The sequence below is a fragment of the Kitasatospora sp. NPDC057692 genome (genome assembly GCF_042799475.1).
In the GTDB taxonomy this organism is placed as follows: domain Bacteria; phylum Actinomycetota; class Actinomycetes; order Streptomycetales; family Streptomycetaceae; genus Kitasatospora.
Genome location: NZ_JBHVIV010000058.1, coordinates 1 through 51,699 on the forward strand (window position 1 = coordinate 1; position 51,699 = coordinate 51,699).

41 protein-coding genes and 3 tRNA genes are annotated in these 51,699 nt (G+C 74.5%); 22 read left to right on the plus strand and 22 right to left on the minus strand.

What is annotated here, in order from left to right; translation table 11 throughout:
* Window positions 1-131 precede the first annotated feature (131 nt).
* Window positions 132-1,616: an MFS transporter gene (locus ACFVFS_RS27760; RefSeq protein WP_380627435.1), complete on the minus strand. Its 1,485-nt coding sequence runs from the start codon at window positions 1,614-1,616 to the stop codon at window positions 132-134.
* A gap of 100 nt (window positions 1,617-1,716) precedes the next feature.
* Here ACFVFS_RS27760 and ACFVFS_RS27765 point away from each other — a divergent pair, with 100 nt between their 5' ends.
* Window positions 1,717-2,655 (plus strand): helix-turn-helix transcriptional regulator, encoded by a 939-nt coding sequence (locus ACFVFS_RS27765; protein ID WP_380627436.1) that lies wholly within the window; start codon window positions 1,717-1,719, stop codon window positions 2,653-2,655.
* A 377-nt stretch (window positions 2,656-3,032) separates the two neighbouring features.
* On the opposite strand, the gene ACFVFS_RS27770 is transcribed toward ACFVFS_RS27765, so the two are convergent.
* A complete protein-coding gene (locus ACFVFS_RS27770) occupies window positions 3,033-3,740 on the minus strand; it encodes a hypothetical protein (RefSeq protein WP_380627437.1) in 708 nt (235 codons plus the stop codon).
* Window positions 3,741-3,874: 134 nt separating this feature from the next.
* On the opposite strand from ACFVFS_RS27770, the gene ACFVFS_RS27775 reads away from it, so the two are divergent.
* From ACFVFS_RS27775 to ACFVFS_RS27800, 6 genes are all read left to right on the plus strand, one after another.
* Window positions 3,875-5,104, plus strand: a complete 1,230-nt coding sequence (locus tag ACFVFS_RS27775; RefSeq protein ID WP_380627438.1) for a histidine kinase — start codon at window positions 3,875-3,877, stop codon at window positions 5,102-5,104.
* Window positions 5,092-5,736, plus strand: coding sequence for a response regulator (locus ACFVFS_RS27780; RefSeq protein WP_380627439.1), 645 nt, complete (start codon window positions 5,092-5,094; stop codon window positions 5,734-5,736). The genes ACFVFS_RS27775 and ACFVFS_RS27780 overlap by 13 nt, the downstream gene beginning before the upstream one ends.
* A gap of 2 nt (window positions 5,737-5,738) precedes the next feature.
* Window positions 5,739-6,641, plus strand: coding sequence for a DUF4097 family beta strand repeat-containing protein (locus tag ACFVFS_RS27785; RefSeq protein WP_380627479.1), 903 nt, complete (start codon window positions 5,739-5,741; stop codon window positions 6,639-6,641).
* Window positions 6,642-6,771: 130 nt separating this feature from the next.
* Entirely contained in the window at window positions 6,772-8,016 is a 1,245-nt protein-coding gene (dusB, locus tag ACFVFS_RS27790; protein WP_380627440.1) for a tRNA dihydrouridine synthase DusB, read from the plus strand.
* A gap of 564 nt (window positions 8,017-8,580) precedes the next feature.
* Complete coding sequence (gene ppdK / locus ACFVFS_RS27795) at window positions 8,581-11,289, plus strand: pyruvate, phosphate dikinase (protein ID WP_380627441.1); 2,709 nt, start codon at window positions 8,581-8,583, stop codon at window positions 11,287-11,289.
* Window positions 11,290-11,570: 281 nt separating this feature from the next.
* A complete protein-coding gene (locus ACFVFS_RS27800) occupies window positions 11,571-12,113 on the plus strand; it encodes a ribonuclease domain-containing protein (RefSeq protein ID WP_380627442.1) in 543 nt (180 codons plus the stop codon).
* Between the two features lie 51 nt (window positions 12,114-12,164).
* Here ACFVFS_RS27800 and ACFVFS_RS27805 read toward each other — a convergent pair whose 3' ends face one another.
* Entirely contained in the window at window positions 12,165-13,166 is a 1,002-nt protein-coding gene (locus ACFVFS_RS27805; RefSeq protein ID WP_380627443.1) for a hypothetical protein, read from the minus strand.
* Between the two features lie 111 nt (window positions 13,167-13,277).
* Here ACFVFS_RS27805 and ACFVFS_RS27810 point away from each other — a divergent pair, with 111 nt between their 5' ends.
* Window positions 13,278-13,793 (plus strand): hypothetical protein, encoded by a 516-nt coding sequence (locus ACFVFS_RS27810; protein WP_380627444.1) that lies wholly within the window; start codon window positions 13,278-13,280, stop codon window positions 13,791-13,793.
* Window positions 13,794-13,848: 55 nt separating this feature from the next.
* On the opposite strand, the gene ACFVFS_RS27815 is transcribed toward ACFVFS_RS27810, so the two are convergent.
* A complete protein-coding gene (locus ACFVFS_RS27815; protein WP_380627445.1) occupies window positions 13,849-14,577 on the minus strand; it encodes a GNAT family N-acetyltransferase in 729 nt (242 codons plus the stop codon).
* Window positions 14,578-15,281: 704 nt separating this feature from the next.
* Here ACFVFS_RS27815 and ACFVFS_RS27820 point away from each other — a divergent pair.
* The 5 genes from ACFVFS_RS27820 to ACFVFS_RS27840 all read left to right on the plus strand — a co-directional run bounded on the left by ACFVFS_RS27820 (window position 15,282) and on the right by ACFVFS_RS27840 (window position 22,111).
* Window positions 15,282-16,226 carry a PAC2 family protein gene (locus ACFVFS_RS27820; protein ID WP_380627446.1) on the plus strand — a complete coding sequence of 315 codons (945 nt, stop codon included), beginning with the start codon at window positions 15,282-15,284 and terminating at the stop codon, window positions 16,224-16,226.
* 156 nt (window positions 16,227-16,382) lie between these two features.
* Complete coding sequence (locus tag ACFVFS_RS27825) at window positions 16,383-17,387, plus strand: SGNH/GDSL hydrolase family protein (protein ID WP_380627447.1); 1,005 nt, start codon at window positions 16,383-16,385, stop codon at window positions 17,385-17,387.
* A 108-nt stretch (window positions 17,388-17,495) separates the two neighbouring features.
* Window positions 17,496-18,812, plus strand: coding sequence for a deoxyguanosinetriphosphate triphosphohydrolase (locus tag ACFVFS_RS27830; protein WP_380627448.1), 1,317 nt, complete (start codon window positions 17,496-17,498; stop codon window positions 18,810-18,812).
* A gap of 77 nt (window positions 18,813-18,889) precedes the next feature.
* Complete coding sequence (gene dnaG, locus ACFVFS_RS27835; RefSeq protein ID WP_380627449.1) at window positions 18,890-20,797, plus strand: DNA primase; 1,908 nt, start codon at window positions 18,890-18,892, stop codon at window positions 20,795-20,797.
* 141 nt (window positions 20,798-20,938) lie between these two features.
* Window positions 20,939-22,111 (plus strand): sigma-70 family RNA polymerase sigma factor, encoded by a 1,173-nt coding sequence (locus ACFVFS_RS27840; RefSeq protein ID WP_380627450.1) that lies wholly within the window; start codon window positions 20,939-20,941, stop codon window positions 22,109-22,111.
* Here the strand turns inward: ACFVFS_RS27840 and ACFVFS_RS27845 are convergent.
* The 4 genes from ACFVFS_RS27845 to ACFVFS_RS27860 form a co-directional block, all read right to left on the minus strand.
* On the minus strand, window positions 22,108-23,196 hold the full coding sequence (locus ACFVFS_RS27845; protein WP_380627451.1) for a DUF2690 domain-containing protein: 1,089 nt from the start codon (window positions 23,194-23,196) through the stop codon (window positions 22,108-22,110). The genes ACFVFS_RS27840 and ACFVFS_RS27845 overlap by 4 nt on opposite strands.
* A 469-nt stretch (window positions 23,197-23,665) precedes the next feature.
* Window positions 23,666-25,072, minus strand: coding sequence for a glutamate decarboxylase (locus ACFVFS_RS27850; protein ID WP_380627452.1), 1,407 nt, complete (start codon window positions 25,070-25,072; stop codon window positions 23,666-23,668).
* Window positions 25,073-25,214: 142 nt separating this feature from the next.
* Complete coding sequence (locus tag ACFVFS_RS27855) at window positions 25,215-26,648, minus strand: FGGY family carbohydrate kinase (protein ID WP_380627453.1); 1,434 nt, start codon at window positions 26,646-26,648, stop codon at window positions 25,215-25,217.
* 169 nt (window positions 26,649-26,817) lie between these two features.
* Window positions 26,818-27,111, minus strand: coding sequence for a hypothetical protein (locus ACFVFS_RS27860; RefSeq protein WP_380627454.1), 294 nt, complete (start codon window positions 27,109-27,111; stop codon window positions 26,818-26,820).
* A gap of 248 nt (window positions 27,112-27,359) precedes the next feature.
* Between ACFVFS_RS27860 and ACFVFS_RS27865 the strand changes: the two genes are divergently transcribed.
* Both ACFVFS_RS27865 and ACFVFS_RS27870 read left to right on the plus strand, forming a co-directional pair.
* Window positions 27,360-27,432, plus strand: a tRNA-Asn gene (locus ACFVFS_RS27865).
* A gap of 59 nt (window positions 27,433-27,491) precedes the next feature.
* Window positions 27,492-27,564 (plus strand) — tRNA-Asn (locus tag ACFVFS_RS27870).
* Window positions 27,565-27,663: 99 nt separating this feature from the next.
* Here ACFVFS_RS27870 and ACFVFS_RS27875 read toward each other — a convergent pair.
* Entirely contained in the window at window positions 27,664-28,455 is a 792-nt protein-coding gene (locus tag ACFVFS_RS27875) for a trypsin-like serine peptidase (RefSeq protein WP_380627455.1), read from the minus strand.
* 190 nt (window positions 28,456-28,645) lie between these two features.
* On the opposite strand from ACFVFS_RS27875, the gene ACFVFS_RS27880 reads away from it, so the two are divergent.
* A tRNA-Ile gene (locus ACFVFS_RS27880) sits at window positions 28,646-28,719 on the plus strand.
* 294 nt (window positions 28,720-29,013) lie between these two features.
* On the opposite strand, the gene ACFVFS_RS27885 is transcribed toward ACFVFS_RS27880, so the two are convergent.
* On the minus strand, window positions 29,014-30,969 hold the full coding sequence (locus ACFVFS_RS27885) for a hypothetical protein (RefSeq protein ID WP_380627456.1): 1,956 nt from the start codon (window positions 30,967-30,969) through the stop codon (window positions 29,014-29,016).
* Between the two features lie 375 nt (window positions 30,970-31,344).
* On the opposite strand from ACFVFS_RS27885, the gene ACFVFS_RS27890 reads away from it, so the two are divergent.
* Entirely contained in the window at window positions 31,345-32,268 is a 924-nt protein-coding gene (locus ACFVFS_RS27890) for a 1-aminocyclopropane-1-carboxylate deaminase/D-cysteine desulfhydrase (protein ID WP_380627457.1), read from the plus strand.
* A 27-nt stretch (window positions 32,269-32,295) separates the two neighbouring features.
* On the opposite strand, the gene ACFVFS_RS27895 is transcribed toward ACFVFS_RS27890, so the two are convergent.
* Together ACFVFS_RS27895 and ACFVFS_RS27900 are read right to left on the minus strand one after the other, a co-directional pair.
* Window positions 32,296-33,864, minus strand: a complete 1,569-nt coding sequence (locus ACFVFS_RS27895; protein ID WP_380627458.1) for an LCP family protein — start codon at window positions 33,862-33,864, stop codon at window positions 32,296-32,298.
* A gap of 149 nt (window positions 33,865-34,013) precedes the next feature.
* Window positions 34,014-34,478 (minus strand): MarR family winged helix-turn-helix transcriptional regulator, encoded by a 465-nt coding sequence (locus ACFVFS_RS27900; RefSeq protein WP_380627459.1) that lies wholly within the window; start codon window positions 34,476-34,478, stop codon window positions 34,014-34,016.
* Window positions 34,479-34,566: 88 nt separating this feature from the next.
* Between ACFVFS_RS27900 and ACFVFS_RS27905 the strand changes: the two genes are divergently transcribed.
* Together ACFVFS_RS27905 and ACFVFS_RS27910 are read left to right on the plus strand one after the other, a co-directional pair.
* On the plus strand, window positions 34,567-35,604 hold the full coding sequence (locus tag ACFVFS_RS27905) for an NADP-dependent oxidoreductase (RefSeq protein ID WP_380627480.1): 1,038 nt from the start codon (window positions 34,567-34,569) through the stop codon (window positions 35,602-35,604).
* A 355-nt stretch (window positions 35,605-35,959) separates the two neighbouring features.
* Window positions 35,960-36,454, plus strand: a complete 495-nt coding sequence (locus ACFVFS_RS27910; RefSeq protein WP_380627460.1) for a DUF3145 domain-containing protein — start codon at window positions 35,960-35,962, stop codon at window positions 36,452-36,454.
* A gap of 76 nt (window positions 36,455-36,530) precedes the next feature.
* Here the strand turns inward: ACFVFS_RS27910 and fabF are convergent, their stop codons facing one another.
* From fabF to ACFVFS_RS27935, 5 genes are all read right to left on the minus strand, one after another.
* Window positions 36,531-37,796: a beta-ketoacyl-ACP synthase II gene (gene fabF, locus ACFVFS_RS27915; protein WP_380627461.1), complete on the minus strand. Its 1,266-nt coding sequence runs from the start codon at window positions 37,794-37,796 to the stop codon at window positions 36,531-36,533.
* Between the two features lie 152 nt (window positions 37,797-37,948).
* Complete coding sequence (locus ACFVFS_RS27920; protein ID WP_344325330.1) at window positions 37,949-38,191, minus strand: acyl carrier protein; 243 nt, start codon at window positions 38,189-38,191, stop codon at window positions 37,949-37,951.
* A 79-nt stretch (window positions 38,192-38,270) separates the two neighbouring features.
* Entirely contained in the window at window positions 38,271-39,305 is a 1,035-nt protein-coding gene (locus ACFVFS_RS27925) for a beta-ketoacyl-ACP synthase III (protein ID WP_380627462.1), read from the minus strand.
* Window positions 39,302-40,252 carry an ACP S-malonyltransferase gene (locus tag ACFVFS_RS27930; RefSeq protein ID WP_380627463.1) on the minus strand — a complete coding sequence of 317 codons (951 nt, stop codon included), beginning with the start codon at window positions 40,250-40,252 and terminating at the stop codon, window positions 39,302-39,304. The genes ACFVFS_RS27925 and ACFVFS_RS27930 overlap by 4 nt, the downstream gene beginning before the upstream one ends.
* A 90-nt stretch (window positions 40,253-40,342) precedes the next feature.
* Window positions 40,343-41,539, minus strand: a complete 1,197-nt coding sequence (locus ACFVFS_RS27935) for a PucR family transcriptional regulator (RefSeq protein ID WP_380627481.1) — start codon at window positions 41,537-41,539, stop codon at window positions 40,343-40,345.
* 218 nt (window positions 41,540-41,757) lie between these two features.
* On the opposite strand from ACFVFS_RS27935, the gene ACFVFS_RS27940 reads away from it, so the two are divergent.
* Window positions 41,758-42,534, plus strand: a complete 777-nt coding sequence (locus ACFVFS_RS27940) for a pirin family protein (RefSeq protein WP_380627464.1) — start codon at window positions 41,758-41,760, stop codon at window positions 42,532-42,534.
* Between the two features lie 6 nt (window positions 42,535-42,540).
* On the opposite strand, the gene ACFVFS_RS27945 is transcribed toward ACFVFS_RS27940, so the two are convergent.
* Entirely contained in the window at window positions 42,541-43,368 is an 828-nt protein-coding gene (locus ACFVFS_RS27945; RefSeq protein WP_380627466.1) for a serine hydrolase domain-containing protein, read from the minus strand.
* A 122-nt stretch (window positions 43,369-43,490) separates the two neighbouring features.
* Between ACFVFS_RS27945 and ACFVFS_RS27950 the strand changes: the two genes are divergently transcribed.
* A complete protein-coding gene (locus ACFVFS_RS27950) occupies window positions 43,491-43,952 on the plus strand; it encodes a MerR family transcriptional regulator (protein ID WP_380627467.1) in 462 nt (153 codons plus the stop codon).
* 25 nt (window positions 43,953-43,977) lie between these two features.
* Here the strand turns inward: ACFVFS_RS27950 and ACFVFS_RS27955 are convergent, their stop codons facing one another.
* Window positions 43,978-44,556 carry a TIGR03086 family metal-binding protein gene (locus ACFVFS_RS27955; protein WP_380627468.1) on the minus strand — a complete coding sequence of 193 codons (579 nt, stop codon included), beginning with the start codon at window positions 44,554-44,556 and terminating at the stop codon, window positions 43,978-43,980.
* 100 nt (window positions 44,557-44,656) lie between these two features.
* Between ACFVFS_RS27955 and ACFVFS_RS27960 the strand changes: the two genes are divergently transcribed.
* Complete coding sequence (locus tag ACFVFS_RS27960) at window positions 44,657-45,640, plus strand: helix-turn-helix transcriptional regulator (protein WP_380627469.1); 984 nt, start codon at window positions 44,657-44,659, stop codon at window positions 45,638-45,640.
* Window positions 45,641-45,660: 20 nt separating this feature from the next.
* Here ACFVFS_RS27960 and ACFVFS_RS27965 read toward each other — a convergent pair whose 3' ends face one another.
* The 3 genes from ACFVFS_RS27965 to ACFVFS_RS27975 all read right to left on the minus strand — a co-directional run bounded on the left by ACFVFS_RS27965 (window position 45,661) and on the right by ACFVFS_RS27975 (window position 51,458).
* Window positions 45,661-46,872, minus strand: coding sequence for an alpha/beta hydrolase (locus ACFVFS_RS27965; RefSeq protein WP_380627470.1), 1,212 nt, complete (start codon window positions 46,870-46,872; stop codon window positions 45,661-45,663).
* Window positions 46,873-47,112: 240 nt separating this feature from the next.
* Window positions 47,113-49,497 (minus strand): Dyp-type peroxidase, encoded by a 2,385-nt coding sequence (locus tag ACFVFS_RS27970; protein ID WP_380627471.1) that lies wholly within the window; start codon window positions 49,495-49,497, stop codon window positions 47,113-47,115.
* Between the two features lie 29 nt (window positions 49,498-49,526).
* Window positions 49,527-51,458, minus strand: a complete 1,932-nt coding sequence (locus ACFVFS_RS27975) for a galactose oxidase-like domain-containing protein (RefSeq protein WP_380627472.1) — start codon at window positions 51,456-51,458, stop codon at window positions 49,527-49,529.
* Between the last annotated feature and the right edge of the window lie 241 nt (window positions 51,459-51,699).

A 51,699-nucleotide genomic window follows, 5' to 3' on the forward strand; every position in this document is an offset into this window, starting at 1 on the left:
CCGGCGCGGCGGGGGCGGCGGCTCCGGCCGCCGGTGGCGGGGGGGGGCGCGTGGGGTATGGGTGGTGGGGGGGGGGGGGGCCCGCGGGGGGGGGGGGGGGCCGCGCCGGGACCGGGACCCAGGTCCGGCCGTCAGCCGATGGAGCGGGGCAGGCGGGTCGTCAGGTAGAAGACCGTGAACGAGCCCAGGAGTTGGATGCCCAGGCAGAGGGCGAGCGCGCGGTCCATGCCGAGGCCGGGCGAGAGGGCCAGGTAGAGCGAGCCCAGGGTGGCGACGCCCAGGGCGAGGCTGGACTGCTGGCCGGTGGCGAGCACCCCGCTGCCCACGCCCGCCCGGGCGGCGGGGACCTTGGAGAGGACGACGCGGAACAGCGGGGTGCCGATCAGCCCCTGCCCGATGCCGGCGAGGGCGACGCCCGGGGCCATCCGCAGCGGGGAGAAGCCCTCCGGGTCGGCGAGCACGGTGACGGCCAGGGTGGAGAGGCCGACGGCCTGGACGGCGGCGCCGGCGGTGAGGACACGGCTGCCGAACCGGCCGATGAGGCGCGGGCCGGAGAGCGAGGCGGTGAAGTAGCCGACGGCCATCGGGACCAGCGCCCAGCCGGCCGCGACCGGGCCGAGGTGCAGGCCCTGCTGGAGGGCGACCGCGATGACGAACATGAAGCCGCCGAAGCCGCCGAAGTAGGGGACGGCGATGCCGAGGCCGCGCCGCATCTCGGGGATGCGCAGCAGGGTGGGCGGCACCAGCGGGGTGTCACCGCGGCGCTCGGCCCGGCGTTCGACCAGGGCGAAGGCGGTGGCGAGCACGGGGAACAGCGCCAGCAGCGCCCAGGACCAGAGCGGCCAGCCGGCTGCGCGGCCCTCCATCAGCGGGACCAGGAGGGACAGCAGGGCCCCGGTGAGCAGGACGGTTCCGGCGATGTCGACCTTGGCGGCCTGCTCGGCGCGGCTCTCCGGGACGAAGCGCAGCGCGAGGACGAGGGCCAGCAGGGCGAAGGGGACGTTCAGCAGGAAGACCGAGCGCCAGCCGCTGCCGAAGAGGTCGGCGGCGACCAGCATGCCGCCGAGCACCTGGCCGATGACCACCGAGATGCCGCCGACGGCGCCGTAGACCGAGAGCGCGCGACCGCGCCGGGCGCCGTGGGTGGCGGCGGTGATGGTGCCGAGGACCTGCGGGATCAGCAGCGCGGCGGACGCGCCCTGGGCGGCCCGGGCGGCGACCAGCGACCAGGCGCCGGGGGCGAGGCCGCAGGCGAGCGAGGTCACGGCGAAGGCGGCGGCCCCGGCGACGAAGACGCGGCGGCGGCCGAAGATGTCACCCAGCCGGCCGCCGAGGACCAGCAGGACGGCGAAGGCGATGCCGTACCCGGCGGCGACCAGTTCGAGCACGGCGGGGCCGGCGGCGAGGTCGTGGTCGATGGTCGGCAGGGCGACGTTGACGATGAAGAAGTCGAGCATCGGGAGGAACGCCCCGAGCAGGACGGTGACCAGCCCGGCGGTGCCGAGGGAGGGGCCGGGGGACGGGGAGGAGGAAGGGGCGGAGGGGGCGGAAGGGGCGGAGGGGAGGGCGGAGGAGGTGGAGGCGAGGGGCCTGGCGGTGGTCAGTTGCTGGGTCACGGTCCTACGATCGGCCGCGCCGCACCCTGGTACCAGAGTGTGCTTATCCGGGTATAAGAAGTACCTGGAAACAGGATGGTGAGTGGCGCATCCTGGTGGAATGAGTCTGACCACCGCCACGGCCGGCGCCGCCACGGCGACCACTGCCACGGCGACCACCGGGAGAGCGTCCGCCGATCCGCGGCGGCAGCAGCTGGCGGCGTTCCTCCGCAGCCGCCGGGAGCGGATCACCCCCGAGCAGGTGGGGCTGCCGATGACCGGCCGGCGGCGCACGCCGGGGCTGCGCCGCGAGGAGGTGGCGCAGCTCGCCGCCGTCGGGGTCACCTGGTACACGTGGCTGGAGCAGGGCCGTGAGATCCAGGTGTCCGTCCAGGTGCTGGACGCGGTGGCGCGGGCCCTGCTGTTCGATCCGAGCGAGCGGGCCCACCTGTTCACGCTGGCCGGGGCGGAGGACCCGGCGCCGGTGCGGGAGTGCCTGACCGTCACTCCGGGCATCCGGCTGACGCTGGACCGGATGGCGCCCTACCCGGCCGCGCTGATCAACTCCCGCTACGACGTGCTGGCCTGCAACGCCCAGTACACCGGGATCGTCGGCGACCTGGAGGCGATGCCCCCGGAGGACCGCAATCTGATGTGGCTGGCGTTCACCCCCTCGCGCTTCCGCGACGTGCTGGTGGACCACGAGGACGAGCGCGAGGTCATGGTGGCCCGGTTCCGCTCCGGGATGGGCGACCACGGCGGCGAGCCCGCCTGGCGGACGCTGCTCTGCCGGCTGCGCCAGGTCTCCCCGGCCTTCGACGAGGCCTGGCAGCGGCACGACGTGCTGCGGCCGGGGAACGGGCTGAAGCGCTTCCTCCTGCCGGAGGTGGGGCTGCTGCGCTTCGACTACACGAGTTTCTGGCTGGGCCCCTCCCAGGGCTCGCGGATGGTGGTCTACACCCCGAAGGACGAGGAGACCGCCGCGCTGGTGGACCGGCTGCCCACCGGGCTGCCGTCGGCCGGGCCCGCGACCCGGGCCCCGGCGCTGCCGACCCGCTGACGGCCGCCCGGCCCGGGCCAGCCCGAGGGCCAGGCAGAGCGCGGCGAGCGGGAGTTCGACGCAGCCCGCCATCACCAGCGCGGCGAGCGCCTCGGCGCCCGGGGCCGCGGTGGCGACGTCGAGCAGGGCGTCGCCCGCGAGCAGCAGGGCGACCACGGTGGCGGGCACGACGGCGTCGGTCCGGCGGTGGCGCAGCACGGCGTCCAGCCGGAGCAGGGCGGCGAACTGGCACAGGTCGAGGACGACCCACGCCGTCTCGCCGGCCGCCGCGAGCAGCGCCACCCAGGGCAGCAGCGCGAAGGCGGCGAAGACCGGCACCCGCGCGGCGAGCGGGGCGAGCGGGGCGAGCATGGGGCGGCCGGGCAGGACGGCGGCGCTCATCGGGCGCCCTCCGACTCCGCGGGGACGGTCCGGGCGTCGCGGGCGGTCCGGACCCGGACCAGCGGGGATCGCTCGGGCCCGGCCCCGCCGGGCGCCTCGACGAGCACGCCGTCGAGGACGCCCTCGGCCCAGGCGAGCCAGAACTCCCCGGCGACGGTGACCACCTCGCCCGCCGTGACCACCGGCGAGTGCCGCCCCGGCAGCCGGAGCAGCCCGCCGCGGGTGAAGCCGACGGCCGGGGCGGCGCCGCCGTCCGGCAGCCGGCCCCAGGCGAGCCCGTGCCGGACGCTTCGCCGCCCGCCCGGACCGGAACGGGACCCGGAAGCGGCACCGGCCCAGGCGCGGGCACCGCGCAGCAGCCCGCGGCCGAGCCGGGAGGCGACGACGACGTCCACCAGCTCGCCGTGCTCGTACACCTCCAGCGCCGCCCGCCGCCCGCGACCGGCCGGAACGCTGCGCACCGACCACGGCCCGACCGGGCCGCAGGGCCCGCCGGGTGCGCCGAACCCGTCGAACCCGTCGAACCCGTGGATCCGGCCCGGGCCGCCGAGGCCGTCGGACGCACCGGCCGGCCCGACCGGCAGCCGGCCCTCGTCCGCGGCGGCCGGGTCCGGGGCGGCGGACGCGCTGCGGCCCGCACGGGCGGTGCCGTGGGCCGGACGCCCGTGCGGCGGAGTGGCGGAGTGCGATGCGGTGCTCGTCATGACGTCAAGACTCGTCGCCGCGCGCCGTGTTGTCGGTAGTGCGTCGATCCGAATCGGGGGTGTAGCTAGCTTCACCATTTCTCGGCAGCGCCCTTCATGGTGACGCTTGATCACCGGGCTCTAGGCTGTCCGCCATGTCCTCCACGACGCCGCCCAGCGCGCCCGCCAGGAGCGTCGCCCGGCCCCCGTGGTCGACGGCGGCCTGGCGGGACACCCGGTTCCTGGCCGCCGGGATCCCGCTCTCCCTGCCCGCCTGGCTGATCGTCCTCGCCCCGAAGGTGACGCTGGTCCTGCTGGGCGCGATCCTGCTCGCCGTCCGCCCGCTCACCACCGCCCAGCGCGGCCGGCTGCGCGCGCTGCGCGGCGTGGAGATCCCGCCGCTGCTGCGGTCCACCGGTACGCCCGCCGGCCTGTTCACCGCGCTGCGCACCGGCGTCAGCTGGCGGCAGGTCGGCTACCACCTGGTGGTCGGCCCGCTGGTCGCGGGCGGCGCGGTGGTCGTCGTGTACGGGTGGGGCGCCGCCCTGGCGGCCTCGACGGTCTTCGGCTGGTGCTGGATGCTGCCGGCCTCCTCGCCCGTCCAGTACCAGTGGGCCAAGCTGGACGTCCCGCTCACCGTCGGCGGCCTGCTGCTGCTCGTGGTGCTGCCCGCGGCGGCCGGCCTGCTGGCCCGGCTGGACGAGGCGCTCGCGGTGCGGATGCTCGGTCCGGGCCGCACCGCCGAGCTGGAGCACCGGATCGAGGAGGTGGTCGAGAGCCGGGCCGGGCTGGTCGACGCGGTCGACGCCGAGCGCCGCCGGATCGAGCGCGACCTGCACGACGGCACCCAGCAGCGGCTCACCTCGCTCGCCATGAACCTCGGCCTGGCCCGCCGCACCCTCAAGAACGTCCCGCCCGAGGCGATGCAGGTGATCGTCGAGGCGCACGAGGAGGCCCAGGCGGCCATCGACGAACTGCGCGACCTGGTCCGCGGCCTGCACCCGGCCGTCCTGGAGGACCGCGGCCTGGACGCGGCGCTCTCCGGCATCGCGGCCCGCGCCCCGCTGCCGGTCCGGCTGGACGTCGACGTGGCCGAGCGGATAGCGCCGACCGTCGAGGCGGTCGCCTACTTCACCGTCTCCGAGGCGCTGACCAACGTCGCCAAGCACGCCCGGGCCTCCCGGGCGGACGTCTCGGTGCGCACGGCCGGCGGCCGGCTGCGCCTGGTCGTCAGCGACGACGGCGTGGGCGGGGCGGACGCCGCGCGCGGCACCGGCCTGACCGGCCTGCGCCAGCGCACCGCCTCGGTCGACGGAACCCTGTCCGTCATCAGCCCGGTCGGGGGCCCGACCACCATCACCGTGGAGTTGCCGTGCGTGCTGTGATCGCCGAGGACTCGGTCCTGCTCAGGGTCGGTCTGGTCAAGGTCCTGGAGGCGGTGGGCTACGAGGTGGCCGCCGCCGTCGGGGACGCCGAGGAACTGCTCGCCGCGGTGCAGGAGCACCGCCCGCGGGTGGTGGTCGCGGACGTGCGGATGCCGCCGGGCTTCACGGACGAGGGGGTGCGGGCCGCGCTGGTGATCCGCCGGCAGTGGCCGGAGGTGGCGGTGCTGCTGCTCTCGCAGTTCGTGGAGGAGCGGTACGCCGCGGATCTGCTGACCACCAACACCAGCGGCGTCGGCTACCTGCTCAAGCAGCGGGTGGCCAATGTCGACGATTTCGTGGACGCGCTGCAGCGGGTCGCCGAGGGCGGCACCGCGCTGGACCCGGAGGTGGTCGCCCAGCTGCTGGTGCGCCGCCACCGCGATCCGCTGGAGCGGCTGACCCCGCGCGAGCGGGACGTGCTCGCCCTGATGGCGGAGGGCCGGTCCAACGCCGCGATCGCCGCCGCCCTGGTGGTCAGCGACAGCGCGGTCGCCAAGCACATCAACTCGATCTTCGCCAAGCTCGACCTGCCGCCCGCCGACGAGAGCCACCGGCGGGTGCTCGCGGTGCTGCGCTTCCTGGAAGTGGGGTGACGATGACGACGGGGCGGGGGCCGGCGGACGGCGCGGGGGCGGGGGCGGCGGGGCCCGCCCGCCGCGGCCGCCGGGGCTGGCGGGTGCTCGGAACGCTGGCGGTGGTCGTGGGGCTGCTCGTCGGCGCCGTGCAGACCTGGGCGATGGCGGTGCAGCAGCGCACCCGCTCGGAGATGACCTATCCGGTCGCGGTGACCAAGGTGCGGCTGGACACCGGCACCGCCGCGGTCCGGATCCGGCCCGGCCGGGAGGGCCAGGTGGTGGTGCGCCAGTACCTGAACTGGATGGTCCGGATGCCGGTGGTCTCGGCGCTCTTCGACCAGGACCAGCTGGACGTCCGGATGCGCTGCAACCAGGTGCTGCCGGTCAGCGACTTCGGTTGCGGCGCGGTGATCGAGCTGGACGTGCCGCCGGGGATCGCGGTGACCGGCAACATGTCCACCGGGAGCATCGACGTCGCCGGGGTGGCGGGGGAGGTCAATCTGCTCTCCACCTCGGGGGAGGTGCTGCTGGCCGACGTGTCCGGCCCGGTGACGGTGCGCACCACCTCCGGCTCCGTCCGGGGCAGCCGCCTCACCTCCCCGAGCGTCAACGCCGCCGCGACCTCGGGCTCGATGGAGCTGGGCTTCGCCGCGGCCCCGCGGAGCGTGGACATCGGGGTGACCTCCGGGTCGGTGGTGCTGGGCCTGCCCCAGGGATCCCGCTACGACTTCGACGGCGGGGCGTCCCCGCTGGCGCGCGGCAACATCGACCCGGCGCTGGCGGACCGCTCCAGCCCGAACAAGATCAGGATCTCGGTCAGCTCCGGCTCGGTGTCGGTCTTCGCGAAGAACGCCTCGCCCGAGGACCAGATCCGGCGGCTGATCCCGACGGGCGCGGGCCCGCCCTCGCAGGCGCGCGAGTGACGCTCCCGGCAGCGGCGGTCCCGGGGGCGGCGGCCACGGGAACGGGCTCCGGGGCAGCGGCCCCGGGCGGCTCGGCCGGGTGGGGGACAATGAAGAGTCCCCCACCCGCCGTCCCCGAGGTCAGCCGCGCATGACAGTCCCGCCCGCACCCATCGAGCCGAGCACCGCGACCGCCACCGCGACCGGCCCCGCCGACGGCGACACCCCGGCGACCGCCACCGCCGCTCCCGCCCTCGCCGCCGAGTTCGCGCCGCTGTCCATCGGCCCGCTGGAGGTCTGGCCGCCCGTCGTGCTGGCGCCGATGGCCGGCATCACCAACGCGCCGTTCCGCACCCTGTGCCGCGAGCAGAGCGGCGGCAAGGGCCTCTACGTGTCCGAGATGATCACCACCCGGGCCCTGGTCGAGCGCAACGCCAAGACCATGCAGCTGATCACCTTCGACCCGAGCGAGAAGCCGCGCTCGATCCAGCTGTACGGGGTGGACCCGGTGACGGTTGGCAAGGCGGCCCGGATGATCGCCGACGAGGGCCTCGCCGACCACATCGACCTCAACTTCGGCTGCCCCGTCCCCAAGGTGACCCGCAAGGGCGGCGGCTCGGCGCTGCCCTACAAGCGCAACCTGCTGCGCGAGATCCTGCGCGAGGCGGTCGCCAACGCCGGCGACCTGCCGGTCACCATGAAGATGCGCAAGGGCATCAACGACGACCACCTCACCTACCTGGACGCCGGCCGGATCGGCGCCGAGGAGGGCGTCTCCGCGATCGCCCTGCACGGCCGCACCGCCGCCCAGCACTACGGCGGCACCGCCGACTGGTCGGCGATCGCCCGGCTTCGCGAGTCCGTCCCGGCGGAGATCCCGGTGCTCGGCAACGGGGACATCTGGTCGGCGGACGACGCGGTGCGGATGATGCGCGAGACCGGCTGCGACGGCGTGGTGGTCGGCCGCGGCTGCCTGGGCCGGCCGTGGCTGTTCAAGGACCTGGTGGCGATCTTCGAGGGCGAGGTCGACCACGCCCGCCCGACCTTCGCCGACGTGGCACGGGCGATGGTCCGGCACGCGCAGCTGCTCGGGGAGTGGCTGGGCGACGAGGCCCGCGGCGTGATCGACTTCCGCAAGCACGTCGCCTGGTACACCAAGGGCTTCTCGGTGGGCTCGGAGCTGCGGGTGAAGCTGGCCAACTCCTCCTCGCTCGCCGAACTGGCCGAAACCCTCGCCCTGGTGGAGCAGTCCCAGGCCTGGCCGGCCGGTGCGGACGGCCCGCGCGGGCGGACCAGCGGCAACAACCGGGTCGTCCTGCCGGACGGCTGGTTGGACGATCCGTATGACTGCGCCCGACCGGGCCAGGACGCCGAATCGGACACCTCTGGCGGGTGACCTGGCCGAAGTGGCGAAAATGGCCCTCCGGGGTCGATGGCCACCGCGGCCCAGCCCTCTTTGCCGATCTGGCCAAGAGGGCTCCTTTTTGTCAGTCGGACATCACGGAGCGGACACGTTTCTGGACGCAGTGCGACGACGAGCGGAGCCGGCCTACGCCCGAACGCTGAGATGCGCTCGTGACGCTGGCCACATACCCTGGCGGTCGGAGGTGGCCGACAGGACGAAATGAACAAGTCGGGGGTGGATCGCTTCCCGAAGGGGGGCGGCGGCGGATCAGGCACTGAGGGTGCAGGAAATCAAGCCGGTCCGTCAGGCCGGGGCGTCCGCGGCTACGGTGCGTTCCGGGGATGTGATCTTCCGGTTTCGATGACTTCAAGACTTGAACGCTCGCTAGCGTCAGCCGGACGATTTCACCACCAGAGGTGAACGCCATTCAGCGCATTCGATCTAGCGGGTTACCTGCCGATCCTGACGACGTACGCCCCATTGGCGGCGCGGAAGAGCCTTCGAAATGGGTATGTTCTCCGGCGTCAGGGCAACCGTGTGCGAGGAGACCGACCCGTGGCGTCCCAGCAGAAGTTTGTTTACTCCTTCACTGAAGGAAACAAGGACCTCAAGGATCTTCTTGGCGGTAAGGGCGCGAACCTGGCCGAGATGACCAACCTGGGCCTCCCGGTCCCTCCGGGGTTCACCATCACCACCGAGGCCTGCAAGGTCTTCCTGGAGACCGGCAGCGAGCCCACCTCGCTGCACGAGGAGATCAGCGCCCACCTGGACGCCCTTGAGCGGGAGATGGGCAAGAAGCTCGGCCAGGCCGACAACCCGCTGCTCGTCTCGGTGCGTTCGGGCGCCAAGTTCTCCATGCCCGGCATGATGGACACCGTCCTGAACATCGGCCTCTCGGACGCCTCGGTGGCCGGTCTGGTCGCGCAGTCCGGCAACGAGCGCTTCGCCTGGGACTCCTACCGCCGCCTGGTCCAGATGTTCGGCAAGACCGTGCTGGGCGTCGACGGCGAGCTGTTCGAGGAGGCCCTGGACGAGGCCAAGCACGCCAAGGGCACCGCCAACGACCTCGACCTGGACGCCGCCGACCTGAAGCAGCTGGTCGAGGTCTTCAAGGGCATCGTCGAGCGCGAGACCGGCCGGGCCTTCCCGCAGGAGCCGCGCGAGCAGATGGACCTCGCCATCCACGCGGTCTTCCACTCCTGGAACGGCGACCGGGCCCGGCTCTACCGCCGCCAGGAGCGCATCCCGAACGACCTGGGCACCGCGGTCAACGTCTGCACCATGGTCTTCGGCAACCTCGGCGAGGACTCCGGCACCGGTGTCGCCTTCACCCGCGACCCCTCCACCGGCACCCAGGGCGTCTACGGCGACTACCTGTCCAACGCCCAGGGCGAGGACGTCGTCGCCGGCATCCGCAACACGCTGCCGCTGGCCGAGCTGGAGAAGCTCGACAAGAAGTCGTACGACGAGCTGATGACGATCATGCAGACGCTCGAGAACCACTACCGCGACCTCTGCGACATCGAGTTCACCATCGAGCGCGGCAAGCTCTGGATGCTCCAGACCCGGGTCGGCAAGCGCACCGCCGCGGCCGCCTTCCGGATCGCCGTCCAGCTGGTCGACCAGGGCCTGATCGACCTGGACGAGGCCCTCATGCGGGTCACCGGCGGCCAGCTCTCCCAGCTGATGTTCCCGCGCTTCGCCCCGAACGCCGAGTCCAAGCAGATCGCCTGGGGCCTCGCCGCCTCGCCCGGCGCCGCGATCGGCAAGATCGTCTTCGACTCCTACACCGCCGTGAAGTGGTCGCGCTCCGGTGAGAAGGTCATCCTGGTCCGCCGCGAGACCAACCCGGACGACCTGGACGGCATGATCGCCGCCGAGGGCATCCTCACCTCGCGCGGCGGCAAGACCTCGCACGCCGCCGTCGTCGCCCGCGGCATGGGCAAGACCTGTGTCTGCGGCGCCGAGGAGCTGGAGGTCGACACCAAGCGCCGCCGGATGACCACCGCCGACGGCCTGGTGCTGGAGGAGGGCGACGTCGTCTCCATCGACGGTGCGACCGGCAAGGTCTACCTCGGTGAGGTCCCCGTGCTGCCCTCCCCGGTGGTCGAGTACTTCGAGGGCACCCTGCACGCCGGCGCCGACGTCCAGGGCGGCCTGGTCCAGGCCGTGCACCGGCTGATGTCGCACGCCGACGGCCGCCGCCGGCTCGCCGTGCGCGCCAACGCCGACAACGCCGAGGACGGCTCGCGCGCCCGCCGCTACGGCGCCCAGGGCATCGGCCTGTGCCGCACCGAGCACATGTTCCTCGGCGAGGAGCGCCGCAAGGAGGTCGAGCACCTGATCCTCGCGGACAACGACAAGGACCGCGAGCAGGCGCTCTCCACCCTGCTGCCGATGCAGAAGGGCGACTTCGTCGAGCTCTTCCAGGCGCTGGACGGCCTGCCCGTCACCGTCCGCCTGCTCGACCCGCCGCTGCACGAGTTCCTGCCGGACATCACCGAGCTGTCGGTACGCGTCGCCCTCGCCGAGGCCCGCAAGGACCCGAACGAGAACGACCTGCGTCTGCTCCAGGCGGTGCACAAGCTGCACGAGCAGAACCCGATGCTCGGCCTGCGCGGCGTCCGCCTCGGCCTGGTCATCCCCGGCCTGTTCGGCATGCAGGTCCGCGCCATCGCGGAGGCCGCCGCCGAGCGCAGGCTGGCCGGCGGGGACCCGCGCCCCGAGGTCATGATCCCGCTGGTCGGCACCGTCCAGGAGCTGGAGCTGGTCCGCGACGAGTGCGAGCGCGTGCTCGCCGAGGTCGCCCAGTCCACCGGCGTCCAGCTGGAGATCAAGCTGGGCACCATGATCGAGCTGCCGCGCGCCGCCGTGACGGCCGGCCAGATCGCCGAGGCCGCCGAGTTCTTCTCCTTCGGCACCAACGACCTCACCCAGACGGTCTGGGGCTTCTCCCGCGACGACGTCGAGGCCTCCTTCTTCACCGCCTACCTGGAGAAGGGCATCTTCGGGGTCTCGCCGTTCGAGACCATCGACCGCGACGGCGTCGGCTCGCTCGTCCGGCACGCCGTCGAGGCCGGCCGGGCCACCCGACCCGACCTCAAGCTCGGCGTCTGCGGCGAGCACGGCGGCGACCCGGACTCGGTCCACTTCTTCCACGAGGTGGGGCTGGACTACGTCTCCTGCTCCCCCTTCCGGATCCCGGTGGCGCGCCTGGAGGCCGGCCGCGCCGCCATCGAGTCTGCGGGCAGCGACTCGCGCTGAACCGCCGGGGGCTCTGAGCCCCCCGGCGCGGCGCGACCGCTGACCGCGTCCCCTCCCTCGGGGAGGGGCGTACACCGGAGCTCGGCGCAGGAGAACCGGCGTACGTGAAACGGCCGGGGCGGGAACGGACAACGGCGTCCGTACCCGCCCCGGCCGTGCGCGTTCCCGCGGCCGGGCGCGGCCGGTGCCCGGGCACCGCCCCCGGCCGGGCGCCCGGATGTGGCCGCGGCCACGTGTGTGGCTGGCCGCGCGCGGGCCCGCCGACTGCCAAGCTGGAGCCCATGACCAGCAAGAACCGCCTCTGGACCGTCCTCGCCGTGCTGCTCTGCGCGATCGCCGCCGCAGTCGGCTACGTCGCGTCCGACGGCACCGGCGACGGCACGCCGAAGGCCGCCGCGAGCTCCACCGGCCCGGCCGCCGTGTCGAGCACCCCCTCGGCCCCGAAGCCGAGCGCGCCCAGGCCCAGCGCGCCCAAGCCCTCGGCCCCGGCCGCCACGCCCCCGGCGGGCGCCGCCGCCGGCTGGGTGCCGACCGACCCGGCGATGGCCGACGTCTGCCGCACCGCGCTGCCGGGCCAGGCCCTCGACACCCTGGGCCTGATCGCCAAGGGCGGCCCCTACCCCTACCGCTCGGACGGCATCGTCTTCGAGAACCGCGAGAGCCGCCTCCCGCGCAAGGCCTCCGGCTACTACCACGAGTTCACCGTCGTGACCCCCGGCTCCGGCGACCGCGGCGCCCGCCGCGTGGTCACCGGCGACTCCGGCGAGCAGTACTGGACCGCCGACCACTACGGCACCTTCGAGGAGATCGACGCCCGCTGCTGAGCGCCCCCCGCCGGCCGCCCCGCCGCCCGCGGGGCCGGTCGGCAGGTCCGGTCAGCGGGCCCGGCGCCAGCTGATCCGGGCGTGCGGACCGTGCGGTCCGCCCGCGAGCAGCACGGCCAGCTCCTGCAGCAACGGCCCCGGGTCGCGGCGCAGCTGGACGGGCGTGGTGCGGACGACCGGCAGCCCGGCGGCGGTCAGCCGGTTGGCCCGGGTCAGGCTCCGCTCGTGGTCGGCCGGGCGCAGGTGCCAGGCCCGGGAGTCGATCTCCAGCGCGACGCAGGCCTGCGGCCAGTAGGCGTCCGGCACGGCCAGGAACCGCCCGTCCAGGAAGAGCACCGGGTTCCAGAGCGGTTCGGGCAGCCCGGCCCCGCGCACCGCGTCCCGTGCCTCGCCCTCGACCACCGAGCGCACCCCGGCCGTCAGCTCCTCCACCACCCCGGCCAGCCGGGGCAGCTCGCGGGCGTCCGGTCGGGCCAGCAACTGGTCCAGCAGCTCGCCGAGTTCGCAGTGCCGGCGCTGGACGGCCTCGGCGCACAGCGCGCGGAACCGCTGTCGTCCGCTCTCCCGGGGCGCGAGGTCGGCCAGGGCCCGGGCGACCGAGGTGCTCCAGAGCCCGTCGTCGCGCTCGAAGCCGCCAGGCATCGGCCCGCTCGCCCGGTGGATCCGGACGAACCCCCGGTCGCCGACCTTGCGCCGGGCGGGGATCAGCACGTCCACCTCGGCGAGGTCCGCCGGGTGCCCGGCGGAGGGGAGTCCGGCGTCGGCGAGCACCGCCACCCCGGTGAGCAGCACCTCTCCGACGGGCGGCGCGGTGAGCCCCTTGGGCCCCGCGTAGGCGACGGCGGCCCGCAGCCGCTGGTGCGCCGTCAGCCGCCCGGTCTGCAGGCAGATCACCCGGGGCAGCACCCGCTGCCACGGCCCGCCGGGCCGCAGCCGGTGCGCGATGGTGCCGGACGGCACGCCGAGCCCGCGCAGCTGGGCGCGGGTGGCGATGTGCTGCTGGTCGGCGCCGAGCAGCAGCAGCGGATCGAGGAGGGAGCCGGCGCTGGTCATGCCCGGGTGGTTCCCGCACGGATCGGCGGTATGCGGAACATCGCCCGCCGGGGGACTGCCCGGTCAAACGAGGTTGACGCGAGGGCGGCGGGGAGGGTGGGGTCGCCCCCGATGACGCTGGCCGCCGGACTGTTCGACGGCGGGGGTTCGTACGGCAACGGCGCCGCGATCACCGGCGGCGTGGTCGCCGCGCACACCGGGACGGCCGACATCCCGGACGCCTGGGCGGCCGCCCGCGAGCCGCTGCCCGGCTGGGCGTTCCCCGAGCCGGACGGTGTCGCGAGGGCGTCGGACCGCGGCTTCCTGAAGCCGCTCCGGTTGCCGCGTCCCTGCCCCGTCCCGGACGTGGTCTGGAGCGAGGAGCAGTGGCAGCGGATCCGGTACGGCCTGCGGTCGAAGGAGACGGAGCAGAAGTGGGAGTCCTGCACCGCCGACGGTGTGCTCCACCTGCACCGCAGCCGGACCGGCCACGCGCAGTGGGCGGTCCGGGTGGCAGCCGTGCCGGGAGGCGGCCGGCGCCCGGTGTCGGCCGTGGCGCAGACGCACCCCGGGTACGCCGAGGCTCCGCTCGGAGCGGACCGCCTCCGTGACGTCCTCGGCCTGGCCGCCACGGGCTACGCCTGCTGACCGCCGCACCGGCCGCCGCCCTCCGCCGCCCGCGGTGGGCGGCGGCCGGCGGGGCTCAGGCCGTGATCAGGTGCCCGGCGCCGCCGCCGTGTCTAAGGCACTCCTGGTTGATCGCCGGATCCGGGGCGCTCGGCGAGGTGGCGGCGGCGATCCGCAGCTCGATGATGTCCCGGACGGCCGGCCACTCGCTGTCCAGGATCGAGTAGAACGCGGTCGACCGGACCACCCCGTCCAGCCCGCGCGAGTGCGCCCGGCGGACGCCCTCCGAGGTCGCGCCGAGCCGCTCGATGGCGGTGCGCGAGCGCAGGTTGCGGGCGTCGGCGCGCAGCGAGATCCGCTGCACGCCCCACGCCTCGAAGGCGTGCCGGAGCATCAGCAGTTTGGCCTCGGTGTTGATGCCGGTGCCCTGGGCGCGCGGCGACAGCCAGGTGTTGCCGATCTCGGCGGCGTCCGGGACGGCGGTGGCCGGGTCGCCGAACGGCACGCCCGGCACCGGCGGCCAGACCAGCGGCCCCTGCCAGTAGTCGAGTTCCAGGAACCGGGTGGAGCCCACCACCCGGCCGTCGGCCTGGTTCACCGTGGCGAACGGCAGCGACTTGCCCGCGGCCTGGTCGGCCAGGGCGCGTGCGATGTACTCGCGGGCCGCTTCCAGGCCGTGCGGGACGGGCGTGAAGGCGTAGGTCGTACGGTCCTCGGCGCCGGCCTTGGCGATGGCCTCGGCGTGGTGCGCGGCGAGGGGCTCCAGCCGCACGGTGCGGCCGGTGAGGATGACAGGTACGGGCACGGAACCTTCGGTCCTTCATCGGTCGGAGGGCGCTGGCCCGTGCCGGGGTGCGGCGCGGGCGAGCGTTGACTGGTTCGCCCCGTCCCGGAGTGCGCCCACCGGTGCCCGCGCACGCCGGAGTCCGGTCGGGCGGGGCGGGGAGCGACGGCCCGGAGACGGGCAGCGCGGTGCCGGAACGGACACGGGTCCACGGACCGGTCCGGCGGGGATGAGCGAGGGGACAGTGTGCGTCCGCGATATGGCCGAGGAGGAAACGAGAGCGCGAAGGGAAGCAGGCGGCCAGGTGAAGGCAAGATGCGTCGTGGGTGGTTGGCCGAGCACCGGTCCGGGACGTGGTCGACGGCGTTACGGACGACGTGACGACGACGCGACGATGCGAGGCAGCGAGAGGACGATACCCGTAAGAAGTCGGTGCGTCACTTCGCGGCACACGAATGGCCCCCGCGACGGCGCCCGGACGGGTCGTCGAGGCCGTCCGCACCCCCCTGACCAGGCACTTCCTTGACGGGTGCGATCATGGTCCGGCCGGCCCGCCGGGCGCCCGCCGCGGGCGGCCCGGACAGAACGGGACCGGCCCGCCGGGAATTCCGGCGGCGCCCCGCACGCTGGACGAGAAGAACCGGGCCCGGGCCCGCGCGGGCCGACGCGCGGGGGAGCGGACGCGGTGAACCGCGACGAGGAAAGAAACGGGGTGTGGGTGAGCGGTGCGTGATCCCCAGGCGCTGTACGAGCTGGACCAGCAGGGCGTGGCCGCCGTGGCCGCGGCGAGGGCCGCGCTGGCGGACACCGGTGCCGGCCTGGTGCTGCTCCACCACTTCGAGGGCTTCATGGACGCCGGCGAGGCGGGCGGCCAGGTCGTCGCCCACCTGCTGGAGACGGGCGCCCCGCAGGTGGTGGCCCGCTTCGACCACGACCGCCTGGTGGACTACCGGGCCCGCCGCCCCGCGATGGTCTTCGACCGCGAGCACTGGTCGTCCTACGAGCCGCCGGAGATCCTGCTCCAGCTGGTCCACGACACCGCCGGCTCGCCGTTCCTGCTGCTCACCGGGCCCGAGCCGGACGTCGAGTGGGAGCGCTTCGCCGCCGCCGTCCGCGAGCTGGTCGAGCGCTTCGACGTCCGGCTGAGCCTCGACTTCCACGGCATCCCGATGGGCGTGCCGCACACCCGCCCGGTCGGCCTGACGCCGCACGGCAACCGGCTGGACCTCGCGGCCGGCTACCCGCAGTGGTTCGAGCAGGCCCAGGTGCCGGGCAGCGCCCAGGCCCTGCTGGAGTACCGGCTCGCCGAGGCCGGGCACGACGTGCTGGGCTTCGCCGTGCACGTGCCGCACTACGTGGCGCGCTCGGCGTACCCGGCGGCCGCGGTGCAGATCCTGGAGGCGGTGCAGTCCGCGACCGGGCTGGTGCTGCCCGGCACTCCGCTGCGCGAGCAGGTCGACGTGGTCTACGCCGACATCGAGGAGCAGCTGGCGCAGGGCGACGGCGACCTGCGGTCGGCGATCCGCGGCATGGAGGGCCAGTACGACGCGGTGGCCGGCGCCGAGGGCCGGGAGAGCCTGCTGGCCGAGCCGGTGGACCTGCCGTCGGCGGACGAGCTGGGCCGGCGCTTCGAGCAGTTCCTGGCCGAGCACGAGCGCGGGCCGGAGTAACGCGGCGGCGGCCGCGCTCCCCGAGGGGCGCGCGGCCGCCGGAAATCCACCGTCCGGACGGGAGCGATCCGGCGCGTCCGTCCGTTGGGTGTTGCGGTGCCCGGGGGACGGGCCGTCGTAGGAAGAACGCCATCGGCTCCTACCCGGGGGGATCCCGTGCCGCTGTCCGTACGCCCGACCGCCGCGCTCACCGGAGCGCTGAGCGCGGGCCTCGCCGCCGTGCTGGTCGCCGGCTGCTCCGGTTCCACCGGCTCCGGGACCGCCGCCGGCGGCGCCCCGGACGGCTCCGCGCCGCCGCGGGCCGCCGCGGTGAAGCCGACCCCGAAGCCCACCCCCACCGGGCCCTACGTGGCGCTCGGCGACTCCTACACCTCGGGCCTGAAGATCAGCCCGCAGGTGGGGGAGCCGAAGGGCTGCTCCCGGTCGGCGGTCAACTACCCGTCCCTGGTGGCCAAGGCGCTCGGCCTGTCCGGGGAGCGGTTCCGCGACGTCAGCTGCAGCGGGGCCCGCACCGTCGACCTCACCGGCGCCCAGAGCACCGACGGCGGCAGCAACCCGCCGCAGCTGGACGCGCTGACCACGGCCACCCGCCTGGTGACCGTCGGGATCGGCGGCAACGACGCCGGGTTCATGGAGGTCGTCGGCCAGTGCGCCAAGGAGAACCTGGTGGACGCGCTCAAGGGCCTGGTCGGCTCGGACCGCGCCGCCGCGCCGTGCCGCGACTCCTACGCCGCCGCGGACGGCGGCGACCAGGTGCAGCGCAAGGTGGACGCCGCGGGTGAGCGGCTCGGCCAGCAGCTGAAGGAGATCAAGCGCCGCTCCCCGCAGGCCCAGGTCTACGTGGTCGGCTACCCGGCGCTGCTGCCCGGCGACCCGGCGAGCTGCGCCCCGGTGCTGGGGTCCGCGGTGGCCGGCGGGGACCTGGGCTTCCTGGCGGAGAAGGAGCAGCAGCTCAACGCCATGCTCAAACGGCGGGCGGAGGCGGCCGGAGCGGTCTTCGTGGACCTCGCGGGGCCCTCGGCCGGCCACGACATGTGCGCCGGGGAGGGCGCCCGCTGGGTGGAGCCGCCGTTCCCGGCGCACGGCCTGGCGGCGATCCACCCGAACGCCAAGGGGCAGGAGGGCGCCGCCGAGGCCGTCCTCAAGGCGGTCCGCGGCTGACCGGAGCCGGTCACCCCGGCGCGGGGGCCAGGGTTCACGCCCCGGCCCGCGCGCCGTCGCGCGCGGCACACCCCCGGTGTCACCGCCGCGGCGTACCGTGAGGGGCATATGGACGACACCGCGCACCGCCTCACCGACGCCCCGACCCCGACCCCGTACGATCGCGCCGCCGAGGCCCGCTGGGTGCCCGAACCCGACAAGCGACCCGGCCGCACGGGGTTCCAGCGCGACCGCGCCCGCGTGCTCCACTCCGCCGCCCTGCGCCGGCTGGCCGGCACCACCCAGGTGGTCGCCCCGATGCGCAGCGACTTCCCGCGCACCCGGCTGACCCACTCGCTGGAGTGCGCCCAGGTCGGCCGCGAGCTGGGCGCCGCGCTCGGCTGCGACCCGGACCTCGTCGAGACCGCCTGCCTGGCCCACGACATCGGCCACCCGCCGTTCGGCCACACCGGCGAGGAGGCGCTCGACCAGGCCGCCGAGGCCTGCGGCGGCTTCGAGGGCAACGCGCAGTCGCTGCGCATCCTGACCCGCCTGGAGCCCAAGCGCTTCGCCCCGCAGGACGAGGCGCCCGCCCGGCTGGCCCCCTGGCCGGGCCGCAGCGTGGGCCTCAACCTGACCCGCGCCGCCCTGGACGCCGCCACCAAGTACCCGTGGACGCACGGCGCCCACCCGGCCGACCCGGCCTCGCCCAAGTACGGCGTCTACGCCGACGACCTGCCGGTCTTCCGCTGGCTGCGGGCAGGCTCCCCGCCCGGGCGCAGGTGCTTCGAGGCCACCGTCATGGACTGGTCCGACGACGTCGCCTACTCGACCCACGACGTCGAGGACGGCCTCCAGGCCGGCCACATCGAACCGGCCGCGCTGCGCGCCCCGGGCGAGCGCGCCGAGCTGTTCAAGGTCGCCGAGCGCTACGCCCGGGACGCCGAGCCCGAGGAGCTGGCCGCCGCCCTGGACCGGCTGCTCGCCCAGGAGTGGTGGCCCGAGTCCTACGACGGCACCGCCCGCGCCCGCTCCGGCCTCAAGGACCTCACCAGCCAGCTGATCGGCCGGTTCTGCCTGGCCGCCGAGCAGGCCACCCGGGCCCGCTACGGCCCCGGCCGGCTCACCCGCTACGCGGCCGAGCTGGTGGTGCCGCGCGAGGTCCGGCTGGAGTGCGCGGTGCTCAAGGCGGTCGCCGTCCGGTACGTGATGCAGCGCGACGAGCAGGCCCAGCTGCGGGCCCGCCAGCGGATCGTGATCGCCGAGCTGGCCGAGGTCCTCGGCCGGCGCGCCCCCGAGGCGCTGGACCCGGTCTTCGCCGCGATGTACCGCGAGGCGGAGGACGACCGGGCCGCCCTGCGCACGGTGATCGACCAGATCGCCACCCTCACCGACGCCTCCGCCCTGGCCCTGCACGCCCGGCTGACCGGCGCGGACCGGGGCTGACCGGGCCCGATCGCACCCGGCCCGGCCCCGGGCGGTCGTCCCGCCGTTCGGCCCGGCCGCCCCAGTAGACTTCCGGGGTGGCCGGGCGGATCAGGGACGAAGACGTACAGGCGGTGCGGAGCGCACTGCCGATCGACGCGGTGGTCGGCGACTACGTACAGCTGACCAACGGTGGCGGTGGCGAGTACAAGGGCGTCTGCCCCTTCCACGACGAGAAGTCCGCCTCCTTCTACGTCAACCCCGCCAAGGGCGTCTTCCACTGCTTCGGCTGCCAGGAGAACGGCGACACCATCGCCTTCCTGATGAAGATCGAGCACTTCACCTTCGCCGAGGCCGTCGAGCGGATGGCCGCCCAGGCCGGCATCACCCTGCGCTACGAGGAGGGCGGCTACAGCCCCCGCCACCAGCAGGGCGAGCGCACCCGGCTGGTCGAGGCGCACAAGGTGGCCGCCGCCTGGTACCAGGAGCAGCTCGCCTCGCCCGAGGCCGAGATCGGCCGCCGCTTCCTGGCCGAGCGCGGCTTCGACGAGGAGGCCGCGAAGACCTTCGGCGTCGGCTACGCCCCGGCCGGCTGGGAGCACCTGGTCCGCTACCTGCGCGGCAAGGGGTTCAGCGACAAGGAGATCCTGCTCGGCGGCCTGGCCTCGCAGGGCCAGCGCGGCGGTCTGATCGACCGCTTCCGGGGCCGGCTGGTCTGGCCGATCCGCGACATCGCCGGCGAGGTGGTCGGCTTCGGCGCCCGGCGGCTGCGCGAGGACGACAACGGGCCGAAGTACCTCAACACCCCCGAGACGCCGATCTACAAGAAGTCCCACGTGCTCTACGGCATCGACCTGGCGAAGAAGGAGATCGCCAAGTCGGGCCGGGCGGTGGTGGTCGAGGGCTACACCGATGTGATGGCCTGCCACCTGGCCGGGGTCACCACCGCGGTGGCCACCTGCGGCACCGCCTTCGCCGAGGACCACATCAAGATCATCCGCCGGCTGCTGATGGACACCTCCCAGTACCGCGGCGAGACCGTCTTCACCTTCGACGGCGACGCCGCCGGGCAGAAGGCCGCGCTGCGCGCCTTCGAGGACGACCAGAAGTTCGCCGCCAAGACCTCCATCGCGGTCAGCCCCGGCGGCATGGACCCGTGCGACCTGCGCCTGGCCATGGGCGACGAGGCGGTCCGCGAGCTGATCGACAACCCCGTCCCGCTCTTCGAGTTCGCGCTGAACTCGGTGGTCGCCAAGCACCGGGTGGACACCCCCGAGGGCCGCTCGGCGGCGCTGGAGGAGGCGGCGCCGATCGTCGCCAAGATCAAGGACCGCTCGATCCAGCACGAGTACGCCGTCCGGCTGGCCGGCATGCTCGGCATCCTGGACGAGCCGTTCGTGGTCCGCCGGGTCTCCCAGCTGGCCCGCTGGGACCGCGAGCGCCAGCAGAACCCGCGCGCCAACGGCCAGCAGCGCCGCCCCGGGCCTGCGCAGCCCGCCGGCCCGGCCCGGCCCGCCTTCGTGCTCAACCCGCGCGACCCGGCGCAGTTCGTCGAGCGCGAGCTGCTCAAGCTGGCCCTGCAGCACCCGGACCTGGTCGCGCCGGCCTTCGACAACTACGGCGAGGACGAGTTCCCGACCCCGCCGTACACCGCCGTGCGCCGTGCGATCGGCCAGGCCGGCGGCGCCGCGTACGGGGCCGCGCTGGCCGACTTCACCGCCGTGGTGCGCGAGGCCTGCCCGGACGATCGGGTGCGCTCGCTGGTCACCGAGCTGACCGTGGAGCCGGTGCGCTCGCGCCGGAAGGCGGACGCCGTCTACGCGGGCGAGTTCCTGGTCAAACTGCGGATGCTGGCCGTGGACCGGCGGGTCGACGAGGTCCGCGCCCACCTCCAGCGGCTCGGCAACCGGGCCGCCCCCGAGGAGCTGCACGCGGTGCAGACCGAGCTGTGGCAGCTCCAGCAGTACGGGCAGTCGCTGCGCAGCCGGGGCGCCGCCGCCCTGTAGGGCCGCGGTAGGCCCGGAGTAGGGCCGCGTTCAGAAAGTCCGCGCACGAGTCTCGGCCACGGAGTATGGCGTGCCCCACACTGGAGGGCGTCCCACCTCCGTTCAGCGCGGGTCCGCCAGAGTCGCGCCCGCCCCGAGGGGATGCCCGTGGACCGAGGCCTTGCCGCCACCGCCCAGCCCGCCACCGACCCGCTCGCCCCGCCCGCGCCCCAGGACGGCGCCCCGGCCGGGCACGCCCCGGCCGAGGACCACGGCCGGGCCGGGGCCCCGCCCCCGGACGGCGCCCGGGTGCCCGCCCAGGGCCTGCCGCCGGGCCACCCCGACGCCAGGGAGGCCGCCGACGCCGACGCCGGCAGGGACGAGGACGAGGAGGCCCCGGGGCCGCCCGGCGCCGAGCCCGGCGGCCCGGCGGCCGACCTGCTCCGCCAGTACCTGCGCGAGATCGGCCGGATCCGGCTGCTGACCGCCGCCGAGGAGGTCGAACTGGCCCGGGCGATCGAGGCCGGGCTGTTCGCCGAGGAGCGGCTGGACCGGCGGCCGCGGCCCGCCGACCGGCTGGCCCGCGAACTTGAGGCCCTGGTGGCGGTCGGCCGGCGTGCCAAGCGCCGACTGATCGAGGCCAACCTGCGCCTGGTGGTCTCCGTCGCCAAACGCTACGTCGGCCGCGGGCTGACCCTGCTCGACCTGGTCCAGGAGGGCAACCTCGGGCTGATCCGGGCGGTGGAGAAGTTCGACTACACCCGCGGCTACAAGTTCTCCACCTACGCGACCTGGTGGATCCGCCAGGCGATGAGCCGCGCGCTGGCCGACCAGGCCCGCACGATCCGGGTGCCGGTGCACGTGGTCGAGCTGATCAACCGGGTGGTGCGGGTGCAGCGCTCGCTGCTCCAGGAGCGCGGCACCGAGCCGGGCCCGGCCGACATCGCGGCCGTGCTGGAGCTCACCGAGGAGCGGGTGCGCGAGCTGCTCCGGCTGGCCCAGGAGCCGATCTCGCTGCACACGCCGGTCGGCGAGGAGGACGACGTCGCGCTCGGCGACCTCATCGAGGACGCCGACGCGGCCTCACCCGCCGAGTCGGCCGCCTTCCTGCTGCTGCGTCAGCACCTGGAGGCGGTGCTGGCCACCCTCGGCGAGCGCGAGCGGCAGGTGGTGCAGCTCCGCTACGGGCTGGACGACGGGCGGGCGCGCACCCTGGAGGAGATCGGGGTGCTCTTCGGGGTGACCCGGGAGCGGATCCGCCAGATCGAGTCCAAGACCCTGGTCAAGCTCCGCGACCACGCCTTCGCCGCCCAGCTCCGGGGCTACCTCGACTAGCCGGGCTGGCTCGCCGGGCTCGACGGGGCCGGGGCCGCGGGCTGGGCCGAATCGGTGGCGGACGGCGGCGGGGTGGCCGGGCCGGGCGGGATCGGGGTCGAGGCGACCGTCCGGGCCAGGTCGGAGGTCGAGGGCGAGCAGGCGGCGCCCTCCGGCTCCTTGCGCTGCCCGCAGACCTGGATGGTGACCGCCGGGTCCGCCGCGTTCACCATCCACGAGTAGTTGTCGTACCCCCAGTGGATCAGCGCGGTCTCCGACTCGCCGGCGCTGGTGGTGATGGTCGCCTGGTCGCCGGGCTGGCCCTCGGTGATCGCCGCCCAGGCCGCCTGGCACTTCTGGCTGTACCGGAGGTAGACGACGACCTTGCCGACGTTGGTGGTCAGCAGGGTGCGGGCGTCGCCGCCGCAGCCGGTCGCCTTGGGGTCCTTGTGGACGCAGCCGAGCGCCTGGCAGGCCGGGACCGGTGGGGCGGGGTTGGCGGGCACCGCGGGCGCGGTGGTGGCCGGGGAGGAGCCGCCCGCCGGGGTGGACGGCGCCACGGTGGCGGCGGTCGGCGTGGCGTTTTCCTCGTCGGAGGAGGAGAGGAGCCGCATGCCGAGCAGTGCCAGCAGCAGTGCCAGCACCGAGGCGCCGACCAGGGCCGCCGGGCGGCGGGTCCGGCGCGGGCCCTCCGGGGCGGCCTCGGCGTCCGTCCCGGCGTCGGTCTCCGGAGCCGGTGCCGCCCCGGGAGCCGGTTCGGCACCCTCCTCGCCGTCCGACCCGGTGCCGCTGTCCGCCACCGCCGCGGCCTCGTCGGCCGGCTCCGCCGTGCCGGGGGCCGTCCCCGCGGCCGCGTTCCGGCGCCAGAGCGACCGCAGCGCCGGACCGTCGCACTCCACGGCCCCGATCAGCGCGTCGAGCGCCTGCTCGGTGATGATCCGCTTGCCGTTCAGCCAGCGCTCCCAGGAGGCCCGGCTGTAGTGGGTCCGGGCGGCCAGCTCGGAGAGCGAGAGCCCGGTCGCGTCCTTGACGGCGCGCAGCTCCTCCGTCAGACGTCTGGCGGGGTCGGAGAGGTCGTCCGGCAGCTGCTTCCAGGCGGAACCCATGCGGTCTCTTCCAAACATGCGGGCGGGCGGGGCGGCGGGGCTGGAACGGGCGGCACCCCGCGGGGCACCGCTCCGGACCCGGGCGGGCGCCTTCGCGTCTCAAACCTCGGCGACCCGGCGTCCCAAAACCCAGGTCCTGGCGCTGAGACGGACGGAAGTGTCTCACAACACCGGGAGAGGCTCGAACATTCATATGGTCGTCGGGCATTGTTCTTCCCGCCGGAGCGGTTCACCGCCCGGTCCTTCGTCCGGGGACCGTTTCCCGACGGCCCGGCACCTGCCGTGCCCTGGCCCCCACCGGTACGAGGCAGCCTCCACGGGGGGAGGCTGCCCCGGGCCGCAGGGACGCACGGCGGGGGCGGGCGCACCGATGCGCCCGCCCCCGCCGTGATCACGCCCGTCGTCCGCCGCCCGTCGCTCGCGGCCGGGCGCCCGACGGCCCGTCAGCGGCGGAAGCCGGCGGTGGAAGTCAGTGGTGGAAGCCCGTCCGGGCCGGCACCCCGAGGTCCTGGAGCGGGGACGGCTGGCGGCGCAGCTCCGGCAGCAGCCGTCCGAGGTCGCCCAGCAGCAGGTCCGCGAGGTCGCGGGAGAAGCCGTTGCGGCAGACCACCCGCAGCACCGCGAGGTCCTCCCGGTTCGCCGGGAAGGTGTAGGCGGGCACCTGCCAGCCGCGCTCGCGCAGCCGCCGCGACACGTCGAAGACGTCGAACGGCACGTCGTCCGCCGTGGTGAGCGCGAACACCGGCAGCTCGTCGCCCCGGGTCAGCAGCCGGAAGCCGCCCAGCCCCTCGATCCCGTCGGCCAGGTACCCGGCCACCTCCCGGCAGGCGCCCTGGACGGCCTGGAAGCCGGCCCGGCCGAGCCGCAGGAAGACGTAGTACTGGGCGATCACCTCGGCGCCGGGCCGGGAGAAGTTCAGCGCGAAGGTCGGCATCTCGCCGCCCAGGTAGTTGACCCTGAACACCAGCTCCTCGGGCAGCGCCTCGGGGTCCCGCCACAGCGCCCAGCCGACGCCCGGGTAGACCAGCCCGTACTTGTGGCCGGAGGTGTTGATGGAGGCGACCCGGGGCAGCCGGAAGTCCCAGACCAGGTCCTCGTCCAGGAACGGCGCGATCATGCCGCCGGAGGCGCCGTCGACGTGCACCGGGACGTCCAGGCCGGTGCGCCGCTGGAGGTCGTCGAGGGCGGCGCAGATCTCCGCGACCGGCTCGTAGGAGCCGTCGAAGGTCGACCCGAGCACCCCGACCACGCCGATGGTGTTCTCGTCGCAGAGCTCCACGGCCTGTTCGGGGCCGAGGTGGAAGCGCTCGCCGTCCATCGGCGCGGTGCGGGCCTCGACCTCCCAGAAGGTGCAGAACTTCTCCCAGCAGACCTGCACGTTGACGCCCATCACCAGGTTGGGCCGGGCCCCGGCCTCGTAGCGGTGGGCGTTGCGGCGCATCCAGCGCCGTTTGAGGGCGAGGCCGGCCAGCATGCAGGCCTCGCTGGAGCCGGTGGTGGAGCAGCCGACGGCGGCGTCCGGGTCGGGGGCGTGCCACAGGTGGGCCAGGATGGCGACGCAGCGCCGCTCCAGTTCGGCGGTCTGCGGGTACTCGTCCTTGTCGATCATGTTCTTGTCGAGGCACTCGGTCATCAGCCGGGTGGCCTGCACCTCCATCGAGGTGCTGACGAAGGTCGCCAGGTTGAGCCGGGCGTTGCCGTCCAGCAGCAGCTCGTCGTGGATCAGCTGGTACGCCGTGTCGGCCGGGACCGGGCCGTCCGCGAGCCGGTGCAGCGGGGGTGCCAGCTCCATCGTCCCGAGCGGGTCGGCGGCGGTGCCGACGAACGGGCCGACGGTCAGCCGGCGGTCGTCGCCGGCCCCCTTGTGCAGTGCCATGGGATCCTGCCGCCCTTCCGTCCGGTGGCCGCGTCGCCTCCCACGCTGCCACCGGCCGCCGGGTGACGCATCTCCGCCGGTGCGCCCGCTCCGGGGGGCGTCACGGCCCGTCACGGGCCGTCCGGGGCCCGCCCGGGCCGTCTCAGCCGGCCGTCTCCGGGTGGATCTGCTCGCGGGCGGCCCGGTACTGCTGGCGGACCGCGGACCCGATCGGCAGGTCGTGCTCGGCGTCCGGGGCCGCCGTGACGGCCTCCGGCAGGTCCCAGCGCGGCGGCTCGGGCGTCCCGGCCAGCGCCCAGGCCGCCTGCCGGGCCGCACCGCGCGCCGCGTGCGCGCCGGGCGGCGGGACGACCACCGGGACGCCGAACAGCTGCGGCGCGACGTGCCGCACCGCCTCCAGCCGCCCGGCGGCGCCGAGCAGGAAGACCCGCTTCACCTCGACGCCGCGGGCGCGCAGCACGTCCAGGGCGTCCGCGCTGTTGCAGAGCATGCCCTCGACGGCGGCCCGGGCCAGGTGCTGAGGGGCCATCGACTCCGCCCGGAGCCCGGTCAGGGTGCCGGCCGCGTGCGGCAGCGCGGGCGTCCGCTCGCCGTCCAGGTAGGGGAGCAGCACCAGCCCGTACGCGCCGGGGGAGGACTGCAGGGCGAGGTCGCTGAGGCCCTCCAGGTCGCGGCCGAGCAGGGCGGCGGTGGAGCGCAGCACCTGGGCGGCGTTCAGGGTGGCGACCATCGGCAGGTGGCGGCCGGTGGCGTCGGCGAAGGAGGAGACCAGGCCGGTGGCGTCCACCACGGCCTGCTCGTGCACCGCGAAGATCGTCCCGGAGCTGCCGAGCGAGACCACCGCGTCGCCGGGCCCGAGGCCGAGGCCGAGCGCGGCGGCCATGTTGTCGCCGGTGCCGGCCGAGATGAGCAGCCCCTCGGGGGTGTGGCCGGCGGGTTCGGCCGGGCCGAGCACGTCCGGCAGCCTCAGCGGGTGGCCGAGTGCCAGCTCGACCAGGTCCTGCCGGTACTCGCCGGTGATCGGGGACCAGTAGCCGGTGCCGGAGGCGTCGCCCCGGTCGGTGGTGCGGCGCTTGGGGTGGCCGAGCAGCTGCCAGACCAGCCAGTCGTGCGGGAGCAGCACCTCGGCGATCCGGCGGGCGTTGGCCGGTTCGAACTCGGCGAGCCAGCGCAGCTTGGCGACGGTGTACGCCGGGCTGGGGACGGCGCCGATCGCGGCGGTCCAGGCCGCCGGGCCGCCCAGCTCGTCCAGCAGGGCCGCGGCGGCGCCGCTGGAGCGGGGGTCGTTCCACAGGAGCGCCGGCCGGACCTGCACGCCGCCGGCGTCCAGGCCGATCATGCCGTGCTGCTGGGCGCTGACGCCGATCGCCCGCACGCCCTCCAGCAGACCGCCGGCCGCCGCGTCGCCGAGCGAGTGCAGCCAGAGCTGCGGGTCGGCCTCGCCGGGCCGGGTGTCGGGGTCCTCGGGCGCGGGGTGGGGGGCCTTGCCGGAGCGCAGGACGGTGCCGGTGTCGGCGTCGCACGCGACGATCCTGGTGCGACCGGTCGAGCTGTCTATCCCCGCGACGATGGCCATAGTCGAGATCATGCCTCAGCGGGCTCCCGGACGCGGCCCGCCCGGGCAAGTGTTGCCCGTTCGGTACAGCGTCCGGGAGCCCCCGTCCGGCCGGCCGTCACCGCCCGGTCGCACCCGCCCGTCACGGACCGGCGTCAGAGCCTTGTCGCGGCCCGGGCGCGGGCGGCGGTCAGGGCCGGTAGGTGCCCCAGCTGTCGTCCTCGCTCCTGGCCCGGTTGAAGTACGGCACCCGGTCGGTGACGGAGTTCGGCAGCCGGTCGCCGACCTTGCCGGCGACGGCGCCGGCGGCCTTCCCGGCGACCGCGCCGGCCTGCTGCCGCGCCTTGTCGGCCGCGCCCTGCACCGTGGGGTTCTGGGCGACCTGCCGGGTCACCCTGGCGATCTGCTCGTACCGCTGGCGCCCCGCCCGCGTGCCCAGGACATAGCCCGTCGCGAGTCCGACACCGAACGACAGCTTCCACATGGTCGGATTCCACCCTCTCCTGGCGGCCATTGCCGCATTGCCCTACCCGTCTGCCGGGACGGTGAACCGTCGGCGACCCCAGCATCCACGGACGGCGCCCCGGGCGCGCGGGGAAGCGCGCCGGGCGGGGGCGCCCGGTGGCGGCCGGGGAAAGCGATTGGCGGACCACCCCCCCGAGTGCGCTAATGTATGTCCCGCAGCGAGCGCCGAGGAGCCCGGGAGACCGGGAGCCGGAGCGGGAAGCTCGATCCCCCATAGCTCAATTGGCAGAGCAGCCGACTGTTAATCGGCAGGTTATTGGTTCGAGTCCAATTGGGGGAGCTCGGGTGGCGGCCCTCGGGTCGACCGTCCGTCCGTGGTACGGCAGTTGTGTACCGCGATCCCGCATAGCTCAATTGGCAGAGCAGCCGGCTGTTAACCGGCAGGTTTTTGGTTCGAGTCCAAATGCGGGAGCTGCACCGGGTCCGCCCGGTGACTGCTCAGAGCGAAGGCCCCTCGGTAGACCGGGGGGCCTTCGTGTTGCCCCGGGCCGCCCCGCCGGCGTGATCCCCCTCACGCCGCGGCCTGCTGGAAGAGCTCGGTGACCCGCTCGTCGAAGGTGATGCTGTACGAGGTGCCCGGCGTCTCGCCGCCCTCCTGGTAGCCGCCGATCACCCCGATCACCCGGCCGTTCGTGGTGAGCCAGGGGCTGCCGCTGGTGCCGTCGGTGTAGCCGGCGCAGTCGAACCGTTCCTGGGTGGGGCTCTGCGAGGCGGTCACGCCCGAGCAGGTGATCGGCTCGTCGCCCTCGTTGGGGTAGCCGGTGACCGAGACCGCCAGGCCGAATCCCTGGTCGGTGCCGAGCGGGTTGCCGCCGACGGCGTCCTCGACCTGCCGTCCGTCCCGCGGGCCCACGGTGACGAACGCCACGTCGTACTCGGGGTCGGCGCCGGCGGACCAGCGCGGATCGACGGTGACCGACTTCACCGGCCAACTCCCGTAGGGCGAGGAGCCGTTGCGGTAGCCGGGGGTGAACACCAGGCCGTCCAGCAGCCCGATCCGGCGGTTCTGCACGCAGTGCGCGGCGGTGACCAGCAGATTGCGCCGGGGGCTCTGCACCACGCTGGCCGTGCACGCCCGGGGCCCCTGGGGGGTGCGCACCGCGAGCGTGCCGACCCGGTCCCAGGCGGGGTTCTGCGGGGCCACCGCGGCCGTCCGCCCGCCGTCCTGGCCGCCGCCGCAGGCGATCGCGGCGGCCAGCAGCAGGGCCGCCATCGCGGCCGTCCTGCCGGCGCGCGCGGAGGGGGCCGGGCGGGAGGGCATCCAGGGCTCCGTGTCGTCCTCGGGGCGGGCGCGCTCGTTCACGTGTTCCGCCGTTCGGGACCAAGATCTACCAGCCCGGCCCGTCCCGCGCCACCGCCGCCCGTTCCCGGGTGCGCACCCGTGTGCGCCCCCGGCGCGCACCACGGGTGATCGACCGGCTATGCTGCCCGGGACGGCCTTTCGGGGCCGTCTGCTGCTGCCGCGACCGGCCTGCCGTCGTGTGCCGCGAACCGGGGCGGTAGCTCAGCCGGTTAGAGCAGGGGACTCATAATCCCTTGGTCGTGGGTTCGAGTCCCACCCGCCCCACCCCGCGCAGTCGTCCGGACGACCGGACTTGACCAGGTGCGGTCAGTCTGCCCGCACTCTAGTGCCCGGCGGCACCGCGAACCGCGCCGACAGGCCGGGAATCACCCGAACAGGTCCGCCCCGCAGCCTCGTTGACCCCGCCGACGGCCTCTGCGCGGCCGTCTCCGGGTCCGTCTCCCGCTCCGGGTCCAATCTCCCGCTCCGGGTCCGTCTCCGGGTTCGGATCCGTGACCGCGCCCGGAGACGGCAGCGGACGCGGCCGGGTCGCTGCCCGGCCGCGTCCGCAGGCCCCGCTCAGTGCAGCGGGAAGGGCTCCACGACCATCCGGCCCGAGGCGTCCCGCCGGAGCAGGCCGAGCTCCAGGTCGGGGGCCTCCTTGCCCTTGCCGTGCATCAGCGCCCTGACCTCGGCGGCCAGTTCGGCGTTGTCGAGGTAGACCCGCAGCGGCTCGGGCGCGATGCTCGCGTAGTACACGATGTCCCCGGCGCCGTGCCGGCCCAGCCCCCACATCCAGGACCGCCAGGAGCGGCCCTGGTCGCTGTTGAGCACGCCGAGCCAGAGGTTGTCCTCGGAGGAGCCCCAGTCGGGCTTCAGCTCGTCCCACACCCGGTGCCCGCCGAGGGACACCGCCACCCGCTTGTCGCCGGCGGGCCGGGACTCGTGGATCGCGGTGACCCGCTCGGCGACGTCCCAGCGGGCCTGCCCGCCGCGGAGCATGTTCCGGCCGGGGCTGCCCTCCCACCCGGCGGCCCTGCTGACGTCCGGCTGGCTGTTGAACACCGTGCCGTACAGCAGGCAGCCGGTCGCGGTCAGCACGGCGACGGCCGGGCGCAGGCCGCGGCCGGCCCGGGAGCCGGCCGGCCGCCGCTCGCCGGCGAGGATCCGGCGGCCGAACAGCGGGAGCACCGCGGCGGCTGCGGTGACCATGCCGATCACCAGCAGCTGGTGGAGCACCTTCTCGTAGAAGTACGAGGTGTCGCCGGTCTTCTGCAGCTGGTACTGCCGGATCGCGAAGGAGAACAGCACGATCGCGCCGCAGGCCCCCAGCGCCGTGCGGCGGGCCCGGTCGGCGCGCGCGGACCGGGTCAGCAGCACCGCGAGGGCGCCGGCGACCAGCGGGAACAGCAGGTGCCGGCCGACCGGGGTGATGCCGCCGGGAACGGTCAGCACCTCGGCGGAGCCGGCCGTGGAGAGGTTCACGGCGATGGGGAAGAGCGCGAGTCCGCCGGCGACCGCGGCGGCCGCCAGCGCGGTCACCCGGTGGCGCTTCCAGCTGGGCCAGTGGCAGACGGCCCAGCTGAGCACGGTCGCTCCGGCGGCCGGCAGCAGCAGGTAGTGGCCGAAGGAGATGCCGGCGACCAGGGCGGCCATGACGACGAGCTGTTCGTGGATCCGGTCGAGCGGACGTATCGCCAGGGCGACCAGGACCGCCAGCAGCCCGAGCGCGAAGAGCTCGCTGATGAACCCGTTGAAGTACAGCTTGGGCAGCTCGGCGACGACCAGGAAGGCGCCGGCGGGCAGCACCAGGGCCAGGTTCCGCCAGCCGCGCAGCGCGGGCCCGGCGGCCCGGTGGACCGCCCAGAGCACCGCCACGGCCAGCGCCGCGGCGGTCACCGTGTAGAGCAGCACGAACAGCGGGAGCTGCATCTCGTGCGGGCGCCCGTTGCGCAGGAAGCTGGTGATGACCGCCAGGATCAGATGGCTGCCCTGCGGGTAGGTCTCCAGGTTGTCCTCGACCGTGGTGGCCGCCTCGGCCTGGTTCAGGGAGACGAGGCCGCCGAGCCGCAGGATGGTGTCGTAGAGCGCGCTGTGGCGGGCGAGGTCCTCGGCCGAGGTGATCAGCGCCAGGCGCTCGGCGGCGTTCCGGTGGAGCACCGGGTACATGATGAAGGAGACGGCCAGACCGGCCGTCAGCAGCAGCGGGTGGTCCCGGGTCGGGACCAGGGCGCGGACCCGGGCGGCCGGCGGGAGTCCCGGCCGGGCCGGGGCGGGCCCGGCGAGGGCGCGGACCACGACCAGCACCAGGGCGGTCGACTCGGCCAGCGTCAGCGGGTGGATGCCGTAGCGCCACTTGCCGACGATCAGGGCGAGCGCGCAGGTCCAGCCGACCAGCGTGACGCCGGAGATCATCAGCCGGTCGAAGGCGGTGGCCCGGGAGCGGACCAGGGTGGCGGCGGCGCCCCAGAGGAGCAGGAAGCCGAGCAGGTCCACGCCGGCCAGGTGGAACACCGGGGGGAGCCCCAGCACCACGGCCGCGAACCACGGCAGCCCGGTGCCGGGCCGTCTCCGGCCGAATCGGGACGGTCGCCCGCCGCCGGCGGGTCCGCCGGTCCGGCCCGGCGCCCCGGGCGAGGGCGGGGCCTCCGCCGACTCCGAGACGAGCGGTGGCGCGATTGACACGATTTCCCCCACATGATGAAGAACCCCGGGAGCTTCCAGGACGTTTCCGGGACCCCGGCGGCCGGTACGACGGTGATTCGCCTGCTGACGAGACGGTAGCCGACGGCGCGGACCTACGATCTGCCCGCCCTCTGGCGTGACGCTTCGTAGGGTCATAGGGTTGTTGCATTTTAGCAAAGCTTTACTGCCGGACAGGGTTGGCAGGGGGGTTCGTATCCTTTTCGGATGTTTGCCGACGCGCTGCTGCCGACCCCCGTCATCGACTGCGCCGACGAGGTCTTCGAGCGGTCCGGGGTGCGGCTGCGGCTGAAGCGGGACGACCTGGTGCATCCGCTGGTGCCGGGGAACAAGTGGCGCAAGCTGGCGCCCAACCTGGAGCTCGCGGTGCGCGAGGGGCACCGGCGGCTGGTCACCTTCGGCGGGGCGTACTCGACGCACCTGCGGGCGGTGGCGCTGGCGGCCGGGGCGCTGGGGTTGTCGAGCGTGGGCCTGGTGCGGGGTGAGGAGCTGGCGGGGGCGCCGCGGAACTGGTCGCTGCGGGCCGCCGAGGAGGCCGGGATGGAGCTGGTCTTCCTGTCCCGCGCCGAGTACCGGGAGGCGGCCGGACGGGCGGCCGGGGGCGGCGGCGGGGAGACGGAGGCGCGGCGGCGCTGGGGGCCGTGCCTGGTGCTGCCCGAGGGCGGGTCCAACGCGCTCGCGGCGCACGGCGCGCGGGCGGTCGCGGCGGAGCTGGAGGCCTCGGAGGGGCTCGGGGCGGGGGACGTGGTCTGCTGCCCGGTCGGCACCGGCGGCACCCTGGCCGGGATCGCGGCCGGACTGCCGCCGGGGGCGCGGGCGCTGGGCGTGGCGGTGCTGCGCGGCGGGGAGGGCTACCTGGAGGGCGAGGTGACGCGGCTGCACCGGGAGGCGTACGGGCGGGAGTTCGACGGCTGGCGGATCGACCACGGGCACCACGGCGGCGGGTACGGGCGGGTGCCGGCCGCGCTGGAGGAGTTCGCGGCCGGCTTCGAGCGGCGGCACGGCATCGCCCTGGAGCGGCGATACGTGGCCAAGACGCTGGCCGCCCTGTACGACCTCACGGCGGCCGGCGCCTTTCCGCCCGGCACCCGGCTGACCGCCGTCGTCACCGGGCTGCCCGACCCGGTGTGAGCCCGCCGGGCCGGGCGCCCGGCTCCATCAGCCGAAGGTGAGGTTGGCGCAGGGGTCGGTGTCGGCGTTGCGGCTGTTCTGGGCGATCGCGCTGGGGATGTCGGTGGGCAGCGGGCCGGTGGGGGCGGCGAACGGGGCGCCCGGGGCGCCGGCGGTGCCCGGGGTGGGGACGGCGGCGGCGGGGCGGTAGTCGCGGCCGAGGGTGACGACGACGCCCTCGGAACCCGGCTCCTCGACCGTCCGGGAGCCCGGGAAGAGCGCGGCGAGCCGTTCGGCGGCGGCCTTGAACAGCGGGTCGTAGGCGATCTCGGTGCTCAGCCGGCCGCCGGTGGTCTGGCCGAGCGAGACGTTCGGGAAGCCCTGGGCCCGGATCGCCGCGGCTCCGCGGCCGGCGAGTCCGTCGGTGCCGACGCCGTTGACCACGGTGACCGGGGCGGCGAGCTGCTCGGCGGCCAACGGCAGGTCGGCCGACGGGGTGGCGGACGACGGGGTGGCGGACGACGGGGCGGCGGCCGGGGAGGGCCCGGACGCGGCGGGGCCGGCGCTCGGGCTCGCGGGGTCGGCGAGCTCGCCGGTGGCCTGGCCGTCCAGGGTGCGGTCCTCGCGCAGCAGCCGCCACAGGGTGTCCACATCGGGGTGGACGAGGTCGATCCGGCCGGACTGCACGGTGGAGAACCGCCAGGGGGCGGTGACGAAGGTGATGTCGGAGAGCTTGATCTGCTGCATCGACTGGGCGAAGTCGACCAGCTTCATCGCGGTGCCCAGGCCCTCGTCGACGGTGAGCGAGCGGGTCGCGGCGTCGGCCAGCGGGAGCAGGGTCGGCAGCGAGAAGCCCTGGGACTGGATCTTGCGGATCATCGAGGAGAGGAAGGCCTGCTGGCGCTTCATCCGGCCGATGTCGGAGTTGTCGCCGAAGCCGTAGCGGGCGCGCAGGTAGTCGACGGCCGGCGGGCCGGATATCTTCTGCGGGCCCCGCTTGAGCTTGATGTTGTGCGAGTTGACGTCGTTGGGGACGCAGACGTCCACGCCGTTGATGGCCTCGGTCATCGCGGCGACGCCCTTGAAGTCGACCACGATGGTGTGGTCCATGCGCAGACCGGTGAGGGCCTCGACGGTGTTCTGGGTGCAGGCCGGGTTGCCCTGGGCGGACTCGCCGATGGTGAAGGCCTCGTTGAACATCTGGCCGGTCCGCGGCTTGGTCCAGTCGCCGCTGGGCAGCCGGCAGGACGGGATGGTCACCAGGGTGTCGCGGGGGATGGAGACGCCGACGGCGTGCTTGCGGTCCGCGTAGACGTGCAGCAGGATCGCGGTGTCCGAGTGGCCGACGCCCTCGTCGCCGCCGCCGAGTTCGGCGTTGCCGTCGTTGCGGGTGTCCGAGCCGAGCAGCAGGACGTTGACCGGTACCGAGGCGCCCGGCGCGGCCGGCACGGGCGCGGGCGGGCGTTCGGTGGCGACGCCGCCGGCGTCGAAGGTGGTGATGTTGGTGTCGAGCCGGTGGTAGAACCAGGCCCCGGCCCCGGCCACGGACAGCACCAGGACGGCGGCGAGTCCTATGACGGTCCGTATGACACGCCGACGGCGCGAGCTGGTGCTCATCCTTCCCGTCCCCCCGTCTTCCGTTCTCTTTCCCCACCCGTACCGCCTGGTCGCGGACGGGTGCCGGCTTTCGAACGTTAGACGTTTCGGGGGAGTGTTCGGTTACCTCCGATCGGCCGACAATCCGGCGGCCGGAGCTGTGATGCTCCTCACGCGCCGGGCCCGGCGGCGCCGGCGAGCATCCGCTTCAACAGGTCGCGCAGCTGGGTCCGCTCGTCCGGATCGAGCGCGGCCAGCGGCTCCCGGGCGAAGTTCAGCGACTCGCGGAGCTCCTCGGAGGCGGTGCTGCCGGTGTCGGTGGTGGCGACCAGCTTGACCCGGCGGTCCTGCCGGTCGGGCTGGCGGGTGACGAAACCGCGGGTCTCCAGCCGGTCGACGATGCCGGTGATGTTGGAGGGCTCGCAGCTGAGCGTCTGGGCGATCTGGCGCATCGGCAGGGGGCCGCGCCGCAGCAGGGCGAGGACCTTGGCCTGCGCTCCCGTGAGCGAGCGGGCGGCGGCGGCCTCCTCGTACTCGCGGTGGAAGAGCGCGACCAGGTTGGCCATGAGGTCGACGACCTCACGGGTGATCTCGTCGGCCGGCTGCGCGGTGTCCCGGATCGGCTGGGCGTTCATGGCACCAGTCTACCTGAACATTTGACAACGTGAACTTTTCATGCCCATTGTTACTTCACCGACTCAACCTTTCATGTGGGAGATCACCATGGCCGCCGAGCCCACCGTGCCGGGAGTGCCCGCCACCGCCCGTGAGTGGCACCTCGCCGCCCGCCCCGAGGGCTGGCCGGTCCCGGCCGACTTCGCCCTCGTGGAGGCGCCGGTCCGCGCCCCGGGCCCCGGAGAGGTCCTGGTCCGCAACATCCACCTGTCGGTCGACCCCTACATGCGCGGCCGGATGTCGGCGCGCAAGTCCTACGCGGAGCCGTACGAACTGGACCGGCCGATGCTGGGCGGGGCGGTCGGCCGGGTCGTGGCCTCGCGGGCGGAGGGCTTCGCCGAGGGCGACCACGTCCTGCACTACTTCGGCTGGCGCGAGTACGCGACCTTCGACGCCGCGACGGCCGTCAAGGTGGACCCGGACGCCGCGCCGCTCTCCGCCTATCTGGGCGTGCTGGGCATGCCGGGCCTGGCCGCGTACGCGGGGCTGACCCGGGTCGCGGGGATCAGGGCCGGCGACGTGGTCTTCGTGTCCGGCGCGGCGGGGGCCGTGGGCGGCGTCGTCGGCCAGCTCGCCAGGCTGAAGGGCGCGGCGCGGGTGATCGGCTCCGCCGGCTCGGACGAGAAGGCCGAGCTCCTCGTGAAGGAGTACGGATTCGACGCCGCGTTCAACTACAAGGACGGCCCGGTCGTCGAGCAGCTCCTGGCCGCGGCTCCCGACGGCGTCGACGTGTACTTCGACAACGTGGGCGGCGAGCACCTGGAAGCCGCGATCGAGGCGATGAACCTGCACGGCCGCATCGTGGTGTGCGGCATGATCTCGCAGTACAACGCCACCGAGCCCACCGCGGCCCCGCGCAACCTCGCGCAGATCATCGCCAAGCGCTTCCGGATGGAGGGGCTGCTCGTCGGCGACCACTACGACCTCCAGCCGAAGTTCGTCGAGGAGGTCTCGGCGTGGGTGCGCTCGGGCGAGCTCAAGTATCGCGAGACGGCGACCCGGGGCATCGACAGCGCGGTGGACGCCTTCCTCGACATGCTGCGCGGCGCCAACACCGGCAAGATGGTGGTGCGCCTGGACGGCTGACGCGGCGTCAGCGTTCCTCCGCCTCGCACCGGCCCGGCCGGTGCGAGGCGGTTCGCGCACCCGGCGGAGGGAATCCGGCCGCACTACCGCATTCCGGCCTGATCCGAAAGTGCGTCATCCGTGCTGCGGGGCGGCGCGGTACGGTGGTTCCGCCCGCCGATGGGGCCGTTCGGGGGAGAGATCCGACCGAGGGGTGGACCTCGTTGCGGTTTCGACTAGCATTGAGCGAAAGCCTGTCCGTTTTGCTCAATTTAGTGGCTTAATGTCGGCTAACGTGGGTAACTGTGGATCAACTACGGGCTCGAACACGAGGCAGCTGGGGAAGGCGACCCTCGTCCACAGCCTGGAGGTCCCGGTGACGACACGTGGAGTCCTGTACGTCCACTCCGCGCCCCGCGCGCTGTGCCCGCACGTCGAGTGGGCCGTCGCGGGGGTGCTCGGTGTGCGGGTGAGCCTGGACTGGATCCGCCAGCCGGCCGCGCCCGGGCACTGGCGTGCCGAGCTCTCCTGGCAGGGCGAGCCCGGTACGGCCTCGAAGCTCGCCTCCGCGCTGCGCGGCTGGCAGCTGATGCGCTACGAGGTCACCAGCGAGCCCTGCGCCGCGGCCGAGGGCGAGCGGTACAGCAGCACGCCCGGGCTCGGCATCTTCCACGCCGTCACCGGCATCCACGGGGACATCCTGATCCCCGAGGACCGGCTGCGGGCCGTGCTGCTGCGCGCCCGCAACGAGGGGGCGGACCTGGAGGCGGAGATCGCCATGCTGCTCGGCAAGCCCTGGGACGACGAGCTGGAGCCCTTCCGCTACGCCGGGGAGGGCGCGCCGGTGCGCTGGTTGCACCAGGTGGTCTGACCGGCCGGGGAGACGGCGGAGGGGGCCGGCGCTCGCGATGAGCGCCGGCCCCCTCCCCGTCGTCCGGGACCCGGGGTCAGCGGGTGCGGAAGGCCAGCACCACGTTGTGGCCGCCGAAGCCGAACGAGTTGTTCAGCGCGGCGATCCGGCCCTCGGGCAGCTTGCGGGCCTCGCCGCGGACGATGTCCGCGTCGACGTCGTCGTCCAGCTCGTCGACGTTGATGGTCGGCGGGGCGATCCGGTGGTACAGCGCCTGGACGGTGGCGACCGTCTCGATGCCGCCGGCGCCGCCCAGCAGGTGACCGGTCATCGACTTGGTGGCCGAGATGGCGATGTGGTCCAGCTCCTCGCCCAGCTCCTTGCGGAGCGCCTTCAGCTCGGCGGTGTCACCCTGCGGGGTCGAGGTGGCGTGCGCGTTGACGTGCACGATCTCGGCCTTGTCCAGCTGGTTGCGGTCGAACAGGTCGGCCAGCGCGCGGGCCACCCCGGCGCCGGTCGGCTCGGGCTGGGCGATGTGGTGGGCGTCGGAGGACAGGCCCTGGCCCACCGCCTCGCAGTAGATCCGGGCACCGCGGGCCTCGGCGTGCTCCACCGACTCCAGCACGACCACGCCGGCGCCCTCGCCGAGCACGAAGCCGTCGCGGCCCTTGTCGTACGGGCGGGAGGCGCGCTCGGGCTCGTCGTTGTTCTTGGACATCGCCATCATGTTGGCGAAGGCGGCGATCGGCAGCGGGTGGACCGCGGCCTCGGTGCCGCCCGCGATCACGACGTCGGCGCGGCCGCTGCGGATCATCTCGATCGCGTAGCCGATCGCCTCGGCGCCGGAGGCGCAGGCGGAGACGGGGGTGTGCACACCCGCGCGGGCGCCGACCTCCAGGCCGACGTTGGCCGCCGGGGAGTTGGGCATCAGCATCGGGACGGTGTGCGGGGAGACCTTGCGGGCGCCCTTCTCCTTCAGCACGTCGTACTGGTCGAGCAGGGTGGTCACGCCGCCGATGCCGGAGGCGATCACGGCGCCCAGGCGCTCCGGGGCGAGCTTGGACGACTCGTCGGTGGCCGGGGTCTCGTAGCCGGCGTCGGCCCAGGCCTCGCGGGCGGCGATCAGCGCGAACTGGGCCGAGCGGTCCAGCTTGCGGGCCAGCGGGCGGGGCAGGATCTCGCCCGGCTCGACGGCGGTGCGCGCGGCGATCCGCACGGGCAGCTCCGCGGCCCACTCCTCGGTCAGGGCAGCCACCCCGGAGCGCCCGGCGACCAGGTTCTCCCAGGTGGTGGCGGCGTCGCCGCCCAGCGGCGTGAAGGCGCCGATACCCGTGACGACCACGGTACGGTTCTCAACAGTCACTGGATCTTCTTCTCTCACGTTTGTGCGGGCGGTCGGCGACGGCCGAGGGTGAGCCCGGCCGGGCGCCCGGTGGGGCGTCCCGGCCGGCGGGTCGGCCGACTCGGAGGAGCCGGCCGATGTCAGGCGTCGAACGCGTGGAGCGCGTCGACCGCTCAGGCGTGGCTGAGGATGTAGTCCACGGCGTCGCCGACGGTCTTCAGGTTCTTGACCTCGTCGTCCGGGATCTTGACGTCGAAGCGCTCCTCGGCGGCCACGACGACCTCGACCATGGACAGCGAGTCGACGTCCAGGTCGTCGGTGAAGGACTTGTCGAGCTCGACGTCCTCGGTCGGGATGCCGGCGATCTCGTTGACGATCTCGGCGAGACCTTCCAGAACCTCGTCCTTGGTAGCCATACTGGCTGCTCCTCTTCGGTGGTGAATGCGGCCGCCCGGCGGACGGACGCAGGTTTGCGGGTGGATCGGGCGAAAACGCCTAGGGGAGCGTAACGACTGCCGCGGCGTACACGAGACCCGCCCCGAACCCGATGATCAGTGCGAGGTCGCCGCTGCGGGCCTCGCCGCTCTCCAGCATGCGTTCCATCGCCAGCGGGATGGACGCCGCCGAGGTGTTCCCGGTCTCCGTGATGTCGCGGGCGACGGGCACCGAGGCGGGCAGCTTGAGGGCCTTGATCATGGCGTCGGTGATCCGCATGTTGGCCTGGTGCGGAATGAACGCGCCGAGCTGGTCGGCGGTGATCCCGGCGGCGTCGAGCGCCTGCTGGGCCACCTTGGCCATCTCCCAGACCGCCCAGCGGAAGACCGTCTGGCCCTCCATCCGCAGCGCGGGCCACGTGATCCGCTCGCCGGCGCCGTTGACGGCGTCCTCCTTGGCGAACGCGGTGTCCCAGGCCTGGGTCTGCGAGATGACGTCCTTCTGCGAGCCGTCCGAGCCCCAGACGACCTTGCCGATGCCGGGGGTGTCGGACGGGCCGACGATCGCGGCGCCGGCGCCGTCGCCGAAGATGAACGCGGTCGAGCGGTCCGAGGTGTCGGTCAGGTCGCTCAGCCGCTCCACGCCGATCACCAGCACGTACTCGGCGTTGCCGCCGCGGACCAGGCCGTCGGCCAGGCCGAGGCCGTAGCCGAAGCCGGCGCAGGCGGCCGAGATGTCGAAGGCCGGGGCGGTGCCGCAGCCGAGCCGCTCGGCGATCTCGGTGGCGATGGCCGGGGTCTGCTTGAGGTGCGAGACGGTGGCGACGATGACGCCGCCGATCCGCGCCGGGTCGATCCCGGCCTGGGCGATCGCCTTGCCGGCGGCCTGCACCGACATCTCGGCGACCGACTCCTCGGGGCCGGCCCAGCGGCGCTCGGCGATCCCGCTGCGGGTGCGGATCCACTCGTCCGAGGAGTCGATCCAGGTCAGCACCTCGGCGTTCGGGATCACCCGGACCGGGCGGTAGCCGCCCACACCGTGGATGCGCGAGTACCGCGCACCGGTGACCGGGCGGATCTGGGGGGTGTTGCTCATGCCTGCTGCTCCTGCTCCTGACCGCCGTGCTCCGCGACGAGCGCGCGGGCCTTGTCCAGGTCGGCGGGGGTCTTGAGGGCAAGCGTCGCCACGCCCTTGAGGTTGCGCTTGACCAGTCCGGTGAGGGTGCCCGCCGGGGCGAGCTCGATGAGGGCGGTCGCGCCCAGCTCCCGCAGGGTCTCCATGCAGAGGTCCCAGCGGACCGGGTTGGAGACCTGCGACACCAGGCGGCTCAGCACCTCGGCGCCGGAGGCGACGACCGCGCCGTCCTGGTTGGAGACGTACGCCACCTTCGGGTCGGCGACCGGCAGGGTCGGGGCCAGCTTGGCCAGCCGCTCGACGCCCGGGGCCATGTGGGTCGTGTGGAACGCGCCCGCGACCTTCAGCGCGATCAGCCGGGCACCGGCCGGCGGGTCCTCGCGCAGCGCGTCCAGCTGCGGCAGGGTGCCGGCCGCGACGATCTGGCCGCCGCCGTTGTTGTTGGCCGCGGTCAGGCCGTGCTCGGCGAGCTTCGCCGCGACGGCCTCCGGGTCGCCGCCGAGCACGGCGACCATGCCGGTCTCGGTGGCGGCGGCGGCCTCGGCCATGGCGAGGCTGCGCTCGCGCACGAAGGTCAGCGCGTCACGGGCGCTCAGCACTCCGGCGCCGGCCGCGGCGGTGATCTCGCCGACGCTGTGGCCGGCGACCGCGCCGACCAGCGAGCGGGCGGCGTCCTCGTCCGGGAACAGCGCACGCGCGGTCACCAGGCCGGCCGCCACCAGCAGCGGCTGGGCGACGGCGGTGTCCTTGATCTCCTCGGCGTCCGCCTCCGTTCCGGCGCGCACGAGGTCGAGCCCGGCGACCTCCGACCAGCCCTGAAGGCGGTCGGCGACACCGTCGAGCTCCAGCCAAGGGCTGAGGAAACCGGGGGTCTGAGCACCCTGTCCAGGGGCGACGATTACGAGCACGGTTCAACCCTCTCTCGCCAGGCGCCCGGGGGCGGGTAGGCGACGGTAACGAAGAAAAGCATCCGGGATTGTAAGGTCCCTACAGAGCGGTCAGCTCGACTCCCCGGCGGCCGTGAGCCGCCCCAGCGCCAGTGCGATACGCAGGGTGAACGCCGAACGTACGTCGGAGGGAGCGTAGCCCGTGACGTCGGTCACACGTCGGAGCCGGTAGCGCACCGTGTTGGGGTGGACGAAGAGCATCCGGGCGGCTCCCTCCAGTGAAGAGGCCTGCTCCAGGTAGACACTCAAGGTCTCCAGGAGTGCCGAGCCCGCCTCGTCCAGCGGTGTGTAGATCTCCTCCACCAGCTGGCGCCGGGCCGCCTGGTCCCCGGCCAGCGCGCGCTCCGGCAGCAGGTCGTCGGCCAGCACCGGTCGCGGGGCGTCCGGCCAGGCCGCGCAGGCCCGCAGGCCGGCCGCGGCGGCGTGCGCCGAGCGGGTCGCCGAGAGCAGGTCCGGCACGGTCGGGCCGACCACCACCGGGCCCGGGGCGAACTGGCCGATCAGCGCCCGGGCCGCGTGCACCGGCTCCTTCTCGCCGCCCACCACGACCACCAGGCGCTTGCCCAGCACCCCGGTCAGCACGTGCAGCTTGGCGTACCGGGCGGCCCGGCGGATCGCCTCGACGACCAGCTCGCTGTCACCGTCGGGGGCCGAGCCCATCACCACCCGGACCTGGCTCGGCTGGCCCCAGCCGAGCGCGGCGGCCCGGGACAGCACGCCCTCGTCGGCGTCGCCGGAGAGCAGCGAGTTGACCACCAGGGCCTCCAGCCGGGCGTCCCAGGCGCCCCGGGCCTCGGCGGCCTGGGCGTACACCTGGGCGGTGGCGAAGGCGATCTCCCGGGCGTAGACCAGCACCGACTCGCGCATGTCGGCCTCGTCGCCGGGGGCAGCCACCTCCTCGATGGCCTCCTCCATCACCTCGATGGTGGTGCGGATCAGCTCGACGGTCTGGCGCAGGGTGATCGCCCGGGTCAGCTCGCGCGGCGCGGTGCCGAAGACGTCGGTGGAGATCGCCTGCGGGGCGTCCGGCTTGCGGTACCACTCGGTGAAGGCGGCGATACCCGCCTGGGCGACCAGGCCGATCCAGGAGCGGTGCTCCGGCGGCATCCGCCGGTACCAGCCGAGCTGGTCGTCCATCCGGGCGATCGCCGCCGAGGCGAGCTTGCCGGAGGACTTCTCCAGCCGCTTGAGGGTCGCGGCCCGGCGCTCGGCGCGCTCGGCGGCGAGCCGGCGCTCCTGCGCGGTCAGGCGCGGTGCCGCCCGTCCGGGCCGGTCTCTCCCGGCGCCCGGTGTCGGGCTCTTCCCGCTCTTGTCGGGATTGGCGGTCGGATCGCTCTTGGAGTTCGCGGCAGCGGCTGGCACAGGGACAAGACTGCCTCACCGGAGTGACTGCTCGTGCACAGCCCCCGGTGGACGGGCGGGGTGGTGACGGTCACACCCGTCACGGGTGCCACTACGGTGGGTCCGTGACCGATGCCGCCGCCCGCCCCCGCGCCGACCTGCGCCGCACCGCCGAGCGCTACCGCTCGACGCCCGCCGAGGGCGTCGAGACCAGGCACGCGTTCTCCTTCTCCGGGCACTACGACCCGAAGAACACGCACTTCGGCGCACTGCTCGCGTGCAACGAGGAACTGCTCGCCCCCGGCGCCGGGTTCGACGAGCACAAGCACCGGGACACCGAGATCCTCACCTGGGTGCTGGAGGGCGCGCTGGCCCACCGGGACTCGTTCGGGCACGGCGGGGTGGTGCGGCCCGGCATGGTCCAGCACCTGAGCGCCGGCTCCGGCGTCACCCACACCGAGCGCAACGTCGGCGGAGCCGAGGGGCCGGTGCGCTTCGTCCAGATGTGGCTCCAGCCCGACGTGTTCGACGCGCCCCCCGCGTACGGGCTGCGCGGGGTGGAACGCACCGCCGACGGGTTGACGCTGCTCGCCTCCGGGCTGCCGCGGGACGCCGGAACCGAGGCGCTGCGGCTGCGGCGCGGCGACGCCGCGCTGTGGCTGGTGACCGCCGGGCCGTGGCAGCCGCTGCCCGCCCTGCCGGCCGCCGCCTACCGCTACGCCCACCTGACGGCCGGCTCGCTCGGCTACCGGACGGTGCCCGGGCCGCAGGGCGGGGGGCGCTCGATGGTCCCCGGCGACAGCGTGCGGATCACCGGGGACGCCTTCGCGGCGCCGACGGCCGGCGAGGACGGCGCGGAGCTGCTCCTGTGGGAGATGCACTCGCCGGTCTCGTACGGCTGACGTCTCCTACAGCTCGGCGAGCACGGCGTCGCTCAGCACCGGCCAGGCCTCGGCGGCCCACGGGCCGAAGTCCCGGTCGGTGAGCGCGACGCAGGCCGCGCCGGCCTGCGGGTCGACCCAGAGGAAGGTGCCGGACTGGCCGAAGTGGCCGAAGGTGGCCGGGGAGTTGGCGGTGCCGGTCCAGTGCGGTGCCTTGCCGTCGCGGATCTCGAAGCCGAGGCCCCAGTCGTTCGGCCGGCGGTGGCCGAAGCCGGGCAGCACCCCGCTGGTGCCCGGGAAGGCGACCTCGCGGGTGGCGGCGTGCAGGGTGCCCGGGTCGAGCAGCTTGGGGGCCTGGAGCTCGGCGGCGAACCGGGTGAGGTCGGCGAGCGTGGACAGGCCGCCGGCCCCGGCGGGGGAGCGGTGCGCGGTGTTGACCAGGGTGGCGTGCATGCCGAGCGGCTGGAACACGGCCTCGGCGGCGTACCGGCCGAACTCGATGCCGGCGGCCCGCTCCAGGGTCTGCGCCAGCACGTCGAAGCCGGCGTTGGAGTAGAGCCGGCGGTTGCCGGGCGCGGCCATCACCTTGTGCTCGTCGAAGGCCAGGCCCGAGGTGTGGGCCAGCAGGTGCCGGACGGTCGAGCCCTCCGGACCGGCCGGGTCGTCCAGCTCGAAGACGCCCTCCTCGACCGCGACCAGTACGGCGTAGGAGGTGAGCAGCTTGGTCACCGACGCCAGCGGGAACAGGTGGTCCTGCGGCCCGTGGGCGCCCAGCACCGCGCCGTCCGCGCCCCGTACGACGGCGGCCGCCGCGTGCGGCACCGGCCAGGTCTCGATCTTCCGCAAGCTCTCCATGGGGCCCGACTCTAACCGGGGCGGCGGGCCCGGCGGGATGGCAGGCTTGGCCGGAGCGCACTTGCTTCGAGTGCGCTCCGAGGCGTTGGCGTCGTCGTCACGCCCATCACGGGGGGCCGGCCATGACCGTACTCGCATCCGTCGAGACCGATCTGCGCACCTGCGACGAGGTGTTCCGGGACCCGGTCGGCACGGCCGACGGGACGCCGCGGCACACCATCGGGGAGGTGTCGGCGGCCAGCGGGCTGACCGCGCACACCCTGCGCTGGTACGAGCGGATCGGCCTGCTCGACCCGGTGGACCGCTCGGCCTCGGGCCAGCGCCGGTACTGCGACGCGGACCTGCACCGGCTGGCCTTCCTGGGGCGGCTGCGGCTGACCGGGATGCCGGTGGCCGACATGCTGCGGTACGTGGAGCTGGCCCGGGCGGGCGAGCGGACCTCGGCGGACCGCCGCGACCTGCTGCTCGCCCACCGGGAGGCGGTGCGGCAGCAGATCGCGGACCTGCACGCGACGCTGGCCGTGCTCGACCACAAGATCGACGTGTACGACGGGCGGCTGGCGCGGTGCGCGTCGAGCCACTAGGAGCCGACGGCCGTCGGACCGGCCGTCAGGCCGCGCGGCCGAGGTGGGCGGCGAGGCGGGTGTACGGGTCGGCGTCGGCCGGGGCGGGCAGGGCCGGGCCGAACGGGACGCCGTCGCCGCGCGGTCCGGCCGGCAGCGCGACCAGGGCGATCGCCAGCGCCGCCTCGGCCAGCCGCTCGTCCAGCGGGAGGCCGGTGCCGAGCGCGTGGGCGATGTCCCAGGAGTGCGTGACGGTCTCCAGGACGTAGCCGCCCACCGCGTTGCGGCCGGGCACCTCGCCCCAGGGGGCGGAGGTCGGGCGGTCCAGCTTGGCGTCGTCCGCCCAGGCGGCGGTCACCCGGGCGCGGGCCCGGCCGAGGGCGGCCGGCCAGCCGTCGTCGGGCAGTTCGCCGGTCGCGGCCGCGACGTCCAGGCAGTACCCGCCCTCGCCGGTGTAGGCGAGCCGGTGGATGCCGCCGACCACGTGGCCGAGCAGGGCCCGCAGGTCGTACTCGGTGCACGGGGTGGGCCGCTCCAGGCTCTCCGGCCCGATCTCGGCGATCAGCTTCTCCAACTGGTCGAGGGCGAGCAGGTACAGCGGGCGCGGGTCCTGGGCGGTGTCCATGGGGTGCTCCAACTCCATTGGCGCGGAAGGTTTCCGGTCGGGAGGCAATCTCCCGGTAAAACCTGACAGGTGTCGTCATGATTTCTGGGATCCTCGTGCCATGAAGGCCGACCGCCTGCTCTCGATCCTGCTGCTGCTCCAGACCCGCGGCCGGGTGCCCGCCACCGAACTGGCCGAACGGCTGGAGGTGTCGGTCCGCACCATCTACCGCGACGTCGAGGCGCTCTCGGCGGCCGGCGTGCCCGTCTACACCGAACGCGGCCGGCACGGCGGCATCAGCCTGCTGCCCGGCTACCGCACCGACGTCAGCGGTCTGACCGCCGACGAGGCGCGCGCCCTGTTCGTGCTCTCCGCCCAGGGCGCGCACAGCGACCTCGGGCTGGACGGCGCGCTGGGCTCGGCGCTGCGCAAGGTGATGGCCGCGCTGCCCGCCCCGCACCGGCCCGGCGCCGAGCGGATCAGCGAGCGCGTGCTGGTCGACCCGGCGCGCTGGCTGCAGACCGGTGCGGCGCCGGGGCCGGACCTGGGCGAGCTGCAGTACGCGGTGTTCGCCGACCGGCGGCTGCGGCTGCGCTACCGGCACAGCGGCACGCCCGCGCCGGTGGAGTACACCGTGGATCCGTACGGCCTGGTGAGCAAGGCCTCGGTCTGGTACCTGGTGGCCGATCTGCACGGCGAGCCGCGGCTGTTCCGGGCCGACCGGGTGCTGTACGCGCAGACCTCGGACGAACCGGTGCGCCGCCGCCCGGGGCAGGGGCTGGGCGAGGTCTGGGCGGTGCTGCGCGAGCAGGTGGAGCGGCTGCCCCGGGAGTTGGCGGTGAAGGTGCGGGTGCGGCGCGGGCGGCTGGACATGTTCGTCCGGATCCACGGCACCCGGCTCGCCGCCCCGCCGCCGGAGGGCGGGGGCGGGGGCGGGGCGCCCGAGGACTGGGTCGAACTCTCGCTCGGCTTCCAGTCGTTGCCGGCCGTCCGGGCGCTGCTGGCGTTCGGCGCGGACGTCGAGGTGCTCTCCCCGCCGGCCGCGCGCCGGGAGATGGGCCGCGCCGCCGCCGAGGCCGTCCGGCTCTACCCGGAGGCGCGGTAGGGCGTGTCCGACCCGGCGCTTCAGGCCTCGGGGGCGGGGCGGAGCACGTCCTGGTAGGCGCCGAGGGCGACGGCCGCGAAGTTGTGCAGGCTGTCGGTGCCGGCGGCGAAATAGCCGTTGTGGCCGGAGGAGCGGGCCGAGGAGATCCGGTCGGAGCCGAAGTCCAGCGAGGTCGGATCGGCGCCGTGGCCGAGCCCGCCGACCTCCAGGTACGGCACGTTGCCGATCCAGTCGGTCTCGTTGCGGGTGGCCCAGACGTGCACGCCGTCGCCCAGCTCCGAGGTGCTCTCCACGCCCATGCCGGGGGAGCCGAACACCACGAGGTCGGTGACCCCGGTGGTGTCGGCCGGCGAGGCGGCCGCCCGGGGGATGTCGGGTGCGGCGGTGCCGCAGACCACCGAGCCGTAGGAGTGGCAGAACAGCGCGGGCGGCGCCTGCGGCCGGGTGGTCTCCTTGAGCCCGGCGAGCAGCCGGCGCAGCCGGGGGGCGCCGACGTCGGCGAGTCGGGAGGTCACCGCGTCGGGGCCGAGGCCGGAGGGGGTGACGTATCCGGTCCAGGCGACCACCGCGGTGCGGGTGCCCGGGGACTGCCGGTGCTCCTCCCGGTACAGCGCCCGGGCCATCCCGGCGGGTGAGCGCAGCGGCTCGACGGCCTGGTCGAAGTGGCCGAGGTCGGCGTCGGAGCCGGGGACGAGCACCGCGACCCGGTCGGCGCTGCCGAGGTCGCCCCAGACCTCGGTGAGCAGGCCGCGGCCGCGCGGGTCGAAGGCGAGGATCTGCCGGCCGTCCGCGAGCAGGCTCTGCACGTCGTTGGCCCGGGAGACGGCGAGCGCGCGCTGCTCCGGGGGGAGGGTCCGGTCGGCGGCGCGGGTCCGGGCGCGGTCGCGCTCGGCGGCCAGCGCGATCCGGTTGGCCCGGTAGCGCACGGCGAGCGGGGCGCCGTCGAAGTTGCCGACCACCAGCGGGTAGGCCTCGACCAGCCGGTTCAGTTCGGCGGGGGTGAGCTGCGCGAAGAACTCGGCGACGGCGGCCGGCGCGGTGGTGGCCGGGTCGGGCAGGTCGTGCCCGTAGGAGTGGTCCTCGACCCAGGCGGCGCTGCCGGCCGGTGGGGTGGAGATGGCCAACTGCTCGGTGGCGGCCGCGGCCTGGGCGGCCGCCGCGCCGGCGTCGGCGAGGACGGCGGCACCCGCGAAGGCACCGATCAGGACGTGCTTCCACCGCCGACGGCGCATCGCCTCAACTCCCTGAGAGTCCCGTCACCGATCCCGGACGGGAGCCCGGAGGGTGGTACGACTGCCAACTTCCGAGCGCAAGCCTAGGGGCCGGGAGGCGCGCTGGGTCCGGCTTAAACTGTGGGATGGATCACATGAACCGGGGGTGTCTCGGATGCGTCCTGGTCGTTCGCGCGGGAAGCGCTCCGCCCCCGCGGCCGGGCGGTCGCGGGGGCGGGGGCGCTGGGCGCGGGGGCCGGTTCAGAGCAGCGAGTTCCAGGCCGAGACCGGGCGCGAGCCGCTCACCAGGCGGTCCGGGTGGCCGCTGCCGTCGGCGACCGAGATCCGGCGGTAGGCGTCCCCGTGGAACACCCAGTACTCGCTCCTGCCGCCGGCCCGCTGCTGGTCGGGGACGGGCAGGAAGCAGTCCACCCGGTCCACGCCGCCGAGCGAGCCCCACTGGGAGAGCTCGCGGTCGCCGCGCTCCAGCGTGTCGGGGTGCCCGGTGCCGTCGGCCACCGAGATCAGCCGGTACCGCTGGCGGCCGCCGGTGGTGTGGAAGGCCCAGTACCAGCTCTTGCCGCCGGCCCGCTGCTGGTCGGGGACGGGCAGGAAGCAGTCCACCCGGTCCACGCCGCTGAGCGAGGCCCAGGGGCCGAGGTCGCGGTCGGTGCGCTCCAGCGTGCCGGTGTGCCGGCTGCCGCCGCTGATCGAGACCGCCCGGTACTGCTGGCGGCCGCCGGTGCTGTGGAAGACCCAGTACCAGCTCTTGCCGCCGGGGTCCTGCAGGTCGGCCATGGGCAGGACGCAGTCGATCCGGCCGATGCCCTGGAAGCAGGGGTGGGCGCTCAGCGGGGTGTCGCCCTTGACCACCTGGTCGGTGTGGGCGGGGCCGTCGGCCACCGCGATCTTGCGGTAGGTGTCGCCGTGGCAGGCCCAGAAGTGGCTCTGGCCGGCCCGCCGCCACTGGTCCGGGACGGGGACGATCTCGTCGCACGGGTACGCGGGGCCGCCCGGGGCGGTGGTCTGGCCGCCCTGGGTCTGGGTCTGGGTCTGGCCGCCGCCCTGCCCGCTCTGGCCGCTGCTCTGCCCACCGCCCTGTCCGCCCTGTCCGCCCTGGCCGGCCTGGCCGCCCGTGGTGGCCGCCGGGCCGACCAGCCGTCCGTCGGCGAGCCCCCGCAGGGTGCTGAGGGAGGGCATGAAGGCGTACACCGAGCCGGTGGTCTGCACGAACTGGGCGAAGCTCAGCGGGGTGTGCTTGACCGTGCCGTCCGGCTCGCGGCTCTCGAAGTCGACGTCGTCCGCCTGCTGGGTGACCGGGTCCTTGCCGGGCTCCGGGTGGCGGCCGGGCGGGAAGTCCGGCTGGTCCATCCAGTCGGCCTGGATGAACTCGAACTGCCGCGCGATGTCGGCCTGGTAGCAGACGAACAGCAGTCCGCGCGGGTCGTCGGGCCCGCCGGGGCCCTCCGAGGCCGGGTCGAACGGCGCGCCGTACGGGGTGCCGCGACGCATGATCCGGCGGCCGTCGAGCGCCCCGGCGTCCAGCGGAGGGCTGGCGGGGCCGGGTGCCTGGAGGCCGGCCCGCGGGCTGGTCTTGCGCAGGTGCGACCAGAGCGGGGTGACCAGGCCCTCCAGGTCGTCCCGGAAGTCGAAGTCGTTGTCCGAGGCGGCGCCGGGGCTGTTGGGGACGTCGTGGTCCTTGAAGTGGCAGACCGGGGCGCCGGAGCGCCAGCGGCCGACCATCCGGGCCGCCAGCCACTCGGCGGTGGCGGCGTCCGGGACGGCCTTGGCGAGCCGGAGCTCCTTCAGCTTGACCGCGACCTGCGACCACCAGCCGGGGACGTCCTGGGCGAGCCGGCGGACCACCTGGAAGGAGCCGCCGCGCGCCCAGTCGGGGAAGTCCCGGAAGCTGCCCGGGGCCGGCTCCTCGCCGCAGACGAACTCGCCGGCCGGGATGATCCGGGTGCCCGGGTGGCCCTCGACCTCCTCGGGCCGGGCGGCGTCGGGCCGGTCGAAGCCCCGGACGCCCGGCTCGCTGATGCCGTCCTTGAAGCCGAAGTGCTCCTTGCCGCGGCGGCTGCCGAGCAGGGTCTGCGCGTTCTGCTGGTAGACGATCAGCACCCGGAACTCGGCGGCGGCGATCCGCTGGGCCTCGACCGCCGTCCGGAGGTCGGCCTCGCTGTCCGCGGAGAGCTTCAGCACGGCGTGCACCGGCTGGCCCTTCCCGTTGCCGAACAGCCAGTTCGCCGGGGAGTTCTCGCCGGTGTCGCCGAGCGCTCCGGCCCGCTTGGCCGAGCCCTCCTTGAACGCCTCCAGCCCGGTGCCGCTCCGCGGCGGCTGCGGGAACGGTTCGGTGGTGGAGAGCATCCGCAGGCCCTCGTAGGTGAAGCTGACACCGAGCCAGGTCGCCTTGAGGGTCTTCGGGTCGTCGCCGCCGGAGGTCCTGCGGGCCTTGCTGAACGCCTCGTTGAAGGCGGCGACCTCGCGGGTGGTGGCGATCTGCGGGTTGAGCTGCCGGAGCCAGTCGCGGGCCCGGGCCGCGTCCTCGAACTTGAGGAACAGGACGCTGACGTTGTCCTTCCTGAAGCCGGCCAGGACGTCGCCTTGGATCTCCTCGCTGTCGCGGAGGGGCAGATCCGTTGCCATGGGGTGGGGGTTCCTTTCGGGAGCGGGGGTCAGGCGGTGAGCTGGATCCACTTGGCGACGGAGGGCACGCCCTGGTCGTTGAGCAGGAAGAGCATGTACCAGCCGGGCGGAGCGGCCTTGGCGTCCGGCGGGGCCTGGAACTCCAGCCGGTTGCCGGCCCGGCTGCTGAGCCGCAGGTCGAGGTGGCGCTGGCTGGTGTTGATCGAGTGGGTGGAGGTGGTGGGGGCGAGCAGTACCGCCTTGGAGACCAGCTCCGGGGTGGTGGTGGTGACCTGGAAGGTCTTGTCGTAGCCGACGGGCGCGGCCGGCGTCCGGTCGAGGACCGGGCGGTCGCCCTGGTGGAGGTAGGCCGGCTCGTAGATCTCGATGGTCCCGTTCATGGTGACCGGGCCGGTGGTGCCGGGGACGCCGGCCACCGTGCCGTCGATGTCCGGGTTGTTGGCGATCTGCTGGAGCTCGTCGCCGGTGACCATGACGCGCCCGTCGGGCAGCACCACGGCGTTGGAGTGGTAGCCGCGCGGCAGCCGCTGGACCGGCCCGAGCTGCCAGTTGCCCTGGTCGTCGCGGAGTTCGACCTGGCGGTACTTGAGGTCGGCGTTCGGGTTGTACGGGCCGTTGCCGTAGTCGCGGATGTCGTAGGCGCCGTTGACGGTCATCAGCCGGCCGTTGGGCAGCAGCAGGGTGTCGTCCTGGGTGCGGCCGAAGGCGCGGGACTTCTCGGCGGTCCAGCTGCCGTTGGAGAAGCGCAGGGTGCTGGGGTTGTCCCGGTCGCCGCCGAGGATCAGCGCGGAGTCCGGGCCGTTGGCTCCGCCGGGCAGCAGGACGGCCGAGCCGTAGTTGCGCTTGCGGCCGTCGGGGCGGGCGGTGAGGTCGCTGCGGGACTCCGCGACCGGGTCGAACCTCCACTGCTCGGCGGCCTGCCGGCCGAAGCCGTAGATGTTGCCGTCGTTGAGCGAGAACAGGTGCGGGTAGTCCAGGGTGAACGGGGCGTCGGCCTTGAACCGGTCGACGGGGACGTTCTTCGGGGTCTCGCTCTTGAGCGAGGGCACCGGGTAGTTCTTGGCGGGGAAGCGCTCGACCACCGGGGTGGGGGTGCCCCAGCCGAGTTCGGACTGGCCGGACATGATCAGCTGCCGGCCGTCCGCGCCGGTCACCACCGTCGGGTACCAGCGGCCGACGGACATGTCGGGGTTGTGGGTCCAGGTCTCGGTCCACGGGTCGAAGATCAGCGAGAGCTTGGCGCCGGTGCCGCCGTTGCCGCCGAGGTTGCCGCCGAAGACACCGAGCATGCCGTTGGGCAGGAAGGAGTGGCCGGCGCAGAAGAACGGTGCCGGGCGGGGCTGGTTCAGGCCGTCGGGCATGTCGACCACGGGCGGGGTGACCTGCTTGAACGCGTCCTTGCCGTAGCCCGCCGCGGGGTCCCAGAGGAACGCTCGGCCGGCGTTCTCCCGGCCGGTGGTCTGGGTGGGGGCGGGCTCCTTCTCCGGGTTGGTCTCGATCCGCTCGAAGGAGAACAGCAGCACCTTGCCGGTGGGCAGCAGCGCGACGTGGTCGCCGAAGTCGGGGGAGGGGAAGTACTGGTTGAACGCCCCGAAGGTGGCGGCCGCGAAGCCCTGGTTGTGGGTGGTCTGGGAGTCCGTCAGGGCGTTCAGCCGGTTGGTGCGGGTGGTCTGCGGGTAGTCGCCGACGCCGCGGACGGCCGCGCGCATCCGGGCGTGCTCCTCGGCGTGCTCCTGGCCGAGCGCGGCGACCTCGTCGTCGCGCACCTCGGCGAGCACCCGGGGGTCGGTGACCCGGGGGGCGACGGCGGTCCCGCCGTCGGGGGCGTCATGGCCTCCGGAGCCGTGGGCGGCGGCGGGGACGACGGCGGTCAGGGCGGTGCCGGCGGTCAGCGTGAAGACCACGGCGGTGGCGAGCACGGTGGCGAGGCGCCGGCCGGGCCGTGGCGGGGGCAGGGACATGGAACTCCTCGAACAGAACAGGGGGCCGTCCGGCTCGGAACTCCGGGCGGGGAAGGGGGGAAGGCCGACGGGCCGCAGCCGGTCGCCGACAGCCACAGGCCATCACGGTGGGTCGTGGTTCGCATGCGGAGTCACTGCGTTCGGCGGGGGCGGGCGCCGCAAGCGGGTGAGCGGGCGCGCGGGGAGGCGGGAGCGGGGGGGGGGCCCCCCCCGCCCCCCCCCCGCCCCCCCCCCCCGCCCC

Excerpts from the sequence above, each read along its gene's own strand:
- ACFVFS_RS27845 (WP_380627451.1), bottom strand. The coding sequence starts at position 23,196 with ATGGGTTCCGCCTGGAAGCAGCTGCCGGACGACCTCTCCGACCCCGCC.
- ACFVFS_RS27770 (WP_380627437.1), bottom strand. The coding sequence starts at position 3,740 with ATGACGAGCACCGCATCGCACTCCGCCACTCCGCCGCACGGGCGTCCG.
- ACFVFS_RS27830 (WP_380627448.1), top strand. The coding sequence starts at position 17,496 with ATGGACGACACCGCGCACCGCCTCACCGACGCCCCGACCCCGACCCCG.
- ACFVFS_RS27810 (WP_380627444.1), top strand. The coding sequence starts at position 13,278 with ATGACGCTGGCCGCCGGACTGTTCGACGGCGGGGGTTCGTACGGCAAC.
- dusB (WP_380627440.1), top strand. The coding sequence starts at position 6,772 with ATGACAGTCCCGCCCGCACCCATCGAGCCGAGCACCGCGACCGCCACC.
- ACFVFS_RS27905 (WP_380627480.1), top strand. The coding sequence starts at position 34,567 with ATGGCCGCCGAGCCCACCGTGCCGGGAGTGCCCGCCACCGCCCGTGAG.
- ACFVFS_RS27840 (WP_380627450.1), top strand. The coding sequence starts at position 20,939 with ATGCCCGTGGACCGAGGCCTTGCCGCCACCGCCCAGCCCGCCACCGAC.
- ACFVFS_RS27800 (WP_380627442.1), top strand. The coding sequence starts at position 11,571 with ATGACCAGCAAGAACCGCCTCTGGACCGTCCTCGCCGTGCTGCTCTGC.
- ACFVFS_RS27850 (WP_380627452.1), bottom strand. The coding sequence starts at position 25,072 with ATGGCACTGCACAAGGGGGCCGGCGACGACCGCCGGCTGACCGTCGGC.
- ACFVFS_RS27785 (WP_380627479.1), top strand. The coding sequence starts at position 5,739 with ATGACGACGGGGCGGGGGCCGGCGGACGGCGCGGGGGCGGGGGCGGCG.
- ACFVFS_RS27895 (WP_380627458.1), bottom strand. The coding sequence starts at position 33,864 with ATGAGCACCAGCTCGCGCCGTCGGCGTGTCATACGGACCGTCATAGGA.
- ACFVFS_RS27960 (WP_380627469.1), top strand. The coding sequence starts at position 44,657 with ATGAAGGCCGACCGCCTGCTCTCGATCCTGCTGCTGCTCCAGACCCGC.
- ACFVFS_RS27765 (WP_380627436.1), top strand. The coding sequence starts at position 1,717 with ATGAGTCTGACCACCGCCACGGCCGGCGCCGCCACGGCGACCACTGCC.
- ACFVFS_RS27900 (WP_380627459.1), bottom strand. The coding sequence starts at position 34,478 with ATGAACGCCCAGCCGATCCGGGACACCGCGCAGCCGGCCGACGAGATC.
- ACFVFS_RS27970 (WP_380627471.1), bottom strand. The coding sequence starts at position 49,497 with ATGGCAACGGATCTGCCCCTCCGCGACAGCGAGGAGATCCAAGGCGAC.
- ACFVFS_RS27860 (WP_380627454.1), bottom strand. The coding sequence starts at position 27,111 with ATGTGGAAGCTGTCGTTCGGTGTCGGACTCGCGACGGGCTATGTCCTG.
- ACFVFS_RS27965 (WP_380627470.1), bottom strand. The coding sequence starts at position 46,872 with ATGCGCCGTCGGCGGTGGAAGCACGTCCTGATCGGTGCCTTCGCGGGT.
- ACFVFS_RS27920 (WP_344325330.1), bottom strand. The coding sequence starts at position 38,191 with ATGGCTACCAAGGACGAGGTTCTGGAAGGTCTCGCCGAGATCGTCAAC.
- ACFVFS_RS27890 (WP_380627457.1), top strand. The coding sequence starts at position 31,345 with ATGTTTGCCGACGCGCTGCTGCCGACCCCCGTCATCGACTGCGCCGAC.
- ACFVFS_RS27855 (WP_380627453.1), bottom strand. The coding sequence starts at position 26,648 with ATGGCCATCGTCGCGGGGATAGACAGCTCGACCGGTCGCACCAGGATC.
- ACFVFS_RS27805 (WP_380627443.1), bottom strand. The coding sequence starts at position 13,166 with ATGACCAGCGCCGGCTCCCTCCTCGATCCGCTGCTGCTGCTCGGCGCC.
- ACFVFS_RS27950 (WP_380627467.1), top strand. The coding sequence starts at position 43,491 with ATGACCGTACTCGCATCCGTCGAGACCGATCTGCGCACCTGCGACGAG.
- ACFVFS_RS27945 (WP_380627466.1), bottom strand. The coding sequence starts at position 43,368 with ATGGAGAGCTTGCGGAAGATCGAGACCTGGCCGGTGCCGCACGCGGCG.
- ACFVFS_RS27775 (WP_380627438.1), top strand. The coding sequence starts at position 3,875 with ATGTCCTCCACGACGCCGCCCAGCGCGCCCGCCAGGAGCGTCGCCCGG.
- ACFVFS_RS27955 (WP_380627468.1), bottom strand. The coding sequence starts at position 44,556 with ATGGACACCGCCCAGGACCCGCGCCCGCTGTACCTGCTCGCCCTCGAC.
- ACFVFS_RS27975 (WP_380627472.1), bottom strand. The coding sequence starts at position 51,458 with ATGTCCCTGCCCCCGCCACGGCCCGGCCGGCGCCTCGCCACCGTGCTC.
- ACFVFS_RS27925 (WP_380627462.1), bottom strand. The coding sequence starts at position 39,305 with ATGAGCAACACCCCCCAGATCCGCCCGGTCACCGGTGCGCGGTACTCG.